This window comes from Bradyrhizobium sp. SZCCHNR1093, from assembly GCF_032381175.1.
Classification (GTDB): domain Bacteria; phylum Pseudomonadota; class Alphaproteobacteria; order Rhizobiales; family Xanthobacteraceae; genus Bradyrhizobium.
The window spans coordinates 1-56,889 of the sequence record NZ_JAUHJJ010000020.1; the positions used below are offsets into that span (position 1 = coordinate 1).

The following is a 56,889-nucleotide window of genomic DNA, read 5'->3' on the forward strand; positions in this document are numbered from 1 at the left end:
GATGAGCGGGGAAGGGAAACGGGGCGTTGCCGAATGGCCCAAGCCACCGCGCCCTTCCTCGACTCTACCGTGAAGCCCATCGCGCAGGGAATGCCGGAGTGTTCGGCTGCACCTGTGGTACCTGCCGCCTGCATTCTTTTTCGCAGGCGGGCCGCAGGCGTCAGCCGACGCCTGGCCTTCCCTGCGCCCTCTGCATTTGAAGAGGGACGAACTGATCGCAACGCTCGGGCGCAAATGCGCCGCGAGAACGAGACGTCATGCCGCCCGCTGTTTGACCCGTGTTCCGATCCACCCACCATTGTCGTCCTGGGCAAGCCGTGACGCGCAAAGCGCGTCGCGGCGCCGACCCGGGATCCATACTCCGCGGCAGTCATTGTTTTGCGAGATGATCGACGCGCGTCCCCAAACTCCTCCCTGGGGTTATGGGTCCCGGCGCTCGCCGGGACGACGGCGGAGTTTGTTGATGCAGTTGCAGTTGATACCCGCAAAGGGCCGGCAGCGACACCGCTGTAGGGTGGGCAAAGCAGCCGCCCGCAGGGCGGTTGCGTGCCCACCGTGCATCCAGGCATGCGGAGCGACATGGTGGGCACGGCGCGCGATGGAGCGCAGCATGAGGCGCGCAGTGTCGCCTGCGCGCCTTTGCCCACCCTACGGCTATGCGCCACGCGACGATCAGCCTCGCTGCGTGCTCAATCCACAACCGGCGGCCGGGCGAGCTTGAAATGCCGCAGCATGTCGACCAGCGCGCCGAGCCGCTGCTCGCGATAGGCTGCGACATCCATACCGGAATAATCGAGGAATCCGGCGCCGGTGCGCAGGCCGATGCGGCCCTCCGCCATGTTGCGCTCGATCACCTCGGGCGCGCGATAGCGGTCGCTGTGGAGCGCGCCTTCGAGGTAGCGGCTGGCGTAGTAGAGGATGTCGCCGCCGCCCCAGTCGATGAATTCGAGCAGGCCGAGCACGGCGTAGCGGAAGCCGAAGCCGTAGCGGATCGCCTTGTCGATCTCCTCGGCGCTGGCGACCCCTTCGCCGACCATGCGCGCCGCCTCATTCATGGCGAGCGCCTGGATGCGCGGCACGATGAAGCCCGGCGTGGCCGCGCAGACCACCGGCACCTTGCCGATGCCTTCGAGCAGCGCCTTCAGCCGCGCCGTGACATCGGGGTCCGTCGCCTGGCCCGGCGAGATCTCGACCAGCGGGATCAGATAGGCCGGGTTGAGCCAGTGCGCATTCAGGAAGCGCTCAGGGCGCTCCACCGCACCGGAGAGATCGTCGACCAGGATCGTCGAGGTCGTCGAGGCGATGATCACGTCGGGCGCGACCGCGCGCGACGCTGCCCCGAGCACCTCGCGCTTGAGGTCCACGATCTCCGGCACGCCCTCGAACACCAGGGTCGTCTGCGCCAGCACATCGCCGCTCGCGCTGGCCGGCGCGACGGTGATTTTGCCCATCAGCTTTTCGGCATCGGCGGCTTGCAGCATCCCGAGCCGCGCCAAGGTCGCGAACGTCGCGCCGACCTCGCCGAGCGCGTCGCGCTCCAGCCCGGCGAACTCCCCCGGCGTGCGCGACTTGATGTCGATCATCGTCACGGGATGGCCGGCATAGGCGAAGGCCACGGCGATGCCGCGGCCCATGCGGCCGGCGCTGAGGCAGGCGATATGACCGCGCGCGCTCATCGAGCAAATCCATCACGCAGCAGCGCCTGCAGCGCGGTCCGGTCGAGACCACCAAGGCCGAGGCGGGCGAGCGTGCGTCCCGTTGCCATGAAATCCTCGCCGCAGATCGCACCGCCGATGGCCAGGAAGGCGCGGGCGAGCGGCGTCGGCGTGCCGCTCAGCTCGGCGGCCGAGATCAGGAACGACAGGCCGAGCCTGAGATCCTCGCGCATGTAGCGGTGCTGCGTCAGCACGAGCTGCTCGCGCCAATCGCCGGAATCGGTGAGCCGGTCGTGCGAGCCGCGGCCGTACATCCAGATCTCGCCCTCCTTGGCGTAGTGATGCGCCAGCGGAAAATGCGGCGCGCCGTAGCCGAGCGCTTCGCGCACCGCAATCCGCTCCGCATCGAGCGCATCGGTGACGCGGCGGATCGAAGGTTGCGTGCCCTCCTTGTGGATGTCCCAGCGCTCGAAATGCTCGATCGGACCTGCATTCATCACGATCAGCGGCGGATGGATGATGCAGCCGGCATTCATCAGCGCGCCCGACAGCGCGTCGCCACAGGGCTCGATCACGCCGGGGAAGGCGCGGCCGATCACAGCCAGCGCATGCTCGGCCGTCTTCGAAGGAAACACGCCGACCGGGAGCCGCTTGGCCCGGATGGTGATCGCGACCTCGAACGGGCCGTGCTTGCGCGTCAGCCAGGGCAGCGTGCCGGTCTCGGCGTAGCTGACGTTGGCTTCATTGCCGGCATCACGCGCGGCCGCCGCGAAGATCATCGTGCCGAAGGTCGCCGGCGGCAGGAATACGACCTGACCGTCGACGAGATGCGGCGCAAGTTGGTGCGCGATGGCTGCCTGCGCGAAGGCCGGTGCCGGGCAGAGGATCAGCTCGGCGCCATAGACGGCCTCGCCGATATCCGCCGTGACCAGCGCCAGCCTGGCCTCATGCCGGCCATTGACGTCCTTGACGACGATCGTCGAGCCCGCCGCGCTATGCTGCGCGACAGCGTCCGCATCGCGGCGCCACAGCCGGACCTCGTGGCCGCCGAGCGCGAAATCGCCTGCCGCTGCAAAGGAGCCGTTGCCGCCGCCGAGCACTGCAATTTTCAAGAGCGCGTCTCCATGCCGATCATTTGGGGTCATCGATCTGGCGCAGCAGATGGTGCTGCACCTTGCCGAGCGCAGTGCGCGGCAGGTCGTCGATGAACACGATGTCGCGCGGCACCTTGAAGCGCGCGAGCTGCGCCTGCAGATGCGCGCGCAAGGTGTCCGCATCGAGCGCGCAGCCCTGGCGCTTGACGACGAACGCTACCGGCACCTCGTCCCAGCGCGGATCGGGCCGGCCGATCACGCCGCATTCGACGACGTCGGGATGCTCGCCGAGCACGCGCTCGATCTCGGCCGGATAGACGTTTTCGCCGCCGGAGATGATCATGTTGTTCTTGCGCTCGAGCACGAAGAAGTACCCCTCGGCATCGCGCTGGGCGATGTCGCCGGTGCGGTACCAGCCGTCATGGATCGCCTGCTGCGTGGCTTTGGCGTTGCCCCAATATTCGAAGAACAGATTAGGCCCGCGCACGGCGATCTCGCCCGCCTTGCCTGCCGGAAGCTCGTCGCCGTCCTTGTCGATGATCTTGGCTTCGCAGCACAGCCCGGGCAGGCCGGTGGAGCCTGCGCGCGAGAGGTCGCCGCCGAGCCGTGTGTAGACCGCGATCGGACAGGTCTCGGTCGAGCCGTAGACCTGCAGCACCGGCACGCCGCGTGCGGTGATGCGTTCGATCAGCGCCGGCGGCACGATGCTCGATCCGGTCGCAACAGCTCTCAGCGAGGACAGGTCCGTCGCGTTCCAATCGGGATGCTCGGTGACGGCCTGAATGGTTGCCGGCACCAGCACGGTCAAAGTCGGCCGTTCGTTGACGATCGCCGCCAGTGTCGAATCCGGCGTGAAGCGGGCGTGCAGCGTAACGGTGGCGCCGTGATGCAGCGCCGGCGTGGTCTGGATGTTGAGGCCGCCGACGTGGAACAGCGGCAGCACCGTCAGCACGTGATCGTCGGAGGTGAGGCCATGCATGTGCTGGCTCATCACCCCGTTCCACAGCAACGCCTCCTGGCGCAGCACCGCGCCCTTCGGCCGGCCCGTGGTGCCCGAGGTGTAGACGATCAGCAGCGGGCAGGAGAGGTCGATGTGCGGGTTGCGATCATCGCCGTGACCGCGGCCCAGCAGATCGTCGATCTGCAATCCGCTCGACGGCGCAAAGTCGATGCCGACCGGCACGGTCTCCGGATGGCTCTCGGCGAGCGCCGGCAGCACCGGCGCAAAGGCCTGCTCCAGCACCAGCACCTTGGCGGCAGCATCCGAGAGAATGAAGACCTGCTCGGCCACCGCCAGCCGCCAGTTCAGCGGCACCAGGATCGCGCCGAGTCGCGCACAGGCATAGAGCAAGACCAGATAGTCCGGCCGGTTGAGGCTCAAAATCGCGACGCGGTCGCCGCGTCCGACGCTGAACTCGGATTTCAGCGCCCGCGCTGTCCGCGCTATGCGCTCGCTGAAATCGGCATAGCTCAGCGTCCTGCCTTCGAAGTGGATCGCCGGCTTGTCCGGCGTGAACGCCGCGTTGCGCTCGATCAGGCTGCAGAGGTCCACGCTCAGTCGTCCGTCTCGCCGGGCTCGTACAGTGCCTCGCGGCCGATGCGGTCGAGGCACAATTCGGCGGTCCAGGGCAGCATCAGGGAGCCGCAACGGCTGTCGCGATAGATGCGCTCCAGCGGCAGCGTCTTCAGCATCGATTGTCCACCGCATGTGCGGATGGCGAGCGCCGCCAGATCATTGGCGCCCTCCATCACCGAGTACTGCGCCGCATAGGCGCGCAGCACCTGCTCCTTGCTCGGATTGGCTCGCGCCTCGGAGACGGCCTGGAACCAGATTCCCTTGATCTGCTCCAGCTTGATCTGCATCTGCGCGACCGCGATCTGCTTGGTCGGGTACATCCGCCGCTTGACCGGCGGCATGCCCGGCACCTCACCGCGCAGATATCTGACGGTGAAGTCATACGCAGCCTGCGCCAGCCCCATATAGGTCGGCGACAACGTCATGAACATGTGCGGCCAGCGCATCGCCGCCTGGAAATAGACGCCGCGCGGCATCAAGGCGGCGTCCTCCTCGACGAAGACATCCTTGAAAAGCAGCGTGCGTGACACCGTGCCGCGCATGCCCAGCGGATCCCAGTCGCCGACGACTGAGACGCCCTCCGTTTTCGCCGGCACCGCGAGATAGAGCGTGTTGCGGCGGGATGCCTTCTCGCCCTCGCTGACCTCGGTGCATAGCACACCATAATAGTCCGCGTGTCCGGCGAGCGAGGCGAAGATCTTCTTGCCGCTGACCAGCCAGCCGCCCTTGACCGGCTTGGCCTCAGTACCGAACGCGACGCCGCCCGCTGCCGCCGCGCCACCCTCCGAGAAGGGCTGCGAATAGATCGCGCCGTCGTCGACGATGCGCTTGTAGTGGATCGCGCGCCGCCGCTCGTGCTCGGCGCGGACGTCCTCGTCCATGTCGAGATCGTCGGCGAGCGGTCCGGACCATAAGGTCGAGCAAACGTGCATGTTCCAGGTCAGCGCGGTGGCGCCGCAATAGCGGCCGATCTCGGCGGCGGTGAGTGCATAGGTCTGGTAGCCCGCGCCGAGGCCGCCGAGAGCCTTGGGAACGGAGATGCCGAGCAGGCCCGCGCGATGCAGGTCCTTGTAGTTCTCAGTCGGAAAGCTCGCCTCGCGATCCCAGGTCGCGGCGCGGCCCGCCAGCACGCTCTGTCCGAGTTCCCGGGCCCGTGTGATGATGTCGGCCTGCTCGGCCGTGAGCCGATATGGGGCCGGATCGAACATCGGCGCATCGAGGGCTTCGCCGGAGGCCATCGCCGTCTTCTGGACCGGGATCGTCATCATCTCTCCGCTGTCGCTGGTGTTGCATGTGTCGTCAGGAACGTATCGAGTGCGGCGTTGAACTCGCCGGGCCGTTCGAGATTGACGAGATGGCCGGCGCCCTGAAGTTCGACGTAGTCCGACGAGGGAATGAAGCTCGCCATCTTCTCCATCATCGGCGCCGGCGCGTTGCGATCCTTCGAGCCCGAGAGCACCAGCGTCGGCACCTTGATGTCCTTCAAGGCTTGTCGCCGGTCGAAACCGAGCAGGGCCAGCATGCTGGTGCGATAGCTTGCCTCGGGTACACCGGCCATGCAGGAGGCTGCAATTTCAAGGCCGCGCGGATCGGGATCGTCGCCGACCAACTCCTTGACCAGGTCCGGCGCCAGCGACGCCATCGTCGCGCCCCGATCGAGCGGTCCGAGACGCGCCTCGATGAACGACTTCTGCCAGTCGCCGTCGGCCTTGCCGAAGGCCGGGCTGGTCTGAGCCAACACCACGGCCGACGCGGCCTGCGGATGCGTCGTCAACCATTCCTGTACGATCATCCCGCCGATGGAATGACCAACGAGGATCGGCTGCTTGGCGCCGATCTGGCTCAGGAAATCTTGAAGCGCAGCGGCGAGCGTGGTGATGCTGGCCGTCTCGAGCCGGGCGGATTGGCCATAGCCTGGCATGTCCCAGGCCACCGCATGGCGGCGCTCGCCGAAATAGTCGAGCTGACCGCGCCAGGCGCGTGCCGCGCCGCCGATGCCGTGCAGGAACACCACGGTCTGCCGCTCGGGCGCCCCCGATGCCTCGTAGCCGAAGCGGCCGTCCTTCGTGGTGGTGATTTGCGACGCAGGCACGCAGACCTCCGAGATATGCCTGATACCGCTACGCTGCTCGCTCCAGGCCCTTGAACGCTAGTCGCGGCAACCGGGGTGTCAAGGCGCTTCGGGCGTGTTGTTGCAAAAATTTGAAGTTTAAAATAACTTCGAGGCCGCGATCGTATTGCAAGAGATGAGGAGGCGCGCGTGTCGGGATTGCCTGCAGCTGCGCATGCGATGGTGACGGGCGGCGGACGCGGCATCGGCCGCGAGATCGCGCAAGCCCTGAAGCTTGCCGGCGCAACCGTGACGATCGTCGGGCGCAACGGCGCAACGCTCGATGAGGCGATCGCAGCCGGCTGCGCCGATTACGCCGCCATTGCCGATGTTGCCGATCAGGCCGCGCTGAACGCGGCCGTTGCCGCCGCTGTTGCGCGCCAGCCGATCGACATCCTGATTGCCAATGCCGGAAGTGCCGAGTCCGCCCCGTTCCTGAAATCGGATGCCGCGCTGTTCCGTCGCATGATCGACATCAATTTCATGGGTGTCGTGCATGCCGTGCAGGCAGTGCTGCCGGCGATGAGGGCAAAGTCCTATGGCCGCGTCGTTGCGGTCGCGTCCACGGCAGGGCTCAAGGGCTATCCTTACGTCAGCGCCTACACCGCAGCGAAGCATGCTGTCGTCGGCCTGACGCGCTCGCTCGCGCTGGAGCTGGCTGCGACGCGCGTGACAGTCAACGCAGTCTGCCCAGGCTTCACCGATACGGATCTCGTCGCCGACAGCGTGGACAACATCATGAAGAAGACCGGCCGCAGCCGGGAGCAGGCGATCGCCGAGCTTGCCAAGCATAATCCGCAGGGGCGGCTCATCATGCCGCAGGAAGTTGCTGATACCGTGCTGTGGCTGTGCGGCAGCGGTGCCGGTGCGATCACGGGACAGGCGATCGCTGTGGCCGGCGGCGAGGTGTAGACCGTAACGCCCAACGATAAGATTTGAAGGAAGGAAGCTGACATGTCGAGACACGCCAATCCCGTCACCGTGCCGTTGGCGGACTACAAGCCCAGCCATTTCCTGCTCGCGGTCAAGGATCGCGTCGCGACCGTGACGTTGAACCGGCCCGAGCGCAAGAACCCGCTGACCTTCGAGAGTTATCGCGAACTGACCGACTTCTTTCGGGCCTGCGCGTTCGACGACGACGTCAAGGCGATCATCGTGGCCGGTGCAGGCGGCAATTTCTCGTCCGGCGGCGACGTGTTCGAGATCATCGGTCCGCTGGTGAAGATGGACACCAAGGGTCTGACCGCCTTCACCCGGATGACCGGCGATCTCGTCAAGGCGATGCGGGCCTGTCCGCAGCCGATCGTCGCGGCGGTCGAAGGAATCTGTGCAGGCGCTGGCGCGATCGTTGCGATGGCCTCCGATATCAGGCTGGCTGCAACCGGTGCCAAGGTCGCGTTCCTGTTCAACAAGGTCGGCCTTGCCGGTTGCGACATGGGGGCCTGCGCGATCCTGCCGCGCATCATCGGTCAGTCCCGCGCGTCCGAACTGCTCTACACCGGCCGCTTCATGAGTGCCGACGAGGGCGAGCGCTGGGGCTTCTTCAGCCGCATCGTCGCACCCGCCGACGTGCTGGCGCAGGCCGTGGTGTTGGCAACCGAGATCGCGAACGGCCCGACTTTCGCCAACACGATGACCAAGCGCATGCTGGCGATGGAATGGGCGATGTCGGTCGAGGAGGCGATCGAAGCCGAGGCAGTTGCCCAGGCCTTGTGCATGACGACGGAGGATTTCAACCGCGCCTTCGAGGCCTTCGCGGCCAAGTCGAAGCCGGTCTTCCAGGGCAATTGACAAGCGGAGGGAACCGAAGGGGCTTGCCAGGAGATATTTTAGGGTTAAAATAATTTCGGTTGGCTCGGCACTCCAGCGGAGGCGCTCATGAAGATCGCGATCATCGGCGGCGGACCCGCCGGTCTCTATGCGGCGATACTGCTCAAGAAGCAGCGGCTCGGCGCCGACATCGCGGTCTACGAGCGCAACCGCGCCGACGACACGTTCGGTTTCGGCGTGGTGTTCTCCGATGCCACGCTCGACAATTTCGAGAAGCACGATCTGCCGAGCTACCAGCGGATCACCCAGGAGTTCGCCTACTGGGATGATATTGCCGTGCATTTCCGCGGCACGGTCCACCGGGTCGGCGGCAATGGTTTCTGCGGCTGCTCGCGCCGCACGCTGCTGCGAATCCTGCAGGAGCGAGCGCGCGAGCTGGGCGTGACCCTGCAGTTCGAGGTCGACCTCGAGGACGAGTCGCAATTCGCTGATGCGGATCTCCTGATCCTGTCTGACGGCATCAACAGCCGCTTCCGCCAGAAATACGTCGATCACTTCCAGCCCGAGGTCGATCTGCGCGCCAACAAGTTCGCGTGGATGGGATCGACCAAGCCGCTCGACGCCTTCACCTTCATCTTCCAGGAGACGGAGTGGGGCCCGTTCATCGCGCACGCCTATCAGTACGAGACGGGCCATTCGACCTGGATCTTCGAGACCGATCCAGAGACCTTCGAGCGGGCCGGCCTGACCGGGCTCGATGAGCGGCAATCCGCCGACCGCATGAAGGAGATCTTCGGCTGGTTCCTCGGTGATCATCCGCTGCTGATCAACCGCTCGATGTGGCGCAACTTCCCGATGATCCGCAACAAGCGCTGGGTCAAGGACAACATGGTGCTGCTCGGCGACGCCAAGTCGACCGCGCATTTCTCGATCGGCTCGGGCACCAAGCTCGCGATGGAAGACGCGATCGCGTTGGCTGACGCCATGCAGCGCGCGCCCAGTATTCCGGCCGCACTGGATCTTTATGAGCATGGCCGCCGCGAGGAGGTCGAGAAGACGCAGCATGCCGCCGACGTGTCGCTGGTCTGGTTCGAGCACGTCGACCGCTTCTGGGATTTCGATCCAGTTCAGTTCGCGTTCGGCGTGATGACGCGCTCGAAAGCGATCACCTACGACAATCTCACTCTGCGCGCGCCGGACTTCGTGGCCGAGGTTGACAAGGCGTTCGCGCGGCAGGTTCGCGCCAAGGGCTTCGACGTCGACGTCGAGAAGCCGGTCGCGCCGATGTTCCAGCCGCTCAAGCTGCGCGAGATGACGATCGCAAATCGCGCGGTGCTGTCGCCGATGTGCATGTACTCGGCAGATGAAGGCGTACCCAGCGATTTCCACCTCGTGCACTATGGCTCTCGCGCGATCGGCGGTGCCGGTCTGTTGTTTACCGAGATGACCTGCGTCAGCCGCGAGGCCCGCATCACGCCCGGCTGCGCCGGTCTGTGGAACGACGCGCAGGAGGCCGCTTGGAAGCGCATCGTCGATTTCGTTCACGCCAACTCGCAAGCCAAATTCGCGCTGCAACTTGGCCATGCCGGACGCAAGGGCGCGACAAAGCTGATGTGGGACGGCATGGACCGGCCATTGGAGCAGGGCGGATGGGACATCGTGTCGGCGTCGCCGCTGCCGTACTTCCCTGACAGCCAGGTGCCACGCGAGCTCGACCGCGCGGCGATGGACGCGATCAAGGCCGATTTCGTCGCCGCGGCCGAGCGTGGCGAGCGCTGCGGCTTCGACATGCTCGAGCTGCACTGCGCCCACGGCTATCTGCTCGCGAGCTTCATCTCGCCGTTGACCAACAAGCGGACCGACGCGTATGGCGGCGCGCTGGAGAACCGGCTGCGCTTCCCGCTGGAAGTGTTTGCCGCGATGCGCGCGGCGTGGCCGGCGCACAAGCCGATGTCGGTGCGCATCTCCGCCACCGACTGGGCCGAGGGCGGCGTCGCTGGTGACGACGCGGTGCTGATCGCCCGCGCCTTCGGCGAGGCGGGCGTCGATCTCGTCGACGTCTCGACCGGTCAGACGGTGCGCGAGGCCAAGCCGATCTACGGCCGCATGTTCCAGACGCCATTCTCCGATCAGGTCCGCAACGAGGCCCACGTCGCCACCATGTGCGTCGGCAACATCACCTCGGCCGATCAGGTCAACACCATCCTTGCCGCCGGCCGCGCCGATCTCGTCGCGCTCGGCCGCCCGCATCTGGTCGACCCCGCCTTCACCATGAAGGCCGCGGCCTGGTATGGCGCCGACATGTTCTGTCCGCCGCAATATCTGCCGGGCAAAGAGCAGATCTTCCGCAACAGCGTGCGGGACCGGCAGGATTTCGAGGAGCTGAAGATTAAGGCTAAGCCGAAAACGCGGGCGGAGCTGAAGGCCGAGGCAGCGAAGCCGCTTGCGGCGGAGTGAGCCTCCATGCCACGCTGGGGCTCGATACGTCTGGTGTGAGTGGAGTAGGGCGCGATGAAGGCGATCATCGTTGGTGGCGGTATCGGTGGATTGACCACGGCGCTGATGCTGCGGGCGCGCGGCATCGATTGCGAGCTGTTCGAGCAGGCGGATGCGATCCGCGAGCTCGGCGTCGGCATCAACACCCTGCCGCATGCGATCCGCGAGCTCGCCCAACTCGGACTGCTCGACCGGCTCGACCAGGTCGCCATTCGCACCTCCGAGCTGTTCTACCTGACTCGGCGCGGCCAGGAGGTCTGGCACGAAGCGCGTGGGCTCGACGCCGGCCATGACGTGCCGCAATTCTCGATCCACCGCGGCCGGCTGCAGGGCGTGATCCACCAGGCGGTGGTGGAGCGGCTCGGGCCGGAGAAGGTCCACACCGGCTGCCGGCTCGGCGCCTTCACCCAGGACGAGGGCGGGGTCACCGCCTATTTCTTCGATCGCACCGGGTCTCATGTCCACACCGTCCGTGGCGACGTGCTGATCGGCGCCGACGGCATCCATTCCAAGGTCCGGCAGACGCTGTTCCCCAACGAGGGCGCGCCGTGCTGGAACGGCCTGATGCTGTGGCGCGGCGCCACCGACTGGCCGGTGTTTTTGACCGGGCGGTCGATGATCATCGCCGGCGGCCTGAACGCCAAGGCGGTGATCTACCCGATCGCCGAGGGCTCCAGCCCCGCGACCCGCCTCACCAACTGGGCCGTGCTGGTGCGCATCGGCGATGCCAACACCGCGCCGCCGCGGCGTGAGGACTGGTCGCGGCTCGGCAAGACGGACGAGCTGATGCCGCATGTCAACGGCTTCTCCATTCCCCAGGTCGACTTCGCCGCGATGGTGCGGGCGACGCCGGAGTTCTGGGAGTACCCCTGCTGCGACCGCGATCCGCTGCCGACCTGGTCGAGCGGCCGCGTCACCTTGTTGGGCGATGCCGCGCATCCGATGTACCCGGTCGGCTCCAACGGCGCCTCGCAGGCCATTCTCGATGCCCGCGCGCTCGCCGACGCCTTGGCCCGCTCGGAGCATCCGCGCCAGGCGCTGATGGCCTATGAGCAGAAGCGGCTGCCGATGACCGCCGAGATCGTCGCCTCGAACCGCCGCGGCGGCCCCGAGGGCGTCATCGATGCCGTCGAGCAGCTTGCGCCGCAGGGGTTTACGGACATCAACACCATCCTGAACTACGAGGCCCGCGAGGGCATCGTGCGCGGCTATGCCAGCCGGGCCGGCTTTGCCGCGCGGATGGTGACGCGGCAAGCCTCGTAGCATCAGATCCTCACGCCCCCGGAGGCGGCGGCAGGAAGTGGATGTTGTGCTCGGCGGCGAGCTTGACCACGTCGTCGGGGTTCTGCTCGCGCATGTTGTGGATCGCCCAGAACAGGTCATAGAGCCGGCGCGTCGGTGACACCCAGAACAGCGTCTTCGCGGTCTGCTGCGACTTGTTGAAGATGCCGTGCGGCTTGCCCATCGGCAGTCGCACCGTGTCGCCGGCGGTCGCATACTCCTCGGCGCCGTCGAGGAAGAAGTCGAGCCGTCCTTCGAGGATATAGAGGTACTCGTCCTGGTCGGGGTGGATGTGCGGCGGCACGAAGGTGCCGACCGGGAACGTCGCGTGCCAGGAGAAGCTGTGCTCGGTGCGGTTCTTCGGCACGTAGATCTGGCCGAGGATGTTCCAGGAGATGCCCTGGATGCCCTCATTGGCCCGGGTGATGCCGGCGATTTCCGGATGGCTCATGTTGGTTTTCGCTCCCTGTTCTTACTTGGCCGCACAGTCCTTGGCGTAGCGGTCGGCGTAGTTCTCGAACACCTTCTGCACGATCTCGGTCTGGAACTTGCCGTCCGGACGCTTGGCGACCTTGGTTAGATAGAAGTCCTGGATCGGGTAGCCGTTGGTGTTGAATTTGAAGTTGCCGCGCAGCGAGGCGAAATCGGCCTTCTTCAGCGCCGCGGCCACGGCATCCTTGTTGCTGAGGTCGCCGCCGACCGCCTTCACGGCGCTGTCGATCAGCAGCGCGGCGTCATAGGCCTGCATGGCGTAGGTGCCGGGCACGCTGTTGTAGGCGGCCTCGTAACCGGCGACGAACTTCTTGCTCTGCGGATTGTCGAAATTCGGTGCCCAGTTGGCGCCGCCGAACATTCCGACCGCGGCATCCTGCTGCGCAGGGAGCGTGGACTCGTCGACGGTGAAGGCGGAGAGCACCGGGACGCTGTCGGCAAGGCCCGCCTGCTTGAATTGCTTGACGAGGTTCACGCCCATGCCGCCCGGCATGAAGGTGAACACGGCGTCCGGCTTTTGCGAGGAGATCTTGGACAGCTCGGGCTGGAAGTCGAGCGTGTTGAGCGGAACGTAGGACTCTTCGACGATCTCGCCCTTGTAGTCGAGCTTGAAGCCGGCGACGCTATCGCGCCCGGCCTGATAGTTCGGCACCAGCAGATACATCTTCTTGTAGCCGCGGTCCTGTGCGACTTTGCCGAGAACCGCGTGCACCTGGTCGTTCTGGTACGACGTCACATAGAAATAGGGGCTGCACTCCTTGCCAGCGTAGCTCGACGGACCGGCATTCGGGCTGATCAGGAAGGTCTTGTTCTCCGTGATCGGGCGGTGGATCGCCTGCAGCATGTTGGAGAAGATCGGGCCGACGACGAAGTCGACCTTGTCGCGCTCGAGCAGGCCCTTGGCCTTGGTGATCGCGGCGTCCGGCTTCAGCTCGTCGTCGGCGACGACCACCTCGACCTCCTTGCCGCCCATCTTGCCGCCGAGGTCCTTGATCGCGAGATTGAAGCCGTCGCGGACCTGCCCGCCGAGTGCGGCGGCCGGCCCCGAGAGGGTGACGATGACGCCGATCTTGATCTTGTCGGCGGCCAGCGTCGGCTGCGCCAGCAGGCACGCGACGACGCCGAGTCCAGCGCCGAGACCGACCAGCTTCGAACTCACTTTCATGACAACTCCCCCGGATGCGGAAATTCAGGTTTATGTTTTTTGCACCTGACCAGATGATGCGTCAGACCGCAGCTTGGTCTCAAGCCTAGTCCGATGACGCCCTTACCCGCAAGCGAGCTGCCTGCGGTGAACGGCGGTTTCGGCTGCATGCAAGCAGCGCGCCAATTGCTTGAAGGTTAAAGGAATTACCGTCCTTCCTCCTCTGCCACAGGGGACGGTACGTTTTTCCTTGCTCCCGGAAGGTCCTGAAGGTCAAACTCGCGAGCCTCGCTGGACGAGGCTGAACGTGCCCAAGTGATTCCGTCATGACGCTTGATTCCGAGACCAAGGCCGTCGAGCTGCCCGAGGACCATGCCGAGGAGCTGCGGCTGTGGCTGCGCCTGCTCACCTGCACGACCCTGATCGAGGGCGAGATCCGCAGCCGGCTGCGCGAGCGCTTCGACGTGACCCTGCCGCGTTTCGACCTGATGGCGCAGCTCGACAAGGCGCCTGATGGCATGACCCTGTCCGATGTCTCCAAGCGCATGATGGTTTCGAATGGAAACGTGACCGGGCTGGTCGAGCGCCTGGTCGAATCCGGCCATCTCGATCGCCGCACTTCGGAGACCGATCGTCGGGTTCAGGTGATCCGCCTGACCAAGCTCGGCCGCGCCGAATTCCGCAAGATGGCGGCCGAGCACGAGACCTGGATCGCGGACATCTTCGGCGATCTCACGGAGAAGGACGTGCGTGAGCTGATGCGGCTGCTCGCCAAGACCAAGGGATCGGCGCAGAAAGCCGTGCAGCGCCGGCAGGATTGACGCGAGCCTGACAGGACGTCGCAGGCGACGCTGCTGCGCGCGGCAAACGCTCAAACAATTTGCTGGCAGTGCACAATCTTCGGCTCTTGCGTCCAGATGTTTTAAGTCTAAAATGTTTAGGACTGAAACGTACCGGGCGTCTTTCCTTTCAGACAGGAGCCTGTGATGGCCACCGCCGCCAAAGCTCAACTTCCGGACAGCGCAAAGGCGCATAGCGCCCATGTCGACACCTTCGCTCAGGACAATCTGCCGCCGCGCGAGCTGTGGCCCGACTTCGTGTTCAGCCGGCCCGAATTCCACTATCCGCCACGGCTGAACTGTGTGACGCATTTCGTCGACCGCTGGGTCGAGGAAGGGCGGGGCGATGCGCCCTGCATCATCAGCACCGAGGTCAGCTACACCTATTCCGAGCTGCAGGCCCTGGTGAACAAGATCGCCAACGTGCTCGTCAGCAAGCTCGGCCTGGTGCCCGGCGGCCGCGTGCTGCTCCGCTCCGCGAACAATCCGATGATGGTTGCCACCTATCTGGCCGTCATCAAGGCCGGCGGCATCGTGGTCGCCACCATGCCGCTGCTGCGCGCCAAAGAGCTGTCCTATCCGATCCAGAAGGCGCAGATCGCGCTGGCGCTGTGCGACGGCAAGCTCGCCGACGAGATGGAAAAGACGCGCGCGGTCGCGCCGGCGCTGAAGCGGGTCGTCTACTGGGGCAATGGAAAGCCCGACTCGCTGGAAGCGCTGATTGCGGATGTCAGCCCTGAGTTCACCGCGGTCGATACCGCCTCCGACGATCTCTGCCTGATCGCGTTCACCTCTGGCACCACCGGTGACCCCAAGGGCACGATGCATTTCCACCGCGACATGCTCGCGGTGTGCGACGGCTATGCCCGCAACGTGCTGCGCGCCAGCCAGAGCGATCGCTTCATCGGCACGGCCCCGCTCGCCTTCACCTTCGGCTTCGGCGGCGTGCTGTTTCCGATGCATATCAGCGCGTCCTATGTCGTGCTGGAGAAGACGACGCCGGACGATCTGCTCGGCGCGATCGAGCGCTACAAGGCGACCGTCTGCTTCACGGCGCCGACCGCCTATCGCGCCATGCTGAGCAAGCTGGAGGGGCGCGACATCTCCTCGCTGCGCAAATGCGTCTCCGCCGGCGAGACCTTGCCGAAGCCGACCTTCGACGCTTGGCTCAAGGCCACGGGGCTCAAGCTGATGGACGGCATCGGCTCGACCGAGATGCTGCACATCTTCATCAGCGCCGTCGAGGACGAGATCCGTCCGGGTGCCACCGGCAAGCCGGTGCCGGGCTACGAGGCCAAGATCATCGACGATGAAGGCCGCGACGTGCCGCCGGGCACGATGGGACGGCTCGCGGTGCGCGGGCCGACCGGCTGCCGCTATCTCGCCGACGAGCGCCAGCGCAAATACGTCCAGAACGGCTGGAACGTCACCGGCGACACCTATGTGATGGATGCCGATGGCTACTTCTGGTACCAGTCGCGCTCCGACGACATGATCGTGTCGTCCGGCTACAACATCGCCGGGACCGACGTCGAGGCGGCGCTGCTGACGCATCCCGCGGTCGCCGAATGCGGCGTGGTCGGTGCGCCCGACGAGGCCCGTGGCATGGTCGTGAAAGCCTATGTCGTGCTGGCGCCGGGTGCGGAAGGCACCCCGGAGCTGGTGGCCGAGCTGCAGGAGCATGTCAAACGCGAGATCGCGCCGTACAAATATCCGCGCGCGATCGCGTTCGTGACGCAGCTGCCCAAGACCGAGACCGGCAAGCTGAAGCGGTTCGCCCTGCGCGCGATCGCACAGGCCGCCGCTGCGCCATCGTCGGGCACGGGCGCGTAGCAGAGACAGGGAGAGACGTTCGTGAGCACGACCAAAGCGCCCACGCTCGCCGTGGTGAAGCAGGAGGAGGGCGAAGGCCTGCGCGTCCTGCAGCCGAGCGGCTGGCCGATGCCGAAGGGCTATGCCAACGGCATCAGCGCGGACGGACGGATCGTCGTGACCGGCGGCGTCATCGGCTGGGACGCGAACGAGACGCTGGCCGAGGGCTTCGTGGCGCAGGTGCGGCAGGCGCTGCAGAACATTGCCGCCATCCTGGCCGAGGGCAACGCCGGACCGGAGCATCTGGTGCGGCTGACCTGGTACGTCGTCGACATGGACGAGTATCTCGCCAACCTGAAGGATCTCGGCAGGATCTATCGCGAGATCTTCGGCAGCCACTATCCGGCGATGGCGCTGGTGCAGGTGGTGCGGTTGGTCGAGAAGGCCGCGCGCGTCGAGATCGAGGCGACCGCGGTGGTGCCGCGCTGAGGGCGACGTTCGAGCGGGAGGCGCGAGACCATGGAGATCTCCGTAAAATGCTGCGAAGCCGGGCTCCGCCGTGCGCATGCGTTCCTCCCACCGGTCTGGGCTCGGAGATAATTGAAGCAAAATCCGCGACGCGGTTTCGACCACACCTCGGCGTGCGACATTGCCCTCTCGCGGCGCAGATGCGTCCGAGCTGTGCTGGTCTCGTTCGCCCTCCTGAAATCGAGGGCGCAGGGAAGGCCGGGTGTCCACCACACCCGCGGCCCCCGTGCGAAAAAGTGCACGGGGCAGGAACCACAGGTGGGCCGAACATTCCGGCCTTCCCTGCGCGATGGTCTGACGGCTTATACGTGGTCTCCCTGGTGCACCGGGCTTGTTGGCCACCATGGCGCGCGCAATGCGCTGGGCATTGTCACGCACGTGATACCAGCATCGGGGTATCAGGACATCACGACTTCACCGTACGCCGCTACATCACTCGTCTGCGCGAGATGCGCATGATGCAACCACGTCCATCGCAGCCTGCCCCACGTATCGTGACGACGCGTACGTCCCTCTTCGCCGAGGCAGGATGAGCGCAACCATCGTCCTGATTTGCCCGACGACACAAGGCTGTGACGCTGCGACATGGTAACGCGACGGGCAGTCACATAGCAGGTCACGGATCTCGTGCGGAGCCATTCGTGGAACGAACAAATGTGGTCGTCAGATGAGAATGTCGCCGAACGACGGACTCCGGATCGCCATGCCGCAGACAAAAACCTGTTCGAGCGTGGCAGCGCAGTGGCGGGTGAGAGCAGGGGGCAGATTTGGACTGGAAATTCTTCGTGACGACGGCGCTGGCTGCCGCCATCGGGGCTGCGGCCGGTGCATTGGCGTTGGCAAGTGCTGGTGGCGGCGGCATCGAGCATCAGGCCGACGCCAAGATGCTGGAAATCGGCGTCGCTATCCTGCGCGAGCCGGCGCGGGTGGATGATGATCCGATGCGATCATGGGCGGTGAAAGTGGTGGAGAAGAAGTCCGGCGTGAGTTTTACCGATCAGCAGCGCGCGGCGTTGCTGAAGCGGGCGGCCGGGGGACGGTAGATCAGCGATCCGCTGAATAGCGTGGGCAAAGGCGTGCCTGCGCGATTGCCTGTTTGTCGATGCTGTGTGATAGCAGCCGTGCTGACCATCTTGTGCTGATAGATTTTAGTCGGCGCGCCCCGTGGACTCGGGACCGGTGTCATCAGGTGTCAGAACCAGTTGTGCCTCACGTTCCGGCCGGTGGTTATGGGTCCCGGCGTTCGCCGGGACCCAACCGCGGGACTTTCCTTGGGCCCGAATGGGAGAGATATCCAAGGCCCCGACGCGCTGCTCCATCATGTTGTCATTGGGAGGCGCGCAGCTTCGCTGCGCTCGCAATGACGGGGTGAGAGCGGGGGCTACTGATACGCCGACACGATATCGCTGACGGCGCGCTCCAGTTGCTGCGCGGTCGCGCAGGGGCGGACCACGTTGCAGAAGGTCTGGTAGCGCGGCATCTCGGAATCGCCCCAGCCCCAGGTCACGCGCCCTTCGGGGTTGAGCCAGACCACGCGCTTGGCGCGCTCCGAGATGGCTTTCAGGATGTCGGCGCGTGGGTCGAGCTTGTTGCTGCGGGCGTCGCCGAGCACGATCACGGTGGTCTGCGGCGTGACCGAGGCCATGAACTGCTTCTCGAAATCGACCAGCGAGCTGCCGTAGTCCGACGAGCCGAAGCCGACCTTGTCCATGATCTCGGCCATCGCCTCCTCGGCGGATTTCTGCTCCAGGATCTCGCTGACCTCGATCAGATGGCCAGAAAACGCGAACGAGCGGACGTCGCTGACGACGTCGTGCAGGCTGTGGATCAGCAGCAGGAAGAAGTCGGAGACGCGCGCGACCGAGCCGGAGACGTCGCACAGCGCCACGATCTTCGGGCGGTCGCGATGCCGCCGCTTCCACGCGGTGAGGAAGGGCACACTGCCCCAGGCGGCGTTGCGGCGAAGCGTGCGGCGGACGTCGAGATGGCCGCGGCGCTGGCGCTTGCGCGGCTTGCTGTAGCGCTCGCGCAGGCGGCGGGCGATCTGCCGGATCAGCGCCCGCATCGCCGCGACCTGGCGCGGCTCAATGCGCGATAGCTGCGCGTTGCGCAGGATCTCGTGGCGCAAATTCTCGGTTTCCTCGCGGCCGTACAGTGCGAGCGCCTGCGCGACGGCATCACGCACGGTGTCGCGCAGGCCATCGAGCCCGGCCTGCAGCCGTTCGGCCAGCGCAGGATTGCTTTCGGTCAGTGCGTCCAGATCGTCGCGCAGTCGCTGGATGCCCATCGTCTCCAGCATGCGGCTGGAGAACAGGCCGCGCTGAGTGAAGTAGCGGATCTCGAAAAGGCCGACGGCGCTGGAGGCGTTGGCGATCGCAGCCGAGATCTCGGCCGTGTTCTGCGCGAGCAGCATCTGGGCAAGGGGGCCGAGCTCGGTATTCGCTTTGCCGGTCTGCTGCCCCAACGTCGGCGCTGGCTGGGCTTCGGTCTGCGCCGCCTCCTCTGATCCCTCGTTCGTCTCTGCCTGTGCCGGATCGACATGCGCGAAGAACAGATCGAAGCAGGCGCCAAGCGCCTTCTTCTCGTCCTCGCTCTTGGCCAAGGTCAGCAGCAGGCTGTCGCGCAGCACCGTGCGATCGGACAGGCCCACGCGCGCCACTGCCCGCATCGCGTCGATGCTCTCGGCCGGCGAGACATGCACGCCGGCGCCGCGAGCGGCGCGAAAGAAGCGATGCAGGTTCTCCTGCATGGGGCCCTATCCGAAGATGTTCTGACGCTGCGCCTTGGCGATGAAGGTCGTCACCTGCGGCAGCGCCACCTCGATATCGGACTCGTATTTCAGCAGCACGTTGAGCGTATCCTTCACCACGTCATGGCCGAGCTCGGCCGCCTGCAGCAGCACCAGCACGCGCGCCCAGTCGATGGTCTCGCTGACCGACGGCTGCTTCTTCAAGTCGAGCGTGCGGATGTCATGGATGAAAGCCACGAGCTGCCGCCGCAGGGTTTGCGAGATGCCGGGGATGCGGCTCTCGACGATGCGCTCCTCCAGCTTCTGCTCGGGGAAGCCGATGTGCAGGTGCAGGCAGCGCCGCTTCAGGGCGTCGCCGAGATTGCGCTCGGAGTTGGAGGTCAGGATCACGGTCGGCGGCTTGGCGGCGGCGATGCTGCCGAGCTCGGGGATGGTGACCTGGAAGTCCGACAGGATCTCCAGCAGCAGCGACTCGAACTCGGCGTCCGACTTGTCGATTTCGTCGATCAGCAGCACGCAGCCCTCAGGCTCGAGCAGCGCCTGCAGCAGCGGCCGCGGCTCGACGAACTCCTTGGAGAAGAACACGTCGCCGAAATCATGCAGCTGGGCCAGCGCGGCATGCAGGGTCTGGGCGCCGCCCAGCACCTCGCCGAGCTTGTCCTTCAGGATCTGGGTGTAGAGCAGCTGCTTGGCGTATTTCCACTCGTACAGCGCCTTGGCCTCGTCGAGCCCCTCATAGCATTGCAGCCGGATCATCTTCAGGCCGCGCCAGGCGGCGATCGCCTTGGCCAGCTCGGTCTTGCCGACGCCGGCTGGGCCCTCGACCAGGATCGGCTTGTCGATCGCCTGCGACAGGTAGACGGCGGTGGCGATCTGGCGGCTGGCGATATAGCCCTGGGCGGCGAGACCGGCTTCGACGGCCGCGATCGAGGCGATGGCTGAAGAGGGGGCCGGGGATTCAGCCACTGATCGAACTCCGTTTCCTTGGGCAGTCGGACCTGGAGCTGACGTGATCGGCGGTCCGGTCCCTGCGATGCCCGTCAGGCGAAACCCCTGACATTTGCTGGCTTTGTGTTATGTCCTGGCTACGCGCCCGGCCCATCCTTGTCCAGTGCGGGCGCGTCGGCAGGGCAGCATGGCTGCCTGTCCCGGATCGACGGACCCCGAAAATCACGCCGAGCGGAATATGAACCGATCCATCCTGCATCTCATCGTCCTCCTGGTCCTCGTGGTCGGAGGCGGCTGGATCATCGGCGCCTCGAACCTGCCCGGCGCCTGGTACGGCTCGCTCAACAAGCCGTGGTTCACCCCGCCCGGCTGGCTGTTTCCGATCGCCTGGACCGCGCTCTACATCATGATCGCGCTCGCCGGCTGGCGCACCTATGAACGTGTCGACAGCGGTGCCGTGATGCAGGTGTGGTGGGGCCAATTGGTCCTAAACTTCGCGTGGTCGCCTGTGTTCTTCACCGCGCATCTGATGTGGGTGGCGTTCGCGATCATCGTCAGCATGTTCGTGCTGATCGTGACCTTCATCGTCATGCAATGGCGCGACGACCGGATCGCGGCGCTGCTGTTCGTGCCCTATGCCTGTTGGGTCGCGTTTGCGTCCGCGCTGAATTTCGCGGTGAATGTGCTGAACTGAGATGAGGCGGCTGATGGGGCGAAGCTTAGGACGGTTGGCCAGGCTGCCGCGGCATCCTCCGCCGTCGTCCCGGCGAACGCCGGGACCCATACCGCGGACGGCCGATTGTTGGAAACGGCTCTGCGTCGTCTTTCTTTCTCGACAGAGGGCCCCGGTGGTTATGGGTCCCTGCTTTCGCCGGGACGACAGCGGAGGGTGGGGCAGCCGGCTGTGCATACTGAGGCATGATGTTCGAGGCCTCCAGCCATGAACCTCAAGCAGCTCGAATATTTCGTGCAGGTCGCCGAGCTCGGCTCGTTCAGCAAGGCGGCAAGCGTGCTCGACGTGGCGCAGCCGGCGCTGTCGCGGCAGGTGCGGGCGCTGGAATCCGAGCTGAAGCAGCAGCTGTTCGCGCGCAATGGCCGCGGCGTGGCGCTGACGGAAGCCGGCAAGCGGCTGCTCGACCATAGCGTCGGCGTGCTGCAATTGGTGGCGCATGCGCGCGAGGATCTCGGCACCAGCCGCGACGCGCCGGTCGGCCGCGTCACCATCGGCCTGCCGCCGAGCATCGCGCGGCAATTGACGCTGCCGCTGATCGACCGCTTCCGCAAGGAGTTTCCGGCGGCGCGGCTCGCCGTGGTCGAAGGCCTGTCGACGCATGTGGTGGAGTGGGTGACCACGGGGCGTATCGATGTCGGCATGGTCTACAATCCCGAGGCCCAGGCCGGCATCGAAATTACGCCGGTGCTGCAGGAGCCCTTGGCGCTGGTGAGCCACGCGCCGAAGGGCAAGCGCCGCGTCACCGCGCCGCTGCCGATGGCCGAGCTGTCGCGCTATCAGCTGATCATGCCGGAGCGGGTGCATGCGATGCGGCGTCTGCTGGAGACGCAAGCCGCGCTCGCCGGGATCAAGCTCGACATCGCCTGGGAAGTGTCGAGCGTGCCCTCGATCATCGACCTCGTCTGCGCCGGCTACGGCCACGCCGTGCTGACCCCGAGCGGCGTCGCCGCGTCCGGGCGCGCGAGCGAGCTCGCGATCCGTCCGCTGACCGAGCCGGCGCCGACTAGCGTGCTGTGCCTGGTGACATCAGCGCACAAGCGGCCGACCCCGCTGGCCCAGCACACGATGAAGCTGGCGACGGCCCTGATCAGGAAACTGCCGCGCTGACTGCAGCAATCCGTTTCGGCTCGGCGGGTGCCACCCTCCCCTGGAGGGGGAGGGTGGGTCGCCTGCGAAGCGGGCGAGCGGGGGGGGGTGAAGCCACGGGCGCCGGAGCATCTGGAGAGATCACCCCACCCGGCTCACTTGCGCTGCGCTCAAGCGAGCCGACTCTCCCCCCCTCCAGGGGAGGGGGGAGCCCGGGGCGTCTACGTGGTGCGCAATCCGCAGCCCAGACCCGTTGAGACCCATTCTAAAATCAGCATGGCTCACCTGATATCTCATGCCGTTTTGGAATAGCTGATAGACGCAGCCCGGCGCTGGCGCGCCCTGTCGCGCCCGGTCACATATCCCGTCAAGCCGCCGCAGGCGCAGGGCTGATCGCGCACGGACGCGCGCTCCTTGCGGACCTCGGTGAACGAGCAAGAACAGCCCCCAAGGAAAGTAGAAACGATGCAAACGACCGGCCGCGTCGACGTCCAGGCCTTTCTCGACGATCACAAGTTCTCCGCCTTCCAATGGCTGATCTTCGCGCTCGGCTTCGTCATCGTGCTGCTCGACGGCTTCGACACCGCGGCGATCGGCTTCATCGCGCCGTCGCTGCTCAAGGAGTGGGGCATCGAGAAGTCGGCGCTGGGGCCGGTGCTGAGCGCGGCCCTGTTCGGCCTTGCCGGCGGCGCGCTGTTTGCCGGTCCCGTGGCCGACCGTCTCGGCCGCAAGCTGGTGCTGGTCGGCTCCGTCCTGATCTTCGGCGTCGCCTGCCTGGCCTCGGCGTTCGCGACCAACCTGACCGAACTCACCGTGCTCCGTTGTGTCACCGGCATCGGCCTCGGCGCCGCCATGCCGAATGCCGTGACCCTGCTCAGCGAGTATTGCCCGGGCCGGCTGCGCGCCACCATGACCAACCTGATGTTCTGCGGCTTTCCGCTGGGCGCGGCCTGCGGCGGCTTCCTCGCGGCGTGGATGATCCCGCAATGGGGTTGGCGCAGCGTGCTGGTGCTCGGCGGCGTCACGCCGCTGGTGTTGACCGTGCTGCTGATCGCGATCTTGCCGGAGTCCGTGCACTACCTGCTGTCGCGCGGCGCGAGCGTCGAGCGCGTGCGCAAGGTGATGCGCAGGATCTCGGCGGCTGCAGCGAATGTGAGCCAGTTCGTGATGCTGGAGCCGGAACATGCGGAGACCACCCGCCGCGTCAACGCGACCGGCATCGGCATGGTGCTGTCGCCGGTGCTGCGCGTCGGCTCGGTGATGCTGTGGGTCACCTATTTCATGGGGCTCGTGATCTTCTACTCGCTGATCAACTGGATGCCGGTCCTGTTCAAGGATGTCGGGCTCAACCCGCAGACAGCGACCCTGATCTCGGCGCTGTTCCCGCTCGGCGGCGTCGGCGCGGTGTTCTTTGGCCTGCTGATGGACCGCTTCAACGCCAACCGCATCGTCGCGGTCGGCTACGCCCTGACCGCGGTGACGATCTTCCTGATCGGCCAGGCGGTCGGCAACATCGGCTTCCTGGTGGTGATCGTGTTCGTCGCCGGCGTCGTCATGAACACGGCGCAGTCGTCGCTGCCAGCGCTGGCCGCCTCCTTTTACCCGACCCAGGGCCGGGCCACCGGCGTGGCCTGGATGATGGGCATCGGCCGCTTCGGCGGTATTGCCGGCTCCTTCCTGGTCGCCGAGCTCACGGCCCGCCATCTGACCTTCAGCGAGATTTTCACCGTGATCGCAGTTCCCGGCTTGATCGCGGCGCTCGCCCTTGTGGTAAAGCAGGCCGTGGGACCGGGAGGCCGCGTCAGCGGCAAGGATATCGGCAGCCCTGTGATTGCGCATTGAGCGGCGCCCCGGAAGACAGAGAAGCTTGAGGGAGAGACTGACGTGATCATCGACGTGCACGGCCATTACACGACGGCCCCGAAGGCGCTCGAAGAGTGGCGCAACCGGCAAATCGCGGGCATCAAGGATCCCTCGGTGATGCCGAAGGCCTCCGAGCTCTCGATCAGCGATGACGAGCTGCGCGAGAGCATCGAGAGCAACCAGCTCAAGAAGATGAAGGAGCGCGGCAGCGATCTCACCGTGTTCTCGCCGCGCGCGAGCTTCATGGCTCACCACATCGGCGACTTCCAGGAGTCCTCGACCTGGGCCGCGATCTGCAACGAGCTGTGCTACCGCGTCAGCAAGCTGTTCCCGGACAATTTCATTGGCGTCGCGATGCTGCCGCAGTCACCCGGCGTCGACCCCAAGACCTGCATTCCCGAGCTGGAGAAATGCATCAAGGAGTACGGCTTCGTCGGCATCAATTTGAACCCGGACCCGTCCGGCGGCCACTGGACCTCGCCGCCGCTGTCGGACCGGCACTGGTATCCGATCTACGAGAAGATGGTCGAGCTCGACATCCCCGCGATGATCCACGTCTCGACCAGCTGCAACGCCTGCTTCCACACCACCGGCGCGCATTATCTCAACGCCGACACCACGGCGTTCATGCAGTGCCTGACGTCCGACCTGTTCAAGGATTTCCCAACCCTGAAGTTCCTGATCCCGCATGGCGGCGGCGCGGTGCCGTATCACTGGGGCCGGTTCCGCGGCCTCGCCCAGGAGCTGAAGAAGCCGCTGTTGAAGGATCATCTGCTCAACAACATCTTCTTCGACACCTGCGTCTATCATCAGCCGGGCATCGACCTGCTGACCGGCGTGATTCCGATCGACAACATCCTGTTCGCGTCGGAGATGATCGGCGCCGTCCGCGGCATCGATCCCGAGACCGGCTTCTATTACGACGACACCAAGCGCTACATCGAGGCAGCCAAGCTGACGCCCGAGCAGCGCCACCAGATCTACGAAGGCAATGCGCGGCGCGTATTCCCGCGTCTCGACGCCGCGCTGAAGGCCAAGGGCAAGTGAACTAGGACCAGCGAGATGAGCACACCCATGAACAATCTCGGCATCGTCAAGAAGAGCATCACTCGCGCCGACAAAGCCGCGGTGGAGAAGCTGTCGAAATTCGGCGTCGCCACCATCCACGAGGCGATGGGCCGGGTCGGCCTGATGCAGTGCTACATGCGTCCGATCTATCCGACCGCGAAGATGTGCGGCACGGCCGTGACCGTGCTGCTGCAGCCCGGCGACAACTGGATGCTGCATGTCGCCGCCGAGCAAATCCAGCCCGGCGACGTTGTCGTCGCCGCCTGCACGGTCGAGAACACCGACGGCTTCTTCGGCGATCTCCTGGCCACCAGTTTTCGCGCCCGCGGCGCCCAGGGCCTCGTGATCGACGGCGGCGTCCGCGACGTCGCTGATCTCACCGAGATGCAGTTTCCGGTGTTCTCGCGCGCGATTTCCGCACGGGGAACGGTCAAGGCTACGCTCGGCTCGGTGAACATCCCGATCGTCTGCGCCGGTGCGGCGGTCAATCCGGGCGACGTGATCGTCGCCGACGTCGACGGCATCGTCGTCGTGCCGGCCGCGGTCGCTCATCAGGCCGCAGATGCCGCCGCCGCGCGCGAGGCCAACGAGGCCGACAAGCGCGAGAAGCTGGCGTCCGGCGTGCTCGGCCTCGACATGTACAAGATGCGCGAGCCGCTGGCGAAGGCCGGGCTCAAATATATCGATTGAGCAGCAATGACCGCGGCGTCCAACCCAAGTCCTTCTAACCGATGGCATGTCGGGCTGATCGGCTACGGCGAGGTCGGCAAGATCCTCGCCGAGGATCTGCGCAGGGACGGCGTGCGCGTCTCCGCTTATGACGTCAAGCTGGCGGACTCGCGCGGTGATGCGATGCGCAGCCACGCCGCTGAAATCGGCGTGACGCTCGCAGCCTCGCATGCCGAGCTGGCAGCGCAGGCCGACTTCATCGTCTCCGCGGTCACCGCGAGCCAAGACGTGGCGGTGGCGCAGGCCTGTGCTGCCACGATCAAGCCAGGCGCCTGGTTCCTCGACTTCAACTCGGCCTCGCCCGGCGCCAAGCAGCGCGCCGCCGCGCTGATCGACGGCGCCGGCGGACGTTACGTCGAAGGCGCGGTCATGACGTCGGTGCCGCCCTATCGCATCACGGTGCCGCTGCTGCTCGGCGGCTCCGGCGCGCGCGAACTGGCGCCGCTGCTCAACGATCTCGGCTTCGCCGCGAAGTTCGCCAGCGACAAGCTGGGCGTGGCCTCGGCGACCAAGATGTGCCGCAGCATCATGATCAAGGGCTTGGAGGCGATGGTGATCGAGAGCTTCACCACCGCGCGCGCGTATGGCGTCGAGGATGCGGTGCTGGCCTCGTTGAAGGAGACGTTTCCCGGCATCGACTGGGATAAGCAGGGCGCCTATTTCTTTCAGCGCGTGATCGAGCATGGCCGCCGCCGCGCCGAGGAGGTAAGGGAGGTCGCCGAGACCGTGCGCGACATCGGGCTGACGCCGTGGTCGGCGGAAGGCACCGCCGAGCGCCAGGCCTGGGTCGCCGATCTCGCCGATGACGGCCTGTTCGGCACGCGCGGCAGCAAGGAGTTCGCGCGCAGCCCGGACTGGCGCACCGAGGCCGATCGCATTCTCAACAAGATCAAGTCCAAGGAGTAGGGAACCTCATGGAGTTCCAGAAGACCCCGGGATGGCTCGACTGGTACGACGGCCCGTCGAAGCCGCGCTTCAAGGTGCCGGCCGGCAGCGTCGATGCGCATTGCCACGTGTTCGGCCCTGGCGCCGAATTCCCTTATGCGCCCGAGCGCAAGTATACCCCCTGCGACGCCTCCAAGCAGCAGCTCTATGCGCTGCGCGACCATCTCGGCTTCGCGCGCAACGTCGTGGTGCAGGCGACCTGCCACGGCGCCGACAACCGCGCCATGGTCGATGCGCTCGTGCATTCCAACGGCAAGGCCCGCGGCGTCGCCACGGTGAAGCGCAGCGTCAGCGACGCCGAGCTGCAGGCGATGCACGACGCCGGCGTGCGCGGCGTCCGCTTCAACTTCGTCAAGCGCCTGGTCGACTTCACGCCCAAGGATGAGCTCATCGAGATCGCCAACCGCATCAACAAGCTCGGCTGGCATGTCGTGATCTATTTCGAGGCCGTCGATCTGCCGGAGCTGTGGGACTTCTTCACGTCGCTGCCGACCACGGTCGTGGTCGATCACATGGGCCGTCCCGACGTCTCCAAGCCGGTCGATGGGCCAGAGTTCGAGCTGTTCGTGAAGTTCATGCGCGAGCACCCAAACGTCTGGTCGAAGGTGAGCTGCCCGGAGCGGCTCTCGGTCAAGGGACCGCCGGCGCTGAACGGCGAGCAGAACGCCTATCGTGACGTGGTGCCGTTCGCGCGGCGCATCGTCGAGACCTTCCCGGATCGCGTGCTGTGGGGTACCGACTGGCCGCATCCGAATCTGAAGAACCACATGCCCGACGACGGCCTCCTGGTCGATTTCATTCCGCATATCGCTGTCACGCCGGAGCTGCAGCACAAGCTTCTGGTCGACAACCCGATGCGGCTGTACTGGCCGGACGAATCCTGAAGGAGAGAAGCGATGTCGCTCGACAAACCCTATACCGACGTTCCCGGCACGACCATCTTCGACGCGGACATGTCGCGGATGGGCTATCATCTCAATCAGTTCTGCATGTCGCTGATGAAGGCGGAGAATCGCGCCCGCTTCAAGGCCAATGAGCGTGCCTATCTCGACGAATGGCCGATGAGCGAGGAGCAGAAGCAGGCGGTGCTCGACCGCGACCTCAACCGCTGCATTGCGCTCGGCGGCAACATCTACTTCCTCGCCAAGATCGGTGCGACCGACGGCAAGAGCTTTCAGCAGATGGCCGGCAGCATGACCGGCATGACCGAAGATCAATATCGCGACATGATGATCAAGGGCGGCCGCTCGGTCGAGGGCAACCGCTACACCGGGGAGAAGAAGTAAATGGCCCATATCTCCGCAAGCGTCTTCACCTCGCACGTGCCGGCAATCGGCGCCGCGCTCGACCTTGGCAAGACCGGCGAGGACTATTGGAAGCCGGTGTTCGCCGGCTACGACTTCGCCAAGCAGTGGGAGAAGGAGCAGAAGCCCGACGTCGTGTTCCTGGTCTTCAACGACCACGCCACCGCCTTCAGCCTGGAGATGATCCCGACCTTCGCGATCGGCACCGCGGCCGAATATCAGCCGGCCGACGAGGGCTGGGGACCGCGTCCCGTGCCGAAGGTGATCGGCCACCCGCGGCTCGCAGCGCACATCGCGCAGTCGGTGATCCAGGACGATTTCGATCTCACGATCGTCAACAAGATGGACGTCGACCACGGCCTCACCGTGCCGCTCAGCCTGATCTTCGGCCAGGTCGATGCCTGGCCGTGCCCGGTGATCCCGTTCGCCGTCAACGTCGTGCAATATCCGGTGCCGTCCGGCCGCCGCTGCTTCATGCTCGGCAAGGCAATCCGCAAGGCGATCGAGAGCTATGACGAGCCGCTCAACGTGCAGATCTGGGGCACCGGCGGCATGAGCCACCAGCTGCAGGGCCCGCGCGCCGGCCTGATCAATCGCGAATGGGACAACATGTTCCTGGACAAGCTCATCAACGATCCGGAAGGCCTGTCCAAGGTGCCGCACATCGAATACGTGCGCGAGGCCGGCAGCGAGGGTATCGAGCTCGTGATGTGGCTGATCGCGCGCGGCGCCATGAGCGACGTCAACGAAGCCAAGAAGGGCAACGCGCCGACCGTGCGTCACCGCTTCTACCATGTGCCGGCCAGTAACACCGCCGTCGGCCATCTGATCCTGGAGAACAACTGATATGGCCAAAGACGGTTCTAAGACCATCAAGGTCGCGCTCGCCGGCGCCGGCGCCTTCGGCATCAAGCATCTCGACGGCATCAAGAACATCGACGGTGTCGAGGTGGTGTCGCTGGTCGGGCGCCGCTTCGACCAGACCAAGGAAGTCGCCGACAAATACGGCATCAAGCACGTCTCGACCGAACTCGCCGACAGCCTGAAGCTGCCGGAGGTTGACGCCGTCATTCTCTGCACCCCGACCCAGATGCATGCGGCGCAGGCGATCGACTGCCTCAAGGCCGGCAAGCACGTACAGGTCGAGATCCCGCTGGCGGACTCGCTGAAGGACGCGCAGCAGGTCGTCGAGCTGCAGAAGGAGACTGGGCTGGTCGCGATGTGCGGCCACACCCGGCGCTTCAACCCCAGTCATCAATGGGTGCACAAGAAGATCAAGGCCGGCGAATTCCACATCCAGCAGATGGATGTGCAGACCTACTTCTTCCGCCGCACCAACATGAACGCGCTGGGCCAGCCGCGCAGCTGGACCGATCACCTCTTGTGGCACCACGCCGCGCACACCGTCGACCTGTTCGCCTATCAGGCGGGCTCGCCGATCGTGAAGGCCAATGCTGTGCAGGGACCGATTCATCCCAACCTCGGCATTGCCATGGACATGTCGATCCAGCTCAAGACCGCCAATGGCGCGATCTGCACCTTGTCGCTGTCGTTCAACAATGACGGCCCGCTCGGAACTTTCTTCCGCTACATCGGCGACACCGGCACCTACATCGCCCGCTACGACGATCTGGTGAACGGCAAGGAAGAGAAGATCGACGTCTCCAAGGTCGATGTCTCCATGAACGGCATCGAGCTGCAGGACCGCGAGTTCTTCGCCGCGATCCGCGAGGGCCGCGAGCCCAACGCCTCCGTGGCCCAGGTGCTGCCCTGCTACCAGGTGCTGCACGATCTCGACGAGCAGCTCGCCAAGGGCTGACACTATCCCTCCTCGCGTGGTAGGCGCGGGGAGGGGACTTCCCAGGCGCGGCCCCGTGGCCGCTTATGGCGCCTTGGACGGCTTCAACTTCGGCAGCGTCGCCACGATCTTCTGCTTGCCGTCGACGATCTCGGCCAGGAAGCTCTCCCGGTCGATGTCGCCGTTCTGGTCCCAGCTTGCCTCCATCAGCATGCCAGGTGCCTTGTCCGGCGTCAGCGTCAGCCCTTTCATGGTGGCGCCGAAGGCGTGGCCGTCGAACTTGCCGATCATCTCGGTGACGTATTTGACGAGATAGACCGCGGTATAGCCCTTGATGCCGTTATGGTCGGGCCAGTAGCGGTAGCGCTCGTTGAACTTCTTCGCAAAGGCCTGGATGGCTGGGACCGGCGCATCCGCGCTCAGGCCGACATGGCCGCGCACGCCGTTGGCGGCGGGGCCTGCGAGCTCCACGACCTTCTGACTGAGCAGCGTCGTCTCTCCGAACAGCGGCACCGACAATCCCTGACGTTTGGCCTCGATCAGGAAACGCGCGCTTTCTTCCTCGTTGGTGTAGACGAAGATCGCGTCGGCCTTGACGTTCTTCAGCTTGATCACGTCCGAGCCGAAATCGACCTGGCCCTGCTCGGTCGAAATGTCGGACACGACGTCGATGCCGCGGGTCTTCATCTCCTTGACAAAGCTGTCGCGGCCGCCTTTGCCGAAATCGTTATTCACCCAGACCACGGCGACCGATTTCACCTTCGACTGGTCGTGCAGATAATTGGCGATCTTCGGCATGCTGAACTGTTGGCCGAAGGCGGTGCGGAAGATCCAGGGATTGCCTTGCGTGGTGATGTCGGCCGCCTCGGCGCCGACGATCTGCGGTACCTCCGCCTGCTGCGTCAGCGCCATGTTGACCTTGACCGAGCCGGAGTAGATCGGGCCGAGCACGACGTAAGGCTCGCGGTCGAGCACCTTCTGAACCTGGGCGCGGGAGACGCCGGGATTGCTCTGGGTGTCGAGATGCTCGGTCGTGATCTTGCGGCCGAGAATGCCGCCAGCGGCATTGATTTCGTCGACCGCAAGCGCGACGCCATCGCGCCAGTTCGTCCCCGACACCGCGCCTGGGCCCGACAGCTCGACGACGTCCGGAATGTAGACAGTGTTCTCGGCATGCGCATGAAAGCCCCACAGCGAAGCGGCCAGCGCAACGCCGCTCAGTCGTCCCAGATGTCTCACGATATCCTCCCCCTTGTTTTTGCTTATGGTGACGAACTCATCGGTATCTCTGCAAAGCCCAGCAGCCGCGATGGCGTTCGCCATAGCAGCCGATGCTGGTCGTTGGGATCTGGAAAGATCTCGGTGATGCCGGCCAGCAGCGGCCCGTAGTCGAGCCGTTCAGGCGCACGCAGGAAAGGCCAGTCCGAGCCCCAGACGCAACGATCGAGCGTGAAGGCATCGACGAGCGCGGCGATGAACGGCCACGTATCGGCGTAGGGATAGGGCTGCCGCGCGAACTTGTAGTAGCCGGATAGCTTCACATAGGCATCACGCTCGCGGCCGAGTGCGAGCAGCGCCTGGAAGGCGGCGCGCTTCAGCCCGTGTTCGACGGCAGGCCGGCCGCAGTGATCGAACACGAGACGGACTTTTGACCTTTCAATGAGCGGCAGCAAGTCGAGCAGTTGATCCTGCTCGACCTGGACCTGCAGAAACAGATCGAGGTCGGTCAGCTTGTCCAGCAGCGGCGCGGCGTCACGGTAATAGTCGGTGCCATGAAACGGCACGTTGAAGGCGATGCCGACGACGCCGGCGGCCTTGAGCCGCTGCAGCTCCTTGATCTCGACGTCCTTCTCGACGACAGCGACGCCCTTGAACCGCCCGTTTCCGAGTCCGAGCGTATCGAGCAGGATGCGGCTGTCCGAGCCATAACCCGAATTCGTCGCGACGATCAGCGCATGGCGCACGTCGAAGACATCGAGTACGCGGATCAGATGCGCAGCGGTGGCGATCTCCTGACCGGTTGGACGGTAAGGCGTGTCCGGCGCGTAAGGAAAGCGCGCGGGATCGATGGCGTGGATGTGGCAATCGATCCTGGGGCCTGCCGGAAGTGCCATGGTCGAGCCCTCTCTGACCGACGTTCAGAACGTCGCTTGAATGGCCTTGATCAGCGCGGGCGTCACGTCCGGCAGCACCCCGAACCACGCCTGGAAGGCCAGGCGCGCCTGGTTGAGCAGCAGGCCAAGGCCGTTCACCGTCGTGCAGCCGCGGGCGCGAGCGTCCGCGAGGAAGGGCGTCTCCAGCGGCGTGTAGATCAGGTCTGCCACGAGCGTCTTGGCTGAGAGCCGCCCCAGATCGATCTCCAGCGCCGGCTTACGGATCATGCCGCGATCGGTGCTGTTGATCAGCAGCGCGACGTCGGCCACCGCCGCCGAGCGGTCGTCCCACGCCACCGTGCTGATGGCCGACCCGAACTCGGCCGCAATGGCCTGCGCCTTCTCGGCGGTGCGGTTGCTGATGCGGATGTCGCGGGCGCCGTTCTCCAGCAGCGCCACCACCACCGCGCGCGCAGCGCCGCCGGCGCCGAGCAAGAGAATAGGACCTTCGTCGGCGCGCCAGTCCGGCCTGGCGTCGCGCAGGCTCTGGACAAAGCCGTTGCCGTCATTGTTGAAGCCGCTCAGCGTGCCGTCGGATTCGACGACAATGGTGTTGACGGCGCCGATGCGGCGTGCGGTTTCGTTCACCCGATCGAGCAGCGGCATCGCCGTCTGCTTGTGCGGCATGGTGACGTTGCAGCCGCGAAAGCCGAGTGCCACCAGTCCTGCGAGCGCATCCTTCAGCCGCTCCGGCTGAACCGCGAGCGGCACATAGGCGCCGCGCAGGCCGTGCGCGTTGAGCCAGAAATTGTGGATCGTGGGGGAGCGGGAGTGAGTAACGGGCATGCCGATGACGCCGGCCAATCCGAATCCATTCGCTTGCGACATGCTGCGCGATGACCTCCCTTTTCAGATATCGGCCTGTCCCGGCCAAATGTGAAACCGTCTTATGAGCAATGACGCGCACAGGCAATTGAAACATTCGACCACAGATCCTTGTCGCAATGCAGCGCATCATGGCTCAATGTCCAGTTCATGGGCGTCATCGCGTGACCCGCCCCCTGGGCAAAGCCAGGGGTGATTTCTATGATTGCGCAAGTCTGCCTCGACGACCGTCCGCCGGACCCAAAGGATCGCCATTGACTGTCCAATCTCCGCCACCCGTGGCAACAGAAACCTTCACCGACGCCGCCGCCGCGGTGGCCCGGCTCGAGGAGATCTACGAGCGCAATACCGCTTTCCTGCGCGGCCATTTCGAGGCCTATGCCAACGGCGTCGTGCCGGCGACACGGATCCGCGCCACCTATCCCTTCGTGCGGCTGACCACCGCAAGTCACGCCCGGCTCGACTCGCGTCTCGCCTACGGCTTCGTTGCGGGTCCTGGCGCGCACGAGACCAGCGTCACGCGGCCGGACCTGTTCCGCTCGTACCTGACCCAGCAGATCCGCCTGCTGATCGAAAACCACGGCGTACCGGTCGAGATCGGCGAGTCGGCTGAGCCGATCCCGGTCCATTTCGCCTATCGGCGCGACATCAACATCGAGACGGCGCTGCCGCATCACGAGAGCCCGCTGGTGACGCGCTCCTTGCGCGACGTGTTCGACGTGCCGGATCTGTCGACCATGGACGACGCCATCGCCGACGGCACGCTCGAGCTGACGCCGGGCATGCCGGAGCCGCTGTCGCTGTTTCGCGCCGCGCGCGTCGACTACTCGCTGCGCCGTCTCTATCACTACACCGGGACCGATCCCGACCACTTCCAGAACTTCGTGATCTTCACGAACTACCAGTTTTACGTCGATGCCTTCGCGGATTGGGGCCGTCAGCAGCTCGCGGCGGGGCAGGGCGCCGCCGAGACGTTCGTCGAGCCGGGCAACGTCATCACGCGCAATGCGCGGCTCGGCGGCGGCACCACGGGCGCGGCGCCGTCGCGCACGCCGCAGATGCCGGCCTTTCACCTGGTCGAGCCCGGGCACCAGGGCATTACCCTGATCAACATCGGCACCGGGCCCTCGAACGCACGCAACGTCACCGACCACATCGCGGTGCTGCGGCCGCATGCGTGGCTGATGGTCGGCCATTGTGCGGGTCTTCGCAACACGCAGCGGCTCGGCGACTATGTGCTGGCGCACGGCTATGTCCGAGAGGATCATGTGCTGGACCAGGAGCTGCCACCCTGGGTGCCGATCCCGGCGCTTGCGGAGGTGCAGGTCGCACTGGAAGAGGCCGTCGAGGCGGTCACCGGCTTTTCCGGTTTCGAGCTGAAGCGGCTGATGCGCACCGGCACCGTCGCCAGCGTCGACAATCGCAACTGGGAGATCAGCGGTCCGGCGGTGATCCGGCGGCTGTCGCAATCGCGCGCCATCGCGCTCGACATGGAGTCGGCAACGATCGCGGCCAATGGCTATCGCTTCCGCGTGCCTTACGGCACGTTGCTCTGCGTGTCCGACAAGCCGCTGCATGGCGAGATCAAGCTCGCCGGCATGGCGGGCGACTTCTATCGGCAGCGCGTCGGCCAGCATCTCCAGATCGGGCTGAAGGCGCTGGAGCTCCTGAAGCACCAGGAGTCGGAGCGGCTGCATTCGCGCAAGCTGCGCAGCTTCGCCGAAGTCGCATTTCAATAGCGGCCCGTGGCCGTCTGGGATCAGCGGCCCCGGCGCCCGTCGAACGCCTGACGCGCCTGCTCGACCTCCGGCATCTTGGCGATGGTCCAGGCGTAGAGCGCGCGGAACGGTGGCTGCAGGGTACGGCCGAGCGGCGTGATCTCGTATTGGACCGCGACCGGCGAGTCCGCGATCACCTCGCGGGCGACGAGGCCGTTCCGCTCCAGCCGGCGCAGGCATTGCGTCAGCGCCTTCTGGGTGACGCCCTCGAGCTGCTTTTTGATCGCGTTGAAGCGCAGCGGTCCGGAGTCGAGCACCGCCAGCACCATCATCGACCATTTGTCGGCGATCTGGTCGATCAGCACCCGGCTCGGGCATTCCGACGAGAAGTGCTGCGGCTTGCAGCGGAGCGGGGCGGTCTCTGATGTCGACGTGGCGGTCACGACAGCGGTTTCCTCGGATATACCTGAGCGACTTTGGGTGCCTGATTGACTTCAGGTTTACGAAGTATACTGGAGCGGTTCCGAACGCAATGGAGCCCCCTGAATGTCCGACCTCGATACCAGCGTGCTGTTTCGTCCGTTTCGCCTGAAGTCGCTGGAGCTGAAGAACCGCATCGTCATGGCGCCGATGACCCGCAATGCGGCGCCGAACGGCATTCCCGGCGAGGCCAACGCCGCTTATTACCGCCGCCGCGCCGAAGGTGGCGTGGGGCTGATCCTCACCGAGGGCACGGTCGTCAACCGCCCGGCCTCGCGCAACGAGCCCAATATTCCCTTCTTCCACGGCGATGCCGCGCTGGCCGGCTGGCAGAGCGTCGCCACGGCCGTGCACGCCGCCGGCGGCCGCATCGCGCCACAGATCTGGCACACAGGCTCGACCAGGGGCATGAGCCGCTGGGAGCCCGATGCGCCGGTCGAGAGCCCGTCCGGGCTGGTTGCGCCGGGCAAGCCGCGCGGCAACGCGATGAGCGAGAACGACATTGCCGACACCGTTGCCGCCTTCGCGCAGGCCGCGGCCGATGCCAAGCGGGTCGGCTTCGACACCGTCGAGATCCACGGTGCGCACGGCTATCTGATCGATGAATTCTTCTGGTCCGGCACCAACAAGCGCGAGGACCGCTATGGTGGCGCGACCATCAAGGAGCGCTCGCGCTTCGCTGGCGAGGTCGTCGCCGCGATCCGCAAGGCGGTGGGTCCCGATTTCCCGATCATCCTGCGCGTCAGCCAGTGGAAGCAGCAGGACTATGCGGCGCGCCTCGCCGAGACGCCGGCGCTGATGGCCGACTGGCTGCAGCCGCTGGTCGCGGCCGGCGTCGACATCCTGCACTGCTCGCAGCGCCGTTTCTGGGAGCCGGAATTCCCGGACGTGGACGGCGAGAAGGGCCTGAACTTTGCCGGCTGGGCCAAGAAGATCACGGGGGCTGCGACCATCAGCGTCGGCTCGGTCGGCCTGTCCGATGAATTCTTCTCGGCGTTTGCCGGCAAGCCGTCGACGACGGCCGATCTCGACGCGCTGCTGGAGCGCATGGCCAAGGAGGAGTTCGACCTCATTGCGGTCGGCCGCGCGCTGATCAGCGATGCCGAATGGGTCGCGAAGATCAAGTCCGGCGACAAGGCGGGCCTGAAGGGCTTCAGCGCGGCGGATCTCGGCGCGCTGGTGTAAGCTCTTGTCGACCCGTTGGTGCCCCTCGCCCGGCGCAAGCGGGGCGAGGGGGCGTACCGTCAGCGAGGCGCGAGCTCGAGCCTGCCATCCCGTCCTTGCGACGGACTAATGCACCGTCAGCTCGAGATACATCGGGCTGCGGAAGGTCGAGGACGGCATCCAGGGCAATTGCTCCTGGGTGCGGCGATAGTCCGGCACGACCTTGTGCAGCTCGTCGAACGCGATCCTGATCGCCATGCGCGCGATCGCCGATCCCAGACAGGCGTGCACGCCGCCGCCGAAACCGAGATGGCCGCGCGGTTTCCGCGCGATGTCGTAGACATCCGGATTGGGAAACTGCCGCTCGTCGCGGTTGGCGGAGCCGTAGGCGAGGCAGACGAAATCGCCCTCGCGCATGGTCTGGCCGTGCAAGGTGACGTCCTTCTGCAGGCAGCGGCGGAAGCGCTGCGCCGAGGTGTTGAAGCGCAGCGACTCTTCCACGGCGTCCGCCATCAGGTCGGGATTGGCGACGACGGCCCGGCGCGCCTCGGCGTGATCGGCGAGATTGTAAGCCAGCATCGTCATGAAACCGCCGAGCGACTCGATGCCGGCCATGATCAGCGTTGTCGTCGTCAGCAGCACCTCGCGCTCGTCGAGCTTGTCGCCGTCGATCTCGGCCATGCTGAAATGCGAGATCAAGTCGTTCTGCGGCCGCGCGCGGCGCTCCGCGATGATGCCGGCCGCATAGTCCTGCATCCAGTTGTAGGCTGCGATGTGCTGCGGTCCCTTGGCGCGGCTCACCGGATCGCTCTGCACCATCAGCACCGCCTTGTCGCGCACAGTCTGCTCGTCGCCGAGCGGCAGGCCGAGCGCGGCGAACAGCACGCGCACGGTGAATTTCGAGGAGAACGCCTCGATGAAGTCGAACCGGTCCTGGCCGCGCAGCGCCTCGGCGCAGTCGCGCGCGATGTCGCGGATCGGGCCTGACAGGCTCTCCAGATTGCGCTTCATGAACGCGTGCTGGACGAGGCCGCGCAGCCGGTCGTGGCGCGGCGGATCGGTGGTGCCGAGCGTCGCGCCGGCGCGGTTCGGCAGCTCGGTCATCAGGTTGCCCTTGGCCGACGAATAGGTCTGCCAGTTCGTGCCGGCCGCCGCCACATCGGCATAGCGCGACAGAATCCACACCTGGGCCTGCGGGCTCCAGAAGCAGGGGTGCTCGTCGCGCAGCGTCTTGTAGAATGGGAACGGGTCGGCATCGACCGCAGGCGAATACGGGTCGAACGCGAACATGTTGGGCCTCCTCTCCATTGAGTGTGGTCGTTGTTGTTCTTTTCACTGATCTAGCCGAGCCGTGGCCGCGGCGTGAGACACGAAAGCCGGCCAAGACTTGTACTTTTCCGACATTCAGGGTTAGCTCTCGCTCATGCCCCGCTTTCGCACCAAGCCGTCGATCCCCGCGTTCGCGCTGTACGGCGAAGCGTCGGCCGCGCAGCCGGACATGCTGCATGTCGAGCCGATCCAGGTGCGCAGCAAGCTGTATCGCTGGGAGATCGAAGCGCATACACACCATGGCCTGCACCAGATCCTCTGGGTCGCTGCCGGTCCGGCCGAGATCGCCTTGGACGAAAGCCGCGAACGCTGCACCGGCCCGGTCGCCGTGATCATTCCGCCCGGCGTGGTCCATGCCTTCCGCTTCTCGCGCGACACCGACGGCTATGTGCTGACGTTCAATCCGCGGGCGGTGGTGGAGGGCGACGTCCCGGCGACCGGCGAGGCGCTGCGCGACCTGTTCGCAACCGCGCAGATCCTGCATCTCGATGCGCAGGCGGTCGCGACGCGGCGCATCGCCGCGCTGTTCGTCGACCTCGCCGACGAGTTCGCCGCCGCCGATTCCGCGGCCTCGCCGGTGCCGCATTGGCTCGGTCGCTCGATCGTGTGGCGGCTGGCGCAGCAGAGCGCGCGGCAGTCGCAAGGCGCGCGGCGCGGCAGCGGGCATGCGGCGCTGTTCACCCGCTTCATCGTGCTGGTCGAGGCGCATCACCGCGATCACTGGTCGGTGGCGCGCTACGCCGACGAGCTCGGCATGACGCCGGAGCGGCTCAATCGGTTGACGCGGGCTGAGACCGGCCAGTCCGCGCTCGACATCGTGCATGCGCGGCTGGCGCGCGAGGCGTGCCGGCGGCTCACCTATATTGCAGCGCCGGTGTCGAAGCTGGCGTTCGAGCTCGGTTTCAAGGACCCGGCCTATTTCTGCCGCTTCTTCAAGCGGCACACCGGGGCGAGCCCGCGCGACTATCGCCGTGCGATGGGGGTGGGGGACGGCGCGGCGCCGCCGTGAGGGTGATCGGCGCCGCCCGATACCATTGCAGCGTTTGTTGTGCATTGCGGCATGGTGTCGGAAAAGTGCAAGAGAATGCCGCGTCCATCCAAGTGATCCCAGCACATTCCTTGCTAAAATCAGCGACTGAAAAGCATACCCAACAAGCCTGCGTCTGCGAATCCGGGAGAACACGCCCATGAAAGTCCAAGTCTGCATCATCGGCGGCGGCCCGTCGGGCCTGATGCTGTCGCAGCTCCTGCATCTGCAGGGCATCGATACGATCATCCTGGAGAAATCCAGCCGCGACTACGTGCTGTCGCGCATCCGTGCCGGCGTGCTCGAGCACGGCTTTGCCGAGCTGATGCGCGAGGCGCAGTGCGGCGAGCGCATGGACCGCGAGGGCGAGATTCATCACGGCTTCTACATCGCCCATGACGGCAAGCTCGACCGCGTCGACCTGCACAAATATTCCGGCGGCAACTCGGTGATGGTCTACGGCCAGACCGAGCTGACGCGCGATCTCTACGAGGCCCGCGACAAGCTCGGCGGCAAGGTCGTGCACAACGCGACCGACGTGACGCCGCACGACATCGCCTCCGACAAGCCTTACGTCACCTACCGTCAGGACGAAGAGGTCGTCCGCATCGACTGCGACTACATCATCGGCGCCGACGGCTTCCACGGCGTCAGCCGCAAATCGATCCCGCACGACAAGCTGACGGAATACGAGCGGGTGTATCCGTTCGGCTGGCTCGGCGTGCTGTCGCGCACCAAGCCCGTGTCGCCGGAATTGATCTATGCCAAGCACGAGCGGGGCTTCGCGCTGTGCTCGCTGCGCTCGCAGGTGCTGAGCCGGTACTATGTCCAGGTGCCGCTCACCGACAAGGTCGAGGACTGGAGCGACGATGCGTTCTGGGAGGAGCTGAAGCGCCGGCTGCCGGCGGAGATCGCGGCCAAGCTGATCACGGGGCCCTCGATCGAGAAGAGCATCGCGCCGCTGCGCAGCTTCGTCGCCGAGCCGATGCGCTACGGCCGGCTGTTCCTCGCCGGCGACGCCGCCCACATCGTGCCGCCGACCGGTGCGCGCGGGCTGAACTCGGCTGCGTCCGACATCTACTATCTCTATCATGCGCTGCTCGATCACTACAAAAAGGGCGACGACCGCGGCATCGACGGCTATTCGCAGCGGGCGCTGGCGCGGATCTGGAAGGCGCAGCGCTTCTCCTGGTGGATGACGACGCTCTTGCATCGTTTCCCCGACCGGTTGTCCTACGACGACAGACTGCAGGACACCGAGCTCGCTTATCTGTTCTCGTCGGAGGCCGCGCAGCGGTCGCTGGCGGAGAACTATGTCGGACTGCCTTTCTAGCGAGGTCAACGCGACGCGTTTCGCCTGCGCTGCTTGATGGCACCACGCATCAGTCGCCTCGCTGTCGTCCCGGCGAACGCCGGGACCCATACCCCCAGGGAGCGGTTTGAGGCAGGCTGGCGATTGGCTTTGTGCCCATCATGACTGCCGCGGAGTGTGGGTCCCGGGTCGGCGCCGTGACGCGCTTCGCGCCTCACGGCTTGCCCGGGAAGAACGGTTGGGATAGATCGGATTCACGTCTCAAACAGCGCAGGCAGGACGTGGCAACGCGGTCTCGCGGCACATGATGCCCGAGGTCTGCGATCAACTCGCCCCTCCCATAATCGAGAGGGCGCAGGGAATGCCGGGTGAAGGCCTCACCCATGGCCCGCCTGCGTAAGAAAATGCAGGCGGCAGGTACCACAGGTGCAGCCGAACACTCCGGCATTCCCTGCGCGGCAGTCTCACGCTTATACGCAGTCTCCCTGGTGCGCCGGGCTTTCTGGCCACCATGATCCGCGCGGCGCCTCGAGCGCCGTCGCGAACGTGACACCAGCATCGGGGTGTCAGGACGCTGCGACTTCACGTCCGCAAGAGATCGCTCGTCCGCATGCTCTCGCGAGCCTGCTCTCGAACTCTCGCGGCCACCGCATCCCCGCCTCGCGTGTCGTGACGATCGCGCGCAACGCCCCTCTCGTTGAGGCGGGATGGCCGGAGATAAGCACATCTTCCGATAAGACGAAAGAGATATTTTCTGAAAAGCGGAAAATTTTCGAAGGGGCCGGGCAGATCGCGTTCAATGCCGCGCAGGAACGTCGGCTGCCCGCGAGCCCCATGAGCAGGATGCAGCATGTTGATCGAACACGCGACCGTCAGCCCCGTCACCGCTCCGCGGCCGCTTGGAGGATGACGCCGTGTTTCGCTGGTGCAACTTCGCTCAGCTCGAGATCGGGGGACAGATGATCGGGGCGCGCTGTTGGATTAGCGCCAACTGCTAAAGTCTGTCGGCCTCCCCGCGCGCCCTGAAAAATGAGTTGCGCACCTCAAAAACCGCGCTATGGTCCTCAACCCAAAGGGGAGGATCATGAACGCGCCGCTGACATTGCGGGATATTGCGCGGCAGGCGGGCGTGAGCCTCGCCACCGTCGACCGCGTGCTGCACAACCGGCCGGGCGTGCGCCCGGACACGGTGCGGCGCGTCAAGGATGCGATGGCGCGCAGCGCGTTTCAGCCGCATGCGGCGGCCTCCGAACTCGCCCGTGCCCGCTCGCGGCGCTTTGCCTTCGTGATGCCGTCCGGTGCCAATCCCTTCATGCAGCAGATTCAGGCGCATCTCGGCGAGTTGGCGAGCTGGATGGCCGCGCGCCGGCTCTCGGTCGATGTCGTCACGACGGACGTGTTCGATCCGGCTGTGCTGGCCGGCAAGCTCGAAGATCTGGTCGGTCGCGTAGACGGTGCGGCGGTGGTGGCGCTCGACCATCCGAGCGTGCGCGCCGCGATCAATGATCTCGTCGAGTCCGGCGCCAAGGTCGTGACTCTGGTCTCCGACGTGCCGTCGTCGCGGCGGCATCATTATGTCGGCATCGACAACATCGCCGCTGGCCGCACCGCGGGTGCGCTGGTCGGACGCTTCGCCGGCGGCAGGGCGGGGCGGGTCGCGATCATGGCCGGCTCGCAAGGCCTGCGCGATCATGCCGAGCGCATCTTCGGCTTCGGCCAGGTTCTGGCGGCGGAGTTTCGGCAACTTGAGGTTTTGCCGGTTGCTGAGGGGCATGATGTGGACGATCGCTCAGAGCACCTCATGCGCGAGCTGCTGACCGAGTATCGCGACATCGTCGGGCTCTACAATGTCGGCGCTGGCACGGCCGGCGTCGCCAAGGCGCTGACCGAGTCGGGGCGGGCCGATGACATCGTGTTCGTCGGCCATGATGTGACGGCGCTGACGCGCAAGCTGCTGTTGAACGGCGTGATGGATGCGGCGATTTCGCAGAACCCGGGACACGAGGCGCGCTCCGCGGTGCGCGTGCTCCTGGCGCTGGCGCGCGGCGAGCCGATCCTGAGCGAACAGGAGACGATCCGCATCGACATCGTGATGCGGGACAATCTGCCGTGAGCGGGTGGCCGCGGTGACGCGGTCGGCCCGAACACGGAATGAGAAACGACCGAGGCGCTGGTTTCGAGGCGACGCAGATCGCCGAGGCGCCTGGCGGTCCGTGTGGGAGGAGTGGAGTCGTGTTTCTCGGACTGGATGTCGGCACATCCGGCGTGAAGGCCGTGCTGGAGGACGAGACGGGCGCGCTGATCGCGAACGCCTCGCGTCCGCTGTCGCTGTCGCATCCGCAGCCGCTGTGGTCCGAGCAGAATCCGGATCATTGGGTCGAGGCCGTCATCGGCGCGGTCGATGATCTCGCGCGTGAGCGTCCGCGTGAGACGTCAGCGGTGCGCGGCATCGGCTTGTCCGGCCAGATGCACGGCGCGACCTTGCTTGGTCGCGACGGCCGGCCGCTGCGTCCCGCGATCCTGTGGAATGACGGCCGCTCGCAAGCCGAATGCGCCGAGCTCGAACGCCGCTGCCCCGAATTGCACACGATCGCCGGCAATCTCGCGATGCCCGGCTTCACCGCGCCGAAGCTCGTCTGGGTGGCGAAGCACGAGCCGAAGATCTTTGCCGAGGTTGCGACGGTGCTGCTGCCGAAGGCCTATGTGCGCTATCGGCTGTCCGGCGAGATGGTCGAGGACATGTCGGATGCGGCGGGCACCCTGTGGCTCGACGTCGGCGCGCGGCGCTGGTCGGAGAAACTGCTGGCGGCGACCGGGCTCGGTCTCGATCACATGCCGCGCCTCGTCGAGGGCAATGAGCGGAGCGCCGTGTTGTCGCCCGAGCTGGCGCGGCGCTGGGGCATGGGCGCTGATGTCGTGATCGCAGGCGGCGCCGGCGACAACGCGGCGAGCGCAATCGGACTCGGTGCCATCACGCCTGGCGATGCCTTCCTGTCGCTCGGCACATCAGGCGTGCTGTTCCGGGTAACCGACCGCTTCGCGCCGGCGCCGGAAGCGGCCGTGCATGCGTTCTGCCATGCGCTCGGCGGGCTGTGGCATCAGATGGGCGTGATGCTGTCGGCCGCGGCCTCGCTGGCGTGGCTGGCGCGCATTCTCGAGACGCCGGAAGCCGCGCTGCTGGCGCCGCTCGGTATCAGCGTCGAACGTCCGAGCCCGGTGCAGTTCCTGCCTTATCTCGACGGCGAGCGCACCCCGCACAACGATGCCCATGCCGCCGGCGCCTTCGTCGGCCTGCGCAGCGCCGCCGGCCGCGGTGATCTCGTGCAGGCGGTGCTTGAGGGCGTGGCGTTTGCCTCACGCGACATGTTCGCCGCGCTCGCGCGTAGCGCGCAGCCGATCAGAGAGCTCGATCTGGTCGGCGGCGGCTCGCGCTCCTTGTTGTGGGCACAGATCATGGCCGACGTGCTCGGCGTCACCGTACACCGGGTCGAGGAGGGCGAGGTCGGCGCCGCCATCGGCGCCGCGCGGCTCGGCCGTCTCGCCGCGACCGGCGCAGCACCGGCCGATGTCTGCCGCAAGCCGCAGCGGCTGCAGAGTTTCGAACCCCGCGCGCCGCAGCGCGCGGCATACGACGCCGCCTACGCGCAATGGCGCAAGCTCTATCCCGCTCTCAAGGAGTAAACCCTCGTGAACGTCCAGGCTCCCTTCTTCCAGACCGGCGCAACCGTCACCTATGGCGGGCCCGAGTCGCGCAGCCCGCTGTCGTTCCGCTGGTACGACAAGGATCGCGTCATCCGGGGCAAGCGGATGGAGGATCATCTGCGCTTCGCGGTCTGCTACTGGCATTCGTTCTGCTGGCCGGGCAGCGATCCGTTCGGCGGCGAGACCTTCCTGCGGCCTTGGCAGCACGGCGATGATGCGCTGGCAATGGCGCGCGCCAAGGCTGACGTCGCGTTCGAATTGTTCCGGCTGCTCGACGTGCCGTTCTTCACCTTCCACGACGTCGACGCCGCGCCGGAAGGCGCGACGCTGAAGGAGTCGGTCGCCAATCTCAACGTCATCGCCGACCTGTTCGAGCAGAAGATGGCCTCTGCCAAGGTGCGGCTGCTGTGGGGCACCGCCAACCTGTTCTCGCATCGCCGCTACATGGCGGGCGCCGCGACCAATCCGGATCCGGACGTGTTCACCTACGCGGCGGGACAGGTGCGTGCCGCACTCGAGGTGACGCATCGTCTCGGCGGCGCCAACTACGTGCTGTGGGGCGGCCGCGAGGGCTACGAGACGCTGCTCAACACCGACATGAAGCGCGAGCTCGACCAGCTCGGCCGGTTCGTCTCGCTGGTGGTCGAGCACAAGCACAAGATCGGCTTCAAGGGGCCGCTGCTGATCGAGCCGAAGCCGAAGGAGCCGACCAAGCATCAGTACGATTTCGACGTCGCCACCTGCTACGGCTTCCTGCGGCGCTACGATCTGCTCGATGACGTCAAGCTCAACATCGAGCAGAACCACGCCATCCTCGCCGGCCACTCGTTCCAGCACGAGATCGCGCTGGCGCAGGCGCTCGGCGTGTTCGGCTCGCTTGACATCAACCGCGGCGACGACCTGCTGGGCTGGGACACCGACCAGTTCGCGATGAACGTGCCGGAGCTGGCGCTGGTGTTCCACGACATGCTCAAGGGCGGTGGCTTCACCACGGGCGGGCTGAATTTCGACGCCAAGATCCGCCGGCAGTCGATCGATCCGGATGACCTGCTGCACGCCCATGTCGGCTCGATGGACGCCTGCGCGCGGGCGCTGATCGCCGCCGACGAGATGCTGACCGACAGTGCGCTGACCGCGCCGCTGGCGCGGCGCTACGCCGGCTGGGACGACGACGAGGGGCAGGCGATCCTCGCCGGCCGCCGCTCGCTCGCCGAGCTCGCCGACCGCGCCGTCGACACCGGCCTCGATCCGCAGCCGCGGTCCGGCCGCCAGGAATATCTCGAAAGCGTGGTGAACCGCTATGTCTGACGACAGCAGCCTGCGCACGATGACGAATGACGCTGAGCGCGCCGTGATGAGCACCGCCGCGCAGCCGGTCTTGGAGCCAGTCTTGGAGCTGAAGGGCCTCGGCAAGCAGTTCGGCGCGATCCGCGCGCTGCAGGGCGTCGATCTTACGATCGGCGCCGGCGAGGTCGTCGGCCTGATGGGCGACAACGGCGCCGGCAAGTCGACGCTGGTGAGGATCATCGCCGGCAATTTCCCGCCGAGCCAGGGCACGATTCATTTCGGCGGCCGCGAGGTGCATTTCCATCGCCCGATGGATTCGCGCAGCGTCGGCATCGAGGTCGTGTACCAGGACCTCGCGCTCGCCAACAATCTCACCGCCGCCGCCAACGTGTTTCTCGGCCGCGAGCTGAAACGCAATTTCGGCCCGCTGGTGCTGCTCGACCACAAGGGCATGGAGGCGCGCGCGCTGGAGCTGTTTCGCGAGCTGCGCTCGGAGACGCGGCCGCACGATCTCGTCAAGGACATGTCGGGCGGCCAGCGCCAGGCGGTGGCGATCGCGCGCACGCGGCTGTCCAACGCCAGACTGGTGATGATGGACGAGCCGACCGCGGCGATCTCGGTGCGCCAGGTCGAGCAGGTGCTGAGCCTGATCCATCGCCTGAAGGAACAGGGTATCGCCGTCGTCCTGATCTCGCACCGCATGCCCGACATCTTCGCGGTGTGCGATCGCGTCGTGGTGATGCGCCGCGGCGAGAAGAAGGCCGACAAGCCGGTCGGCGAGACCAGCCCCGAGGAAGTGACCGCGCTGATCACTGGCGCCAAGGAGGCGGCGTGATGTCCGTTCCATCCGAGACCAGCTCCGCCGGCACCGACGTCACCTTCACCAATGTCGGCGTCATCAGATGGTGGAACCGCGGCGTGTTCGCCTCGCAGACGGCCTACGTCACGCTGGCGCTCATCGCCCTCATCATCGTGATGAGCTTCGCCAGTCCATATTTCCTGACCGAAGGCAATCTGCAGAACGTCGCCAAGAACTTCTCCTTCATCGCCATCGCGACGCTCGGCATCACCTTTGTCATCATTACCGGCGGCATCGACCTGTCGGTCGGCTCGATGATGTGCTTTGCGGCGATGATCACCTCGATGGTGATGACGACGCTATCGACTCCCGGCATGCCGCTGTCGTCGCTGTTCGTGCATCTCGCCGCGGACGGCAAGACCGTGGTCGCCAACGTGCCCGGCCTGATCCTGATCGTCTCGGTGCTGGCAGGCCTTGCGGTCTCGCTCGTCGTCGGCCTGATCAACGGCGTCTGCATCGCCTTGCTCGGGCTGTCGCCGTTCGTGACCACGCTCGGCATGCTGTCGATCGTGCGCGGTCTCAGCTATGTGATCTCGAACGGCAAGGGCAGCTTCCCCGGCGGCCCCGACGCCGATTATTTCTATGCTCTGACGCAGGGCGATGTCTACGGCGTGCCGGCGCCCTTCATCTATCTGATCGCGCTGGCGCTGGTGATGGCGCTGGTGCTGCACCACACCGCGTTCGGCCGCCACGTGTTCGCGATCGGTGGCAACGAGAAGGCGGCGGAGCTGACCGGCGTCTCGGTGCCCCGCGTGAAGATCGAGGTCTATGTGATCGGCGCGCTCGCCGCCGGCCTGCAGGGCATCATCATCTCCGGCTGGCTCGGCTCCGCGCCCGCCAACATGGCGACGTCCTATGAGCTCAACGTGATCGCGGCGGCCGTGATCGGCGGCGCCAACCTCGCCGGCGGTCTCGGCGGACCGCTCGGCGCCATCGTCGGCTGCGTGCTGCTCGAAGTGATCAGGAACGGCTTGGTGCTGGCGCAGGTCAACTCCTACTGGCAACAGACGCTGGTCGGCGTGATCATCATCGCCGCCGTGCTTGTGGATCGTATCCGCGCACGCCTGCTGTGACGAATACTGGCCGGGATGACAAGCGCGTCTATCCTCACCCGGAACAGACAATCATCAGGGATAGACATGGAGGAGGGAAACCCATGAAGAAGCTGCTCTATGCGGTCGCATCGCTCGCGATTTTGATGGCCCCGGCGCAGGCCGAGACCAAATACCGCTTCGCCATCGTGCCAAAGGCGATGAACAATCCGTTCTTCGACGTCGCGCGCGACGGCTGCCTGAAGCGCGCCAAGGAGCTCGGCAACGTCGAGTGCATCTACAAGGGTCCGGTCGAGCACGAGCCGGCCACCCAGGCGCAGATCATCCAGGACTTCGTCACGCAGAAGGTCGACGGCTTGGCGATCTCGGTGGCCGACGTTGCCGCGATGACGAAGTCGATCGAGGCGGCGACCGCCGCCGGCATTCCGGTGATCACCTTCGATGCCGATGCGCCGGGCTCCAAGCGCATCGCCTATATCGGCACCAACAACAAGGATTTCGGGCTGGCGCTCGGCAAGCAGCTGCTGCAGCTCCGACCCGACGGCGGCAAATATGCCGTCGTCTCCGGCGGCCCCGGCGCCAAGAACCTCGCCGAGCGCGTCGATGGCGTGCGTGAGGCGCTGAAGGGCTCGAAGTGGACGGAGGTGGCGGGCTCGCCGACCTTCTGCAACGACGATCCCGCGCTCGCCGTGCAGCAGATGGCCGATCTGCGCACCGCGACGCCGGATCTCGGCGCCATCGTGCCGATCGGCGGCTGGCCGATGTTCGCGCCCGAGGGCTACAAGGCCTTCGTCAACAAGAACCGCAAGGACATCGACGCCGGCAAGCTGACGCTGGTCGTCGCCGACACGCTCAAGATGCAGCTCGAATTGCTGCGTGACGGCTATTCCAACGCGCTGACCGGCCAGCGCCCGTTCGAGATGGGCGAGAAGGCGATGGACACGCTGCTCGCGATCAAGAAGGGCGAGAAGGTGCCGGACGTGATCTACACCGGCCTCGATCTCGTCACCAAGGACAACGTCGCCAAGCTTCTGAACTGAGTTCCTCCCGGGGAAAACCTGGCGGTCCGGCATCCGGCTTCGGCCGGCGGCTGGGCCGCCCTTTTTGTTTGGGATGCTTTTGTCGCGTGGAGCGGGCACCAAAGACGGCCTGCGTTTGCGTTGTCTCGCTCCACGACGATGCTGATCGTCTCCACCACACTGTCATCGTCCGCGACGGCGGACGATCCAGTATTCCAGAGACGGTCGTGGGCAATCGAGACGCCGCGGCGTGCTGGATCATCCGCCGGAGCCTGTCATTGGGCTCGCCGAAGGCGAGACCCGGTGGCGGATGATGACAGTGCGGGCAACACGGGCCCGGACGATTGACAGGGGGATATATCTGACTAAAGTCAGACATCATGCTCGACCCCATCTCTCGCGTCCGCCGCTTCAACCGCGCCGTCACCTCGGAGGTTGGCGCGCTCGACACCTCGTTTCTCGGGCGCGGGCGGCCGCTCGGGGCGGCCCGCGTGCTCAATGCGATCGGCCATGGCCGCAGCGACGTCGCCGATCTGCGCGACTATCTCGCGCTCGATTCCGGGCTGATGAGCCGGCTGCTGCGCAGCCTGGAGGAGGAGGGGCTGGTGACGACCAGGCCGCATCCCGACGACGCGCGCCGCCGCATCGCCAGGCTCACGGCCGCCGGGCGGCGCGAATTCGAGGCCTATGAGACGCTCTCCAACGCCCAGGCCGAATCGATGCTGGCGCGTCACGGCCAGCCCGAGGCGCTTTTGGCGGCGATGGACCTGGTTGCGGCCGCGCTCGGACGCAGCCGCATCGCCATCGACGAGGTTGATCCGCGCGGCGAGCAGTCGCGCTACTGCCTCGGCGAGTACTACGCCGAGCTGTCACGCCGCTTCGAACGCGGCTACGACGTCGCGCTGTCGCGCGATCCCGACGCCGCCGACATGACGCCCCCGCGCGGGGCTTTCTTCGTGGCGCTGTCCGACGGCCTGCCGCTCGGCTGCGTCGGGCTGAAGGGCAGCGGCGGCGATGTCGCCGAGATCAAGCGGCTGTGGGTCGCGCCCGCGGCGCGCGGGCTTGGCCTCGGCCGGCGGCTGATGGATGCGGCCGAGGACGCCGCGCGAAAGCTGTCGATCACGACGCTCCGTCTCGACAGCAACAGCGCGCTGACCGAGGCCGTCCAGCTCTATCGCCGCACCGGCTGGACCGAGATCGACCGCTTCAACGACGATCCGTATCCGGATCTGTTCTTCGAGAAGCAGGTTTGAGGTCGATCTCCCGTGACGCTCGGCGCTCGTGCATCGGGCTTCAGGAACGCGAGCGCCTTGTGGTCGGCGAATTGCTAGGGGACCTCTGCGACGGACCCCGTCGGCCTGCTCGGCGTTAAGCGATGGGCAACCGGCGGGTGATTGGATGAGGGTCGTTGGGTTCCAGCGATGAGAGGCAGACGGGCGTGCTTTGAGTCTAATTTGTTGCCTGAGCCTGACGCAATTGCGGCGAGGGCCTCGTGACTAGGGGACGCTTCTTCGCCTCACTTCACCCCAAGACTTGATCGAGCGTATAGATCGTCCTGCGCCGATCGCGCCGGCGCGGGCGGAACAGCAATGACGAATCGGGACAAGGCATGGTGACACGATCCACGGCGGCTCAGAACCTTGCAGCGATGCGGCGTCGCGGACCGGTCTTGATGACCCTTGCGGCCTTGGCGGCACTGGCGATGCCCAGCTCCGCGGCCAACGCGCGGCAGGCGCGCCCCGCGCCGGCGACCGAAGCGACGGCGCCGCGCGCGCATGGCGATCCGATCATGGCGATCGTATCGATCAAGGCCCAGAAGGTGACGTTCTACGACGCCGACGGCTGGATCTGGCGGGCGCCAGTGTCGACCGGTGTCTCGGGCCGCGAGACGCCGGCCGGCGTGTTCGCCGTGCTGGAAAAGGACAAGGACCACCGCTCGACGCTCTATGACGACGCCTGGATGCCGAACATGCAGCGCATCACCTGGAACGGGGTGGCGCTGCATGGCGGGCCGCTGCCCGGCTATGCCGCCTCGCATGGCTGCGTCCGCATGCCCTATGGCTTTGCCGAGAAGCTGTTCGACCGGACCTGGATCGGCATGCGGGTGATCATCGCGCCCGGTGATCCCGCGCCGGTCGAGTTCTCCCATCCCGCCTTGTTCGTGCCGACCGCAGAGGCGCTCGCCGCGGTGCCCTCGCGCGCCGCGACGCTCGGCCGCGAAGCCGAGGACGCCGCCAGGCTCGCCGACGAGGCCAAGGCGGCGGCTGTCGCGGCCGAGCGCGAGGCCAAGGCTCTGAAGGCGTCCTTGCGCAAGCTGGAGCAGGCCAAGGTGCGCAGCGAGGCCGAGCTCAAATTCGCCGACAGGAAGCTGGCCGCCGCCAAGACCGATCAAGCCAGGACGCTGGCCGAGGATGCGAAGCAGAAGGCCGCCGCCAAGGCGACCGACGCGGCGGCGCAGCTCGAGGCCGCCAAGTCGGACGCGACCGCGAAGCTCGCTGCGGCGAGCTCGACCAAGGATGCCGCCAAGGCGGCTGCGGCCAGGAAGGCCGATACGAGCAAGGCTGCGACGGACGCCAGGCTCGCGACCGAGCCGGTCTCGGTCTATATCAGCCGTTCCACGCAGATGCTCTATGTCAGGCGCAACACGCACAAGCCGGCCCCCGACGGCGGCGGCGAGGTGTTCGACACCTCGATCGAGGCGCCGGTGACCATCCGCGATCCCGACCGGCCGATCGGAACGCATGTGTTCACCGCGGTGGCGCAGAACGGCGCGGGGCTGCGCTGGACGGCGGTGACCATCGACGACGGCGACACCGCCAAGGACGCGCTCGACCGCATCACCATTCCGAAGGACGTGCTCGCGCGGATCGCGCCGACGGCCGTGCCGCGCTCCTCGATCATCGTCTCGGACGAGCCGCTGTCGAGCGAGACCAATTATCGGACCGAGTTCGTCGCGGTGCTGAGCAACCAGCCGCAGGGCGGCTTCATCACGCGCCGGCCGACGACCAATGTCGACGTTGCCAGCGGCGACGAATATGACGATGGCTTCGGCAGCTTCGTCCAGCGCAGCTGGGATGGCCAGCCCGTCGCGGCGCCGCGCCGTCGCGGTCCGCCTCCGACCTATTACCGGCCGGTGCAGCCGGGCTGGTGGTGACCAGCCGGCCTGATGCCTGACCGCGATTCGCGGGTCAGGCCGGATGGCACTTCAACTCAGTTGCGGCCCGCGGGGATGACGCCGGGCCACTGCATCAGGAAAGGCTGCGGCTCGTGCTGTGCCTCGGTCGCGCGCGCCACGCGCCTGACACGGTGAGGCCTGCGAGAGATCGAGCTGGTCGCCTCGCGAGCGGTCTCGATGCGCGCCAACTGCTGACGCATCTCGCCGGTGGAGGTCCGGAGCTGCTCGATGGTGACGTCGCTGTTCGCGGCCGCGGTGCGCAGCCCGCTCAGCTCGGTCGCCGCATCTTCCTGGGCGCCGCGGAGGCGGACCGTCTGGCGCTTCAGCAGCGCGAGATCGGACTCGATCTTGTCGGCCGTATCGCGGCGGCGCGCCTCGTTCTCGTCGGCGGTGGTGCGCAAGGCGGCCAGGCCCGTTTCGGCCGTGGTGAGGCTGGCGCGCAATTGCAGAAGCTCGCCGGAGGTGTCGCTCTGGCGGTCGCGCAACTGGGCGGTCTCGGCCTTGAGCTGCGCCAGCTCCGATGTCAGGGCGGCGACGCGGGTCTCGAGCGAAGGCGCTCCGGTCCCGAAGGAGAAGCTGTTGGCGCCGCCGCTGCTCCACCACATCGCACCGGCGCTGGCTGCGAGCGCCAGGCTCAGGACAATTCGTAGAGAGGCCGTGCCGCTGCTCGGCGGGGCGTCCGGCGTCTTGGTGGGTCTGCGCATCGACAGGTCTCCGGGATTTGATGGAGACAATTATGATCATATTAAGGTTGCCAATGTTCTAAGCGCGCCGCGCCCGCGGAACATTTCATCCACGTAGTTTTGCGGGAATGCAGGCTCGCAGCCTTGAGTCGTGAGCACGATCGGCGGCGCTCAATCGTGCGGATGCAGGGACGGCGATGATCCGGCCTGGATCGCCGGCACACAATTCGGATCCGTCGGAAAAGGCTTCGTGCGTCCTCGGGATCGTGATCTAAATCGCGCATGTCCAACATTCCGCCCATCGCCACACCGCCGGCATTCGACGAACTCGCCGAGGCCATCAGGCAGCGCCGCTCGGTCTATGGCCATATCAGCGGGCTCAGGATGGACCGGTTCGCGCCCGGCGAGGCCTGGTCGACCTTGCCCTATCGTCCGGTGTTCGTCGGCGACAGCGAGACCGGCGTCATCCATGGCGGCGTCGTCACCGCGATGCTCGACGAGAGCTGTGGCATGGCGGTGCAGCTCGCGCTCGACGGCAGCCGGGCGATCGCCACGCTCGATCTGCGTATCGACTATCAGAAGCCGGCAACCCCCGGTTTCGACATCAAGGCCCATGCGGTATGCTTCCGCGTCACCCGCTCGATCGCGTTCGTGCGCGCCACCGCCTATCAGGAGGAGGAGACCGCACCGGTCGCCACCGCGACCGCCTGCTTCATGATCGGCGCCAACCGCACCAACATGCTGACCGACCGGGCGGCCTTCGACGGCGCGCCACCGCCGCTCGACGCACCGGACGATCCGACGGGGCCGTTTCCCACCAGTCCGTTCGCGCGCTGCCTCGGCATCCGCTTCGCCGAGAACGACACGCTCGTGATGCCGTTCTCGCACCGGATCATCGGCAATCCCGTGCTGCCTGCGATCCATGGCGGCATGACTGGCGCGTTTCTCGAAACCGCGGCGATCGTCACCGTGATGCGCGAGCTCGGCGCCACGGCGCCGCCGAAGCCGGTCGGCCTCACCATCAACTATCTGAGGTCGGGGCGCGCGCTCGACACCGTCGCATCGGCGTCGATCGTCAAGCAGGGCCGCCGCGTCGTCGCCTTCGAGGCCCGCGCCTGGCAGGACGATGCGACGAAGCCGATCGCCACCGCCTTCGGCCATTTCATGCTGCGGCAGGCGCCAGGGCAGGAGCAGGACTGAGGAAGATCGCGTCGCGGGTCGCGATCATGCCTTGCGCAGGATCTTGTCCATTGCCTTTCCCCGCGCCAGCTCATCGACCAGCTTGTCCAGGTAGCGGATCTCCCGCATCGTCGGTTCCTCGACATCCTCCACGCGGACGCCGCAGATCATGCCCTTGATCAAGGTCCGCGCGGGATTCATCGCAGGCGCTTGCGCGAAGAAGGTCTCGAAGTCCGTCTGACGCTCCAACCGGGTCTCAAGCTCGTTTTGGCCAAAGCCCGTCAGCCAGCAGATCACCTGATCGACCTCTGCCTTGGTGCGTCCCTTCTTCTCGGCCTTTGCGACGTACAATCGGTACACGCTCGCGAAGCTCGTCGTGTAGATGCGGTGTTTTGCCATGCTGGCTCCATCGGATCGTAGGCGACGCATGTCGGGTCTGAGAGGGGCGACGGCGCGCCCGAAGCGCGTGCTTCATGTCCGCGTTCAGATCGTAATACAGCACGTTCGTTCGCACACGTCGGAAACGCGCGCTAGCCCGGCAGGAACATTGGAAACGACACCCCGAACGACCACGCCAGGATCAGGCCGAGACCCAAGCCTTCGGCCAGCGGCGAGCACGTCCTGCGACCGACACAGCCGCCGATCACGCCGAACACGATGAGGAACAGCACGATCACGGGGGATGATGATGAGCAGGAAGAACAGCCGCTTGAGGTCGAGCGCGACTGCCCCGCCCAGCGAGGCCAGGAAGGCGGCGCGAATCCACACGGTGCGCCACGGCGCGGCGTGGCCGCCCTGGTTGGCGATGCTGTCGGCCAGCCTGCAGGGCACCGCGCCGTGCCCTGCGCAAACCGATGGCGTCTCGTCTGCGCGGCGCAGCGTCCATGATCGGCTCCGTTTCAATCCCAAAACTAGCGCAGGAACTCGTGCGGTTACAGCGACGGCGCAGGCGAGCGTTGCGGCCGCGATCGAACGAAACGCACGCCGTTTCGTTGACAACGCCGCCGAGGCGATATTCGGTGACCCCGTTCAGCGGCGACAAGGAGGATGCATGAAACCGGAAGTCATCTGCCTGATGGCGTCGAGCGTCGACGGCCGGACATTGCCGAGCCGCTGGCGTCCGAAGGGATCGGGCGATCTGTTCGAGCAGGTGCATGACCAGCTCGGGGGCGATGCCTGGCTGATCGGCCGCGTCACCGGCCAAGAGTTCGCCAAGGGCTCGGCCTATCCGGCCGAGACCACCGAGCGAATCCCGCGTACCCATTGGATCGCACGACGCGGCGCCAAGGCCTACGGCATCGTGCTCGATCCCCATGGCAAGATCTGCTGGGGCCGCGCCGACATCGGCGGCGATCCGATCGTCGTCGTGCTGACCGAGGCCGTGTCGGATGCACATCTCGCGGGCCTGCGCGGCGAGGGTGTCTCCTACGTCTTCGCCGGCCAGTCGAAGCTCGATCTCTCACGCGTGCTGGAGATCGTCGCGCAGGAGCTCGGCGTGAAGCGCCTGCTGCTCGAGGGCGGCGGCGGCGCCAACGGCGCGTTTCTGCGCGCGGGTCTGGTCGACGAGTTCAACCTCGTTCTATGTCCGGCCGTGGACGGCGCCAAGGGGGCACCCAGCGTGTTCGATTCGACCGAAGCCGAGTCCGGCGAGCGCGCGCCGATCACGGCGATGACGCTCGAAAGCAGCACGGCGCTGGAGGGCGGCGCGCTGTGGCTGCGCTACAAGATCACCAACGGCTCGCCCTTGCCGGCCCAGGCAAGTCATGGCTGAGCGGCGAATGCACGTCATCGTCGTCGGGGGCGGTGCCGCGGGCCTGATGGCGGCGCGTGAGCTGGCCCGCGCCGGCAAGCAAGTGACGCTGCTGGAAGCGCGCGACCGCTGCGGGGGGCGCATTCATCCGCTGCCCGCGAGCAGGTTTGGATATCGCGCGGATGCCGGCGCGGAATTCATCCATGGCGAGGCGCCGGTCACCCACGCGCTGATGGCCGAGGCGGGGCTCACCTCGACGCCGGTCGATGGCGCGCGCTGGTACGTGACGGACGGCGCGTTCTCGCGCGAGGATCCTGCCGATCGGCAGATGCGCCAACTGCACCGCGTGGCGCGGCAGCTCGATCAGGATATGACCGTCACGGCGCTGCTCGAGCGTCATTTCGGCGGCGCGGAGTTTGCCGCCCTGCGCAAGTCGGTGCTCGGGATGGTGCAGGGCTATGATGCCGCCGATCCTGGTCGTGCCAGCGTGTTCGCGCTGCGCGACGAGTGGATGGGCGGCGACCGCGGTGCTCAGGCACGCATCGTCGGCGGCTACGCGGCGCTGCTCGATCATCTCTTGGCGGAGTGCCGGGCGCATGGCGTGGCGATGAAGCTCGAGGCGGTGGTCCGCGCGGTGGAGAGCTCCGATGATGGCGTCGTCGTGCGCTGCGCCGACGGCCGCGCGCAGCGCGGCGATATCGTCCTCCTGACCGTGCCGCTGCCGCTGCTGCGGACCATCGCGCTGCCGCCGGCGATGCGCTCGCAACAGGCCGCAGCCGAAGCCATCGGCTTCGGCAACGTCATCAAGCTGCTGCTGCGCTTCGAGCGCCGGTGGTGGCGAGAGGCTCGGACCGAGGACCTCTCCGACATGCTGTTCGTGCTGTCCGATGCCGACGTGCCGGTGTGGTGGACGCAGCATCCGAACGATGATGCGGTGCTGACCGGCTGGCTCGCCGGGCCGCCGGCCGGCGCTTTCGTCGCGCTCGACGATGTCGCCTTGATAGAGTCGGGTCTCTCGGCGCTTGCGAGCATTTTCTCGCAGCCGGTGGACTCGCTGAGGCAGCAGCTCGTCGCGTCGCATGTCACGGATTGGGCGAAGGATCCGTTCGCGCGCGGGGCCTATTCCTATGCGACGCTAGGATCCCGCGAGGCGCAGGATACGCTTTCGCGCTGGGATGACGGTCGTGTCCTGATCTCCGGCGAAGCACTGTATCGCGGGCGCGACATGGGAACGGTCGAGGCGGCGCTGGCCAGCGGGCAACAGACGGCGCGGCGCATCCTCGCGATGTGATCGCGCGCCGCGCGCATGATGTTGCGCCCGTAGGCCCACGGCGCTAGCATTCGTCGATCACCATGGAAAGGATCGTCATGCTCGATCACGTCGGCTTCCCTGTCTCCGACTTTGTCCGCGCCAAGGCTTTCTATGCGGCGGCCCTGGCGCCGTTGGGTTACGTCCTGATGATGGAGATCACCAACGAGCAGACTGGCGGTCACGGTGATCACGCCGGCTTCGGCGACGGTCGTCCGGATTTCTGGATTGGCACCGGCGGGACGGCCGCGACCTCGACGCATGTCGCATTCCACGCCAAGGATCGCGCCACGGTCGATGCGTTCTATCAGGCGGCGATCGCGGCAGGCGGACGGGACAACGGCGCGCCTGGACTGCGGCCGCATTATCACGCGAACTATTACGGCGCGTTCGTGCGCGACGCCGACGGCAACAACATCGAGGCGGTGTGCCACGCGCCGGCGTGAGGGCCGCTCACCCTTCGGGATGAGTCATGCCATCACCGGCATGTGCTCGGCAGCCGCGGCTAAGCTCGGCGCGACCACGATCTCGAGCTGCTGGCGCAGCCAGCGGTGCATCGGATCCTCGTGGTGTCGCAGGTGCCAGACCATGTACATCGGCATCGCCGGGCAGGGGACCGGCACCGGCGCCACCGCCAGGCCGCGCAGCATGTAGGCGCGCAGCAGGCTCGGCAGCGTCGCGATCATGCGGCTGCCGCGCAGGAACGGGCCGATGCCGCCGAAGCCCGGCACCTGCGCCGCGAACCGCCGGACGATGCCGCGCTCGGCCATGACCTCGTCGATGTCGAGCCGGCGCCGCGGCTCGTACAGCACCGTGACGTGGTCGCTGGCGAGATAGTCCTCGAGG

The 56,889-nt window shown here is 66.2% G+C and carries 52 protein-coding genes and 1 pseudogene (1 of these 53 only partly in view); 35 read left to right on the top strand and 18 right to left on the bottom strand.

From position 1 onward, the window contains the following. Positions 1-321: pseudogene (locus tag QX070_RS32220) on the top strand (hypothetical protein); the annotation flags it as partial. Between the two features lie 368 nt (positions 322-689). Here QX070_RS32220 and QX070_RS32225 read toward each other — a convergent pair. From QX070_RS32225 to QX070_RS32245, 5 genes are read right to left on the bottom strand one after another with little or no spacing between them, the layout of a single operon-like run. Then, positions 690-1,676: a 3-hydroxybutyryl-CoA dehydrogenase gene (locus QX070_RS32225; RefSeq protein ID WP_315741169.1), complete on the bottom strand. Its 987-nt coding sequence runs from the start codon at positions 1,674-1,676 to the stop codon at positions 690-692. Beyond that, positions 1,673-2,767 carry an NAD/NADP octopine/nopaline dehydrogenase family protein gene (locus QX070_RS32230; RefSeq protein ID WP_315741170.1) on the bottom strand — a complete coding sequence of 365 codons (1,095 nt, stop codon included), beginning with the start codon at positions 2,765-2,767 and terminating at the stop codon, positions 1,673-1,675. Before QX070_RS32230 ends, QX070_RS32225 begins: the two co-directional genes overlap by 4 nt. A 19-nt stretch (positions 2,768-2,786) precedes the next feature. Beyond that, complete coding sequence (locus tag QX070_RS32235) at positions 2,787-4,301, bottom strand: long-chain fatty acid--CoA ligase (protein WP_315741171.1); 1,515 nt, start codon at positions 4,299-4,301, stop codon at positions 2,787-2,789. 2 nt (positions 4,302-4,303) lie between these two features. Next, positions 4,304-5,590: an acyl-CoA dehydrogenase family protein gene (locus QX070_RS32240; RefSeq protein ID WP_315741172.1), complete on the bottom strand. Its 1,287-nt coding sequence runs from the start codon at positions 5,588-5,590 to the stop codon at positions 4,304-4,306. Then, positions 5,590-6,417: an alpha/beta hydrolase gene (locus QX070_RS32245; RefSeq protein WP_315741173.1), complete on the bottom strand. Its 828-nt coding sequence runs from the start codon at positions 6,415-6,417 to the stop codon at positions 5,590-5,592. The genes QX070_RS32240 and QX070_RS32245 overlap by 1 nt, the downstream gene beginning before the upstream one ends. A gap of 168 nt (positions 6,418-6,585) precedes the next feature. On the opposite strand from QX070_RS32245, the gene QX070_RS32250 reads away from it, so the two are divergent. The 4 genes from QX070_RS32250 to QX070_RS32265 all read left to right on the top strand — a co-directional run bounded on the left by QX070_RS32250 (position 6,586) and on the right by QX070_RS32265 (position 11,964). Then, positions 6,586-7,347, top strand: a complete 762-nt coding sequence (locus QX070_RS32250; protein ID WP_315741174.1) for an SDR family oxidoreductase — start codon at positions 6,586-6,588, stop codon at positions 7,345-7,347. 42 nt (positions 7,348-7,389) lie between these two features. Further along, a complete protein-coding gene (locus QX070_RS32255; RefSeq protein WP_315741175.1) occupies positions 7,390-8,226 on the top strand; it encodes an enoyl-CoA hydratase family protein in 837 nt (278 codons plus the stop codon). An 87-nt stretch (positions 8,227-8,313) separates the two neighbouring features. Then, the gene (locus QX070_RS32260; RefSeq protein ID WP_315741176.1) at positions 8,314-10,662 is read left to right on the top strand and encodes a bifunctional salicylyl-CoA 5-hydroxylase/oxidoreductase; all 2,349 of its coding nucleotides are present in this window, start codon (positions 8,314-8,316) and stop codon (positions 10,660-10,662) included. Between the two features lie 54 nt (positions 10,663-10,716). Next, positions 10,717-11,964 carry a flavin-dependent oxidoreductase gene (locus tag QX070_RS32265; RefSeq protein ID WP_315741177.1) on the top strand — a complete coding sequence of 416 codons (1,248 nt, stop codon included), beginning with the start codon at positions 10,717-10,719 and terminating at the stop codon, positions 11,962-11,964. Between the two features lie 10 nt (positions 11,965-11,974). On the opposite strand, the gene QX070_RS32270 is transcribed toward QX070_RS32265, so the two are convergent. Continuing rightward, positions 11,975-12,433 carry a cupin domain-containing protein gene (locus tag QX070_RS32270; RefSeq protein WP_315741178.1) on the bottom strand — a complete coding sequence of 153 codons (459 nt, stop codon included), beginning with the start codon at positions 12,431-12,433 and terminating at the stop codon, positions 11,975-11,977. Positions 12,434-12,454: 21 nt separating this feature from the next. Beyond that, positions 12,455-13,639 carry an ABC transporter substrate-binding protein gene (locus tag QX070_RS32275; RefSeq protein ID WP_315741179.1) on the bottom strand — a complete coding sequence of 395 codons (1,185 nt, stop codon included), beginning with the start codon at positions 13,637-13,639 and terminating at the stop codon, positions 12,455-12,457. Positions 13,640-13,944: 305 nt separating this feature from the next. On the opposite strand from QX070_RS32275, the gene QX070_RS32280 reads away from it, so the two are divergent. The 4 genes from QX070_RS32280 (at position 13,945) to QX070_RS32295 (ending at position 17,840) form a co-directional block, all read left to right on the top strand. Further along, positions 13,945-14,439 carry a MarR family transcriptional regulator gene (locus QX070_RS32280; protein ID WP_315741180.1) on the top strand — a complete coding sequence of 165 codons (495 nt, stop codon included), beginning with the start codon at positions 13,945-13,947 and terminating at the stop codon, positions 14,437-14,439. A gap of 165 nt (positions 14,440-14,604) precedes the next feature. Next, positions 14,605-16,290, top strand: a complete 1,686-nt coding sequence (locus tag QX070_RS32285) for a benzoate-CoA ligase family protein (RefSeq protein WP_315741181.1) — start codon at positions 14,605-14,607, stop codon at positions 16,288-16,290. Between the two features lie 21 nt (positions 16,291-16,311). Further along, the gene (locus QX070_RS32290) at positions 16,312-16,758 is read left to right on the top strand and encodes a RidA family protein (RefSeq protein ID WP_315741182.1); all 447 of its coding nucleotides are present in this window, start codon (positions 16,312-16,314) and stop codon (positions 16,756-16,758) included. Between the two features lie 806 nt (positions 16,759-17,564). Further along, complete coding sequence (locus QX070_RS32295) at positions 17,565-17,840, top strand: hypothetical protein (protein WP_315741183.1); 276 nt, start codon at positions 17,565-17,567, stop codon at positions 17,838-17,840. A gap of 338 nt (positions 17,841-18,178) precedes the next feature. Here QX070_RS32295 and QX070_RS32300 read toward each other — a convergent pair whose 3' ends face one another. Then, positions 18,179-19,546, bottom strand: a complete 1,368-nt coding sequence (locus tag QX070_RS32300; protein WP_315741184.1) for a vWA domain-containing protein — start codon at positions 19,544-19,546, stop codon at positions 18,179-18,181. A 6-nt stretch (positions 19,547-19,552) separates the two neighbouring features. Beyond that, on the bottom strand, positions 19,553-20,512 hold the full coding sequence (locus tag QX070_RS32305; RefSeq protein ID WP_315741185.1) for a MoxR family ATPase: 960 nt from the start codon (positions 20,510-20,512) through the stop codon (positions 19,553-19,555). A gap of 262 nt (positions 20,513-20,774) precedes the next feature. Here QX070_RS32305 and QX070_RS32310 point away from each other — a divergent pair, with 262 nt between their 5' ends. From QX070_RS32310 to QX070_RS32355, 10 genes are all read left to right on the top strand, one after another. Further along, entirely contained in the window at positions 20,775-21,188 is a 414-nt protein-coding gene (locus QX070_RS32310; protein ID WP_315741220.1) for a TspO/MBR family protein, read from the top strand. 246 nt (positions 21,189-21,434) lie between these two features. Beyond that, positions 21,435-22,334 carry a LysR substrate-binding domain-containing protein gene (locus QX070_RS32315; RefSeq protein WP_315741186.1) on the top strand — a complete coding sequence of 300 codons (900 nt, stop codon included), beginning with the start codon at positions 21,435-21,437 and terminating at the stop codon, positions 22,332-22,334. 444 nt (positions 22,335-22,778) lie between these two features. Then, positions 22,779-24,155: an MFS transporter gene (locus QX070_RS32320; protein WP_315741187.1), complete on the top strand. Its 1,377-nt coding sequence runs from the start codon at positions 22,779-22,781 to the stop codon at positions 24,153-24,155. A gap of 42 nt (positions 24,156-24,197) precedes the next feature. Next, complete coding sequence (locus QX070_RS32325; RefSeq protein ID WP_315741188.1) at positions 24,198-25,223, top strand: amidohydrolase family protein; 1,026 nt, start codon at positions 24,198-24,200, stop codon at positions 25,221-25,223. A gap of 15 nt (positions 25,224-25,238) precedes the next feature. Next, positions 25,239-25,934, top strand: a complete 696-nt coding sequence (gene ligK, locus QX070_RS32330; RefSeq protein WP_315741189.1) for a 4-carboxy-4-hydroxy-2-oxoadipate aldolase/oxaloacetate decarboxylase — start codon at positions 25,239-25,241, stop codon at positions 25,932-25,934. Positions 25,935-25,940: 6 nt separating this feature from the next. After that, complete coding sequence (locus QX070_RS32335; protein ID WP_315741190.1) at positions 25,941-26,879, top strand: NAD(P)-dependent oxidoreductase; 939 nt, start codon at positions 25,941-25,943, stop codon at positions 26,877-26,879. An 8-nt stretch (positions 26,880-26,887) separates the two neighbouring features. Beyond that, a complete protein-coding gene (locus tag QX070_RS32340) occupies positions 26,888-27,802 on the top strand; it encodes an amidohydrolase family protein (protein WP_315741191.1) in 915 nt (304 codons plus the stop codon). A 12-nt stretch (positions 27,803-27,814) separates the two neighbouring features. Then, on the top strand, positions 27,815-28,204 hold the full coding sequence (gene ligA / locus QX070_RS32345; protein WP_315741192.1) for a protocatechuate 4,5-dioxygenase subunit alpha: 390 nt from the start codon (positions 27,815-27,817) through the stop codon (positions 28,202-28,204). Beyond that, positions 28,205-29,068: a class III extradiol dioxygenase subunit beta gene (locus QX070_RS32350; protein ID WP_315741193.1), complete on the top strand. Its 864-nt coding sequence runs from the start codon at positions 28,205-28,207 to the stop codon at positions 29,066-29,068. Between the two features lies 1 nt (position 29,069). Beyond that, on the top strand, positions 29,070-30,041 hold the full coding sequence (locus QX070_RS32355; protein ID WP_315741194.1) for a Gfo/Idh/MocA family oxidoreductase: 972 nt from the start codon (positions 29,070-29,072) through the stop codon (positions 30,039-30,041). A gap of 63 nt (positions 30,042-30,104) precedes the next feature. Here QX070_RS32355 and QX070_RS32360 read toward each other — a convergent pair whose 3' ends face one another. From QX070_RS32360 to QX070_RS32370, 3 genes are read right to left on the bottom strand one after another with little or no spacing between them, the layout of a single operon-like run. Then, positions 30,105-31,259, bottom strand: a complete 1,155-nt coding sequence (locus QX070_RS32360; protein ID WP_315741195.1) for an ABC transporter substrate-binding protein — start codon at positions 31,257-31,259, stop codon at positions 30,105-30,107. 23 nt (positions 31,260-31,282) lie between these two features. Continuing rightward, positions 31,283-32,134: an amidohydrolase family protein gene (locus tag QX070_RS32365; RefSeq protein WP_315741196.1), complete on the bottom strand. Its 852-nt coding sequence runs from the start codon at positions 32,132-32,134 to the stop codon at positions 31,283-31,285. 24 nt (positions 32,135-32,158) lie between these two features. Continuing rightward, the gene (locus tag QX070_RS32370) at positions 32,159-33,001 is read right to left on the bottom strand and encodes a shikimate dehydrogenase (RefSeq protein WP_315741197.1); all 843 of its coding nucleotides are present in this window, start codon (positions 32,999-33,001) and stop codon (positions 32,159-32,161) included. A 251-nt stretch (positions 33,002-33,252) separates the two neighbouring features. Between QX070_RS32370 and QX070_RS32375 the strand changes: the two genes are divergently transcribed. After that, positions 33,253-34,737 carry an AMP nucleosidase gene (locus QX070_RS32375; protein ID WP_315741198.1) on the top strand — a complete coding sequence of 495 codons (1,485 nt, stop codon included), beginning with the start codon at positions 33,253-33,255 and terminating at the stop codon, positions 34,735-34,737. A 20-nt stretch (positions 34,738-34,757) separates the two neighbouring features. On the opposite strand, the gene QX070_RS32380 is transcribed toward QX070_RS32375, so the two are convergent. Further along, positions 34,758-35,081, bottom strand: coding sequence for a helix-turn-helix domain-containing protein (locus QX070_RS32380; RefSeq protein ID WP_315741221.1), 324 nt, complete (start codon positions 35,079-35,081; stop codon positions 34,758-34,760). 181 nt (positions 35,082-35,262) lie between these two features. On the opposite strand from QX070_RS32380, the gene QX070_RS32385 reads away from it, so the two are divergent. Beyond that, positions 35,263-36,381, top strand: coding sequence for an NADH:flavin oxidoreductase (locus tag QX070_RS32385; protein WP_315741199.1), 1,119 nt, complete (start codon positions 35,263-35,265; stop codon positions 36,379-36,381). A gap of 105 nt (positions 36,382-36,486) precedes the next feature. On the opposite strand, the gene QX070_RS32390 is transcribed toward QX070_RS32385, so the two are convergent. Next, complete coding sequence (locus QX070_RS32390; RefSeq protein ID WP_315741200.1) at positions 36,487-37,650, bottom strand: cytochrome P450; 1,164 nt, start codon at positions 37,648-37,650, stop codon at positions 36,487-36,489. Positions 37,651-37,783: 133 nt separating this feature from the next. Here QX070_RS32390 and QX070_RS32395 point away from each other — a divergent pair, with 133 nt between their 5' ends. From QX070_RS32395 to QX070_RS32440, 10 genes are all read left to right on the top strand, one after another. Continuing rightward, positions 37,784-38,698 (top strand): helix-turn-helix domain-containing protein, encoded by a 915-nt coding sequence (locus QX070_RS32395; RefSeq protein ID WP_315741201.1) that lies wholly within the window; start codon positions 37,784-37,786, stop codon positions 38,696-38,698. 178 nt (positions 38,699-38,876) lie between these two features. Beyond that, positions 38,877-40,049 (top strand): 4-hydroxybenzoate 3-monooxygenase, encoded by a 1,173-nt coding sequence (gene pobA, locus QX070_RS32400; RefSeq protein ID WP_315741202.1) that lies wholly within the window; start codon positions 38,877-38,879, stop codon positions 40,047-40,049. Positions 40,050-41,112: 1,063 nt separating this feature from the next. After that, the gene (locus QX070_RS32405) at positions 41,113-42,141 is read left to right on the top strand and encodes a LacI family DNA-binding transcriptional regulator (protein WP_315741203.1); all 1,029 of its coding nucleotides are present in this window, start codon (positions 41,113-41,115) and stop codon (positions 42,139-42,141) included. Positions 42,142-42,260: 119 nt separating this feature from the next. Next, positions 42,261-43,709, top strand: a complete 1,449-nt coding sequence (gene xylB / locus QX070_RS32410) for a xylulokinase (protein ID WP_315741204.1) — start codon at positions 42,261-42,263, stop codon at positions 43,707-43,709. 6 nt (positions 43,710-43,715) lie between these two features. After that, complete coding sequence (xylA, locus tag QX070_RS32415) at positions 43,716-45,038, top strand: xylose isomerase (RefSeq protein WP_315741205.1); 1,323 nt, start codon at positions 43,716-43,718, stop codon at positions 45,036-45,038. A 46-nt stretch (positions 45,039-45,084) separates the two neighbouring features. Further along, on the top strand, positions 45,085-45,852 hold the full coding sequence (locus QX070_RS32420; protein WP_315741222.1) for an ATP-binding cassette domain-containing protein: 768 nt from the start codon (positions 45,085-45,087) through the stop codon (positions 45,850-45,852). Next, on the top strand, positions 45,852-46,949 hold the full coding sequence (locus tag QX070_RS32425; RefSeq protein WP_315741206.1) for an ABC transporter permease: 1,098 nt from the start codon (positions 45,852-45,854) through the stop codon (positions 46,947-46,949). Before QX070_RS32420 ends, QX070_RS32425 begins: the two co-directional genes overlap by 1 nt. A gap of 83 nt (positions 46,950-47,032) precedes the next feature. After that, positions 47,033-47,968: a sugar-binding protein gene (locus QX070_RS32430; RefSeq protein ID WP_315741207.1), complete on the top strand. Its 936-nt coding sequence runs from the start codon at positions 47,033-47,035 to the stop codon at positions 47,966-47,968. 359 nt (positions 47,969-48,327) lie between these two features. Beyond that, on the top strand, positions 48,328-49,200 hold the full coding sequence (locus tag QX070_RS32435; protein ID WP_315741208.1) for a helix-turn-helix domain-containing GNAT family N-acetyltransferase: 873 nt from the start codon (positions 48,328-48,330) through the stop codon (positions 49,198-49,200). A 356-nt stretch (positions 49,201-49,556) separates the two neighbouring features. Next, complete coding sequence (locus QX070_RS32440; RefSeq protein WP_315741209.1) at positions 49,557-51,101, top strand: L,D-transpeptidase; 1,545 nt, start codon at positions 49,557-49,559, stop codon at positions 51,099-51,101. A gap of 56 nt (positions 51,102-51,157) precedes the next feature. On the opposite strand, the gene QX070_RS32445 is transcribed toward QX070_RS32440, so the two are convergent. Continuing rightward, entirely contained in the window at positions 51,158-51,826 is a 669-nt protein-coding gene (locus QX070_RS32445; RefSeq protein ID WP_315741210.1) for a hypothetical protein, read from the bottom strand. Positions 51,827-52,087: 261 nt separating this feature from the next. Here QX070_RS32445 and QX070_RS32450 point away from each other — a divergent pair, with 261 nt between their 5' ends. Beyond that, a complete protein-coding gene (locus tag QX070_RS32450; RefSeq protein WP_315741211.1) occupies positions 52,088-53,005 on the top strand; it encodes a PaaI family thioesterase in 918 nt (305 codons plus the stop codon). A gap of 24 nt (positions 53,006-53,029) precedes the next feature. Here QX070_RS32450 and QX070_RS32455 read toward each other — a convergent pair whose 3' ends face one another. Together QX070_RS32455 and QX070_RS32460 are read right to left on the bottom strand one after the other, a co-directional pair. Beyond that, positions 53,030-53,383, bottom strand: a complete 354-nt coding sequence (locus QX070_RS32455; protein WP_315741212.1) for a DUF2200 domain-containing protein — start codon at positions 53,381-53,383, stop codon at positions 53,030-53,032. Between the two features lie 131 nt (positions 53,384-53,514). Continuing rightward, positions 53,515-53,661 carry a hypothetical protein gene (locus tag QX070_RS32460; RefSeq protein ID WP_315741213.1) on the bottom strand — a complete coding sequence of 49 codons (147 nt, stop codon included), beginning with the start codon at positions 53,659-53,661 and terminating at the stop codon, positions 53,515-53,517. A gap of 374 nt (positions 53,662-54,035) precedes the next feature. On the opposite strand from QX070_RS32460, the gene QX070_RS32465 reads away from it, so the two are divergent. From QX070_RS32465 to QX070_RS32475, 3 genes are all read left to right on the top strand, one after another. After that, positions 54,036-54,755: a RibD family protein gene (locus QX070_RS32465; RefSeq protein WP_315741214.1), complete on the top strand. Its 720-nt coding sequence runs from the start codon at positions 54,036-54,038 to the stop codon at positions 54,753-54,755. After that, positions 54,748-56,025, top strand: coding sequence for an NAD(P)/FAD-dependent oxidoreductase (locus QX070_RS32470; protein WP_315741215.1), 1,278 nt, complete (start codon positions 54,748-54,750; stop codon positions 56,023-56,025). The genes QX070_RS32465 and QX070_RS32470 overlap by 8 nt, the downstream gene beginning before the upstream one ends. 77 nt (positions 56,026-56,102) lie before the next feature. Further along, entirely contained in the window at positions 56,103-56,489 is a 387-nt protein-coding gene (locus QX070_RS32475) for a VOC family protein (RefSeq protein WP_315741223.1), read from the top strand. Positions 56,490-56,513: 24 nt separating this feature from the next. On the opposite strand, the gene QX070_RS32480 is transcribed toward QX070_RS32475, so the two are convergent. Then, positions 56,514-56,889, bottom strand: partial view of a LysR family transcriptional regulator gene (locus QX070_RS32480; RefSeq protein ID WP_315741216.1) — the 3' end only. The gene runs 557 nt beyond the window's last position; the window shows 376 of its 933 coding nt (coding positions 558-933); its start codon lies beyond the right edge, outside the window; its stop codon occupies positions 56,514-56,516.

What these genes read in the sequence shown, in the direction of transcription:
- QX070_RS32280 (WP_315741180.1), top strand. Translation starts at nt 13,945, where the DNA reads ATGACGCTTGATTCCGAGACCAAGGCCGTCGAGCTGCCCGAGGACCAT.
- QX070_RS32425 (WP_315741206.1), top strand. Translation starts at nt 45,852, where the DNA reads ATGTCCGTTCCATCCGAGACCAGCTCCGCCGGCACCGACGTCACCTTC.
- QX070_RS32395 (WP_315741201.1), top strand. Translation starts at nt 37,784, where the DNA reads ATGCCCCGCTTTCGCACCAAGCCGTCGATCCCCGCGTTCGCGCTGTAC.
- QX070_RS32475 (WP_315741223.1), top strand. Translation starts at nt 56,103, where the DNA reads ATGCTCGATCACGTCGGCTTCCCTGTCTCCGACTTTGTCCGCGCCAAG.
- ligA (WP_315741192.1), top strand. Translation starts at nt 27,815, where the DNA reads ATGTCGCTCGACAAACCCTATACCGACGTTCCCGGCACGACCATCTTC.
- QX070_RS32365 (WP_315741196.1), bottom strand. Translation starts at nt 32,134, where the DNA reads ATGGCACTTCCGGCAGGCCCCAGGATCGATTGCCACATCCACGCCATC.
- QX070_RS32450 (WP_315741211.1), top strand. Translation starts at nt 52,088, where the DNA reads ATGTCCAACATTCCGCCCATCGCCACACCGCCGGCATTCGACGAACTC.
- ligK (WP_315741189.1), top strand. Translation starts at nt 25,239, where the DNA reads ATGAGCACACCCATGAACAATCTCGGCATCGTCAAGAAGAGCATCACT.
- QX070_RS32240 (WP_315741172.1), bottom strand. Translation starts at nt 5,590, where the DNA reads ATGACGATCCCGGTCCAGAAGACGGCGATGGCCTCCGGCGAAGCCCTC.
- QX070_RS32385 (WP_315741199.1), top strand. Translation starts at nt 35,263, where the DNA reads ATGTCCGACCTCGATACCAGCGTGCTGTTTCGTCCGTTTCGCCTGAAG.
- QX070_RS32275 (WP_315741179.1), bottom strand. Translation starts at nt 13,639, where the DNA reads ATGAAAGTGAGTTCGAAGCTGGTCGGTCTCGGCGCTGGACTCGGCGTC.
- QX070_RS32285 (WP_315741181.1), top strand. Translation starts at nt 14,605, where the DNA reads ATGGCCACCGCCGCCAAAGCTCAACTTCCGGACAGCGCAAAGGCGCAT.
- QX070_RS32405 (WP_315741203.1), top strand. Translation starts at nt 41,113, where the DNA reads ATGAACGCGCCGCTGACATTGCGGGATATTGCGCGGCAGGCGGGCGTG.
- QX070_RS32335 (WP_315741190.1), top strand. Translation starts at nt 25,941, where the DNA reads ATGACCGCGGCGTCCAACCCAAGTCCTTCTAACCGATGGCATGTCGGG.
- QX070_RS32370 (WP_315741197.1), bottom strand. Translation starts at nt 33,001, where the DNA reads ATGTCGCAAGCGAATGGATTCGGATTGGCCGGCGTCATCGGCATGCCC.
- QX070_RS32350 (WP_315741193.1), top strand. Translation starts at nt 28,205, where the DNA reads ATGGCCCATATCTCCGCAAGCGTCTTCACCTCGCACGTGCCGGCAATC.
- QX070_RS32340 (WP_315741191.1), top strand. Translation starts at nt 26,888, where the DNA reads ATGGAGTTCCAGAAGACCCCGGGATGGCTCGACTGGTACGACGGCCCG.
- QX070_RS32320 (WP_315741187.1), top strand. Translation starts at nt 22,779, where the DNA reads ATGCAAACGACCGGCCGCGTCGACGTCCAGGCCTTTCTCGACGATCAC.
- QX070_RS32390 (WP_315741200.1), bottom strand. Translation starts at nt 37,650, where the DNA reads ATGTTCGCGTTCGACCCGTATTCGCCTGCGGTCGATGCCGACCCGTTC.
- QX070_RS32355 (WP_315741194.1), top strand. Translation starts at nt 29,070, where the DNA reads ATGGCCAAAGACGGTTCTAAGACCATCAAGGTCGCGCTCGCCGGCGCC.
- QX070_RS32260 (WP_315741176.1), top strand. Translation starts at nt 8,314, where the DNA reads ATGAAGATCGCGATCATCGGCGGCGGACCCGCCGGTCTCTATGCGGCG.
- QX070_RS32315 (WP_315741186.1), top strand. Translation starts at nt 21,435, where the DNA reads ATGAACCTCAAGCAGCTCGAATATTTCGTGCAGGTCGCCGAGCTCGGC.
- QX070_RS32225 (WP_315741169.1), bottom strand. Translation starts at nt 1,676, where the DNA reads ATGAGCGCGCGCGGTCATATCGCCTGCCTCAGCGCCGGCCGCATGGGC.
- QX070_RS32455 (WP_315741212.1), bottom strand. Translation starts at nt 53,383, where the DNA reads ATGGCAAAACACCGCATCTACACGACGAGCTTCGCGAGCGTGTACCGA.
- QX070_RS32420 (WP_315741222.1), top strand. Translation starts at nt 45,085, where the DNA reads ATGAGCACCGCCGCGCAGCCGGTCTTGGAGCCAGTCTTGGAGCTGAAG.
- QX070_RS32255 (WP_315741175.1), top strand. Translation starts at nt 7,390, where the DNA reads ATGTCGAGACACGCCAATCCCGTCACCGTGCCGTTGGCGGACTACAAG.
- QX070_RS32435 (WP_315741208.1), top strand. Translation starts at nt 48,328, where the DNA reads ATGCTCGACCCCATCTCTCGCGTCCGCCGCTTCAACCGCGCCGTCACC.
- QX070_RS32470 (WP_315741215.1), top strand. Translation starts at nt 54,748, where the DNA reads ATGGCTGAGCGGCGAATGCACGTCATCGTCGTCGGGGGCGGTGCCGCG.
- QX070_RS32300 (WP_315741184.1), bottom strand. Translation starts at nt 19,546, where the DNA reads ATGCAGGAGAACCTGCATCGCTTCTTTCGCGCCGCTCGCGGCGCCGGC.
- QX070_RS32465 (WP_315741214.1), top strand. Translation starts at nt 54,036, where the DNA reads ATGAAACCGGAAGTCATCTGCCTGATGGCGTCGAGCGTCGACGGCCGG.
- QX070_RS32430 (WP_315741207.1), top strand. Translation starts at nt 47,033, where the DNA reads ATGAAGAAGCTGCTCTATGCGGTCGCATCGCTCGCGATTTTGATGGCC.
- pobA (WP_315741202.1), top strand. Translation starts at nt 38,877, where the DNA reads ATGAAAGTCCAAGTCTGCATCATCGGCGGCGGCCCGTCGGGCCTGATG.
- QX070_RS32270 (WP_315741178.1), bottom strand. Translation starts at nt 12,433, where the DNA reads ATGAGCCATCCGGAAATCGCCGGCATCACCCGGGCCAATGAGGGCATC.
- QX070_RS32445 (WP_315741210.1), bottom strand. Translation starts at nt 51,826, where the DNA reads ATGCGCAGACCCACCAAGACGCCGGACGCCCCGCCGAGCAGCGGCACG.
- QX070_RS32265 (WP_315741177.1), top strand. Translation starts at nt 10,717, where the DNA reads ATGAAGGCGATCATCGTTGGTGGCGGTATCGGTGGATTGACCACGGCG.
- QX070_RS32440 (WP_315741209.1), top strand. Translation starts at nt 49,557, where the DNA reads ATGGTGACACGATCCACGGCGGCTCAGAACCTTGCAGCGATGCGGCGT.